Source organism: Pseudomonas sp. FME51, assembly GCF_014897305.1.
This window is the reverse complement of the sequence record NZ_JABUYN010000007.1, coordinates 55965-113635: the sequence shown is the minus strand read 5'-3', so window position 1 is coordinate 113635 and position 57671 is coordinate 55965. Positions and strand designations below refer to the sequence as shown.

General features: G+C 58.2%; 53 protein-coding genes and 1 pseudogene (1 of these 54 only partly in view). 28 read left to right on the top strand and 26 right to left on the bottom strand.

The genetic code is table 11. From position 1 onward, the window contains the following. From INT39_RS13675 to INT39_RS13665, 3 genes are all read right to left on the bottom strand, one after another. Positions 1–847, bottom strand: partial view of a sigma-54-dependent transcriptional regulator gene (locus INT39_RS13675; RefSeq protein WP_193074542.1) — the 5' portion only. It extends 542 nt beyond the left edge of the window; 847 of the gene's 1389 nt are visible here — the first part of the coding sequence; it begins with the start codon at positions 845–847; its stop codon lies beyond the left edge, outside the window. A gap of 2 nt (positions 848–849) precedes the next feature. Next, a complete protein-coding gene (locus tag INT39_RS13670) occupies positions 850–2679 on the bottom strand; it encodes a sensor histidine kinase (protein WP_193074667.1) in 1830 nt (609 codons plus the stop codon). 111 nt (positions 2680–2790) lie between these two features. Then, positions 2791–2991, bottom strand: coding sequence for a PA3496 family putative envelope integrity protein (locus INT39_RS13665; RefSeq protein ID WP_193074541.1), 201 nt, complete (start codon positions 2989–2991; stop codon positions 2791–2793). A 240-nt stretch (positions 2992–3231) separates the two neighbouring features. On the opposite strand from INT39_RS13665, the gene INT39_RS13660 reads away from it, so the two are divergent. Beyond that, positions 3232–3615, top strand: a complete 384-nt coding sequence (locus INT39_RS13660) for a DUF6746 family protein (protein WP_193074540.1) — start codon at positions 3232–3234, stop codon at positions 3613–3615. Positions 3616–3704: 89 nt separating this feature from the next. Here INT39_RS13660 and INT39_RS13655 read toward each other — a convergent pair whose 3' ends face one another. Beyond that, complete coding sequence (locus INT39_RS13655) at positions 3705–5294, bottom strand: ABC-F family ATPase (RefSeq protein ID WP_193074539.1); 1590 nt, start codon at positions 5292–5294, stop codon at positions 3705–3707. A 232-nt stretch (positions 5295–5526) separates the two neighbouring features. Between INT39_RS13655 and mqo the strand changes: the two genes are divergently transcribed. Next, entirely contained in the window at positions 5527–7128 is a 1602-nt protein-coding gene (mqo, locus tag INT39_RS13650) for a malate dehydrogenase (quinone) (protein WP_193074538.1), read from the top strand. A 242-nt stretch (positions 7129–7370) separates the two neighbouring features. Here the strand turns inward: mqo and INT39_RS13645 are convergent, their stop codons facing one another. Next, a complete protein-coding gene (locus INT39_RS13645; protein ID WP_193074537.1) occupies positions 7371–8270 on the bottom strand; it encodes a LysR family transcriptional regulator in 900 nt (299 codons plus the stop codon). 116 nt (positions 8271–8386) lie between these two features. Here INT39_RS13645 and INT39_RS13640 point away from each other — a divergent pair, with 116 nt between their 5' ends. From INT39_RS13640 to INT39_RS13625, 5 genes and pseudogenes are all read left to right on the top strand, one after another. Further along, the gene (locus tag INT39_RS13640; RefSeq protein ID WP_193074536.1) at positions 8387–9202 is read left to right on the top strand and encodes a DODA-type extradiol aromatic ring-opening family dioxygenase; all 816 of its coding nucleotides are present in this window, start codon (positions 8387–8389) and stop codon (positions 9200–9202) included. A 27-nt stretch (positions 9203–9229) separates the two neighbouring features. Next, complete coding sequence (locus tag INT39_RS13635; RefSeq protein WP_193074535.1) at positions 9230–10024, top strand: SDR family NAD(P)-dependent oxidoreductase; 795 nt, start codon at positions 9230–9232, stop codon at positions 10022–10024. Positions 10025–10029: 5 nt separating this feature from the next. Then, positions 10030–10170 (top strand): annotated as a pseudogene (locus INT39_RS22840) (DUF2218 domain-containing protein); the annotation flags it as partial. Positions 10171–10216: 46 nt separating this feature from the next. Beyond that, positions 10217–10312 carry a DUF2218 domain-containing protein gene (locus tag INT39_RS22565; protein ID WP_226944807.1) on the top strand — a complete coding sequence of 32 codons (96 nt, stop codon included), beginning with the start codon at positions 10217–10219 and terminating at the stop codon, positions 10310–10312. A 40-nt stretch (positions 10313–10352) separates the two neighbouring features. Continuing rightward, positions 10353–10874 carry a cytochrome b gene (locus INT39_RS13625; protein ID WP_193074533.1) on the top strand — a complete coding sequence of 174 codons (522 nt, stop codon included), beginning with the start codon at positions 10353–10355 and terminating at the stop codon, positions 10872–10874. Between the two features lie 66 nt (positions 10875–10940). Here the strand turns inward: INT39_RS13625 and INT39_RS13620 are convergent, their stop codons facing one another. After that, a complete protein-coding gene (locus tag INT39_RS13620; RefSeq protein ID WP_193074531.1) occupies positions 10941–12266 on the bottom strand; it encodes a hemolysin family protein in 1326 nt (441 codons plus the stop codon). A gap of 164 nt (positions 12267–12430) precedes the next feature. Between INT39_RS13620 and INT39_RS13615 the strand changes: the two genes are divergently transcribed. The 3 genes from INT39_RS13615 to INT39_RS13605 all read left to right on the top strand — a co-directional run bounded on the left by INT39_RS13615 (position 12431) and on the right by INT39_RS13605 (position 14487). Then, the gene (locus INT39_RS13615; RefSeq protein ID WP_193074529.1) at positions 12431–13357 is read left to right on the top strand and encodes a DUF808 domain-containing protein; all 927 of its coding nucleotides are present in this window, start codon (positions 12431–12433) and stop codon (positions 13355–13357) included. A 91-nt stretch (positions 13358–13448) separates the two neighbouring features. Then, positions 13449–13970, top strand: coding sequence for a superoxide dismutase family protein (gene sodC / locus INT39_RS13610; RefSeq protein WP_193074526.1), 522 nt, complete (start codon positions 13449–13451; stop codon positions 13968–13970). Positions 13971–13998: 28 nt separating this feature from the next. Next, complete coding sequence (locus tag INT39_RS13605) at positions 13999–14487, top strand: GFA family protein (RefSeq protein WP_193074524.1); 489 nt, start codon at positions 13999–14001, stop codon at positions 14485–14487. 49 nt (positions 14488–14536) lie between these two features. On the opposite strand, the gene INT39_RS13600 is transcribed toward INT39_RS13605, so the two are convergent. The 7 genes from INT39_RS13600 to hexR form a co-directional block, all read right to left on the bottom strand. After that, complete coding sequence (locus tag INT39_RS13600; protein ID WP_193074522.1) at positions 14537–16576, bottom strand: nitric oxide reductase activation protein NorD; 2040 nt, start codon at positions 16574–16576, stop codon at positions 14537–14539. Positions 16577–16593: 17 nt separating this feature from the next. After that, positions 16594–17442: a CbbQ/NirQ/NorQ/GpvN family protein gene (locus INT39_RS13595; RefSeq protein WP_193074521.1), complete on the bottom strand. Its 849-nt coding sequence runs from the start codon at positions 17440–17442 to the stop codon at positions 16594–16596. Beyond that, a complete protein-coding gene (locus INT39_RS13590) occupies positions 17414–18784 on the bottom strand; it encodes a cbb3-type cytochrome c oxidase subunit I (RefSeq protein WP_193074520.1) in 1371 nt (456 codons plus the stop codon). Before INT39_RS13590 ends, INT39_RS13595 begins: the two co-directional genes overlap by 29 nt. A gap of 58 nt (positions 18785–18842) precedes the next feature. Beyond that, complete coding sequence (locus INT39_RS13585; protein ID WP_193074519.1) at positions 18843–19703, bottom strand: c-type cytochrome; 861 nt, start codon at positions 19701–19703, stop codon at positions 18843–18845. 12 nt (positions 19704–19715) lie between these two features. Next, a complete protein-coding gene (locus INT39_RS22685) occupies positions 19716–19841 on the bottom strand; it encodes a hypothetical protein (protein WP_264299106.1) in 126 nt (41 codons plus the stop codon). Positions 19842–19953: 112 nt separating this feature from the next. Beyond that, a complete protein-coding gene (locus INT39_RS13580; RefSeq protein WP_193074518.1) occupies positions 19954–20232 on the bottom strand; it encodes a peptidylprolyl isomerase in 279 nt (92 codons plus the stop codon). A gap of 96 nt (positions 20233–20328) precedes the next feature. Beyond that, a complete protein-coding gene (gene hexR, locus INT39_RS13575; protein ID WP_193074517.1) occupies positions 20329–21204 on the bottom strand; it encodes a transcriptional regulator HexR in 876 nt (291 codons plus the stop codon). A gap of 93 nt (positions 21205–21297) precedes the next feature. Here hexR and zwf point away from each other — a divergent pair, with 93 nt between their 5' ends. Together zwf and uvrD are read left to right on the top strand one after the other, a co-directional pair. After that, complete coding sequence (zwf, locus tag INT39_RS13570) at positions 21298–22764, top strand: glucose-6-phosphate dehydrogenase (RefSeq protein WP_319021363.1); 1467 nt, start codon at positions 21298–21300, stop codon at positions 22762–22764. 118 nt (positions 22765–22882) lie between these two features. Beyond that, entirely contained in the window at positions 22883–25063 is a 2181-nt protein-coding gene (gene uvrD, locus INT39_RS13565; protein WP_193074516.1) for a DNA helicase II, read from the top strand. Here the strand turns inward: uvrD and INT39_RS13560 are convergent, their stop codons facing one another. Then, a complete protein-coding gene (locus tag INT39_RS13560) occupies positions 25064–25858 on the bottom strand; it encodes an AraC family transcriptional regulator (protein ID WP_193074514.1) in 795 nt (264 codons plus the stop codon). It lies immediately after the preceding gene. Positions 25859–25951: 93 nt separating this feature from the next. Here INT39_RS13560 and INT39_RS13555 point away from each other — a divergent pair, with 93 nt between their 5' ends. Both INT39_RS13555 and tenA read left to right on the top strand, forming a co-directional pair. After that, positions 25952–26944: a bile acid:sodium symporter family protein gene (locus INT39_RS13555; RefSeq protein WP_193074665.1), complete on the top strand. Its 993-nt coding sequence runs from the start codon at positions 25952–25954 to the stop codon at positions 26942–26944. Positions 26945–27057: 113 nt separating this feature from the next. Then, positions 27058–27726, top strand: a complete 669-nt coding sequence (gene tenA / locus INT39_RS13550) for a thiaminase II (RefSeq protein WP_193074512.1) — start codon at positions 27058–27060, stop codon at positions 27724–27726. A 103-nt stretch (positions 27727–27829) separates the two neighbouring features. Here tenA and nadE read toward each other — a convergent pair whose 3' ends face one another. After that, positions 27830–28657, bottom strand: a complete 828-nt coding sequence (gene nadE / locus INT39_RS13545; protein ID WP_193074511.1) for an ammonia-dependent NAD(+) synthetase — start codon at positions 28655–28657, stop codon at positions 27830–27832. Positions 28658–28769: 112 nt separating this feature from the next. Then, positions 28770–29828 carry a hypothetical protein gene (locus tag INT39_RS13540; RefSeq protein ID WP_193074510.1) on the bottom strand — a complete coding sequence of 353 codons (1059 nt, stop codon included), beginning with the start codon at positions 29826–29828 and terminating at the stop codon, positions 28770–28772. Between the two features lie 106 nt (positions 29829–29934). On the opposite strand from INT39_RS13540, the gene INT39_RS13535 reads away from it, so the two are divergent. The 5 genes from INT39_RS13535 to INT39_RS13515 all read left to right on the top strand — a co-directional run bounded on the left by INT39_RS13535 (position 29935) and on the right by INT39_RS13515 (position 36691). Continuing rightward, positions 29935–30690, top strand: coding sequence for an HNH endonuclease (locus tag INT39_RS13535; RefSeq protein WP_319021366.1), 756 nt, complete (start codon positions 29935–29937; stop codon positions 30688–30690). Positions 30691–31025: 335 nt separating this feature from the next. After that, positions 31026–32297, top strand: a complete 1272-nt coding sequence (locus tag INT39_RS13530) for an AAA family ATPase (protein ID WP_193074508.1) — start codon at positions 31026–31028, stop codon at positions 32295–32297. Continuing rightward, a complete protein-coding gene (locus tag INT39_RS13525; protein WP_193074507.1) occupies positions 32297–32968 on the top strand; it encodes an RloB family protein in 672 nt (223 codons plus the stop codon). Before INT39_RS13530 ends, INT39_RS13525 begins: the two co-directional genes overlap by 1 nt. A gap of 601 nt (positions 32969–33569) precedes the next feature. Next, the gene (locus INT39_RS13520) at positions 33570–34163 is read left to right on the top strand and encodes a hypothetical protein (RefSeq protein WP_193074505.1); all 594 of its coding nucleotides are present in this window, start codon (positions 33570–33572) and stop codon (positions 34161–34163) included. A 347-nt stretch (positions 34164–34510) separates the two neighbouring features. Beyond that, on the top strand, positions 34511–36691 hold the full coding sequence (locus tag INT39_RS13515; RefSeq protein ID WP_193074503.1) for a hypothetical protein: 2181 nt from the start codon (positions 34511–34513) through the stop codon (positions 36689–36691). A 231-nt stretch (positions 36692–36922) separates the two neighbouring features. Here INT39_RS13515 and INT39_RS13510 read toward each other — a convergent pair whose 3' ends face one another. From INT39_RS13510 to INT39_RS13485, 6 genes are all read right to left on the bottom strand, one after another. Next, positions 36923–37240, bottom strand: coding sequence for a DUF3325 family protein (locus tag INT39_RS13510; protein ID WP_226944783.1), 318 nt, complete (start codon positions 37238–37240; stop codon positions 36923–36925). Next, positions 37233–38915 (bottom strand): PepSY-associated TM helix domain-containing protein, encoded by a 1683-nt coding sequence (locus INT39_RS13505; protein WP_193074501.1) that lies wholly within the window; start codon positions 38913–38915, stop codon positions 37233–37235. Before INT39_RS13505 ends, INT39_RS13510 begins: the two co-directional genes overlap by 8 nt. A 10-nt stretch (positions 38916–38925) precedes the next feature. Then, complete coding sequence (locus INT39_RS13500; protein WP_226944782.1) at positions 38926–39225, bottom strand: DUF3649 domain-containing protein; 300 nt, start codon at positions 39223–39225, stop codon at positions 38926–38928. Then, positions 39222–41366, bottom strand: a complete 2145-nt coding sequence (locus INT39_RS13495) for a TonB-dependent siderophore receptor (protein ID WP_193074499.1) — start codon at positions 41364–41366, stop codon at positions 39222–39224. The genes INT39_RS13500 and INT39_RS13495 overlap by 4 nt, the downstream gene beginning before the upstream one ends. Positions 41367–41601: 235 nt before the next feature. After that, positions 41602–43068 (bottom strand): spinster family MFS transporter, encoded by a 1467-nt coding sequence (locus tag INT39_RS13490; RefSeq protein ID WP_193074497.1) that lies wholly within the window; start codon positions 43066–43068, stop codon positions 41602–41604. Between the two features lie 471 nt (positions 43069–43539). Beyond that, positions 43540–44709: a mandelate racemase/muconate lactonizing enzyme family protein gene (locus tag INT39_RS13485; RefSeq protein WP_193074495.1), complete on the bottom strand. Its 1170-nt coding sequence runs from the start codon at positions 44707–44709 to the stop codon at positions 43540–43542. 99 nt (positions 44710–44808) lie between these two features. On the opposite strand from INT39_RS13485, the gene INT39_RS13480 reads away from it, so the two are divergent. Next, positions 44809–45696, top strand: coding sequence for a LysR family transcriptional regulator (locus INT39_RS13480; RefSeq protein ID WP_193074492.1), 888 nt, complete (start codon positions 44809–44811; stop codon positions 45694–45696). A 23-nt stretch (positions 45697–45719) separates the two neighbouring features. On the opposite strand, the gene INT39_RS13475 is transcribed toward INT39_RS13480, so the two are convergent. After that, positions 45720–46979 (bottom strand): MFS transporter, encoded by a 1260-nt coding sequence (locus INT39_RS13475; protein WP_193074490.1) that lies wholly within the window; start codon positions 46977–46979, stop codon positions 45720–45722. A gap of 202 nt (positions 46980–47181) precedes the next feature. Here INT39_RS13475 and INT39_RS13470 point away from each other — a divergent pair, with 202 nt between their 5' ends. The 3 genes from INT39_RS13470 (at position 47182) to INT39_RS13460 (ending at position 49388) form a co-directional block, all read left to right on the top strand. After that, positions 47182–47316, top strand: a complete 135-nt coding sequence (locus tag INT39_RS13470; RefSeq protein ID WP_051611213.1) for an entericidin A/B family lipoprotein — start codon at positions 47182–47184, stop codon at positions 47314–47316. 171 nt (positions 47317–47487) lie between these two features. Then, complete coding sequence (locus INT39_RS13465; RefSeq protein WP_193074488.1) at positions 47488–48465, top strand: NAD(P)H-dependent flavin oxidoreductase; 978 nt, start codon at positions 47488–47490, stop codon at positions 48463–48465. Positions 48466–48476: 11 nt separating this feature from the next. Beyond that, positions 48477–49388, top strand: a complete 912-nt coding sequence (locus INT39_RS13460; RefSeq protein ID WP_193074486.1) for a hypothetical protein — start codon at positions 48477–48479, stop codon at positions 49386–49388. Positions 49389–49437: 49 nt separating this feature from the next. On the opposite strand, the gene INT39_RS13455 is transcribed toward INT39_RS13460, so the two are convergent. Continuing rightward, positions 49438–49830 carry an acyl-CoA thioesterase gene (locus INT39_RS13455; RefSeq protein ID WP_193074484.1) on the bottom strand — a complete coding sequence of 131 codons (393 nt, stop codon included), beginning with the start codon at positions 49828–49830 and terminating at the stop codon, positions 49438–49440. 329 nt (positions 49831–50159) lie between these two features. Between INT39_RS13455 and INT39_RS13450 the strand changes: the two genes are divergently transcribed. From INT39_RS13450 to phoU, 5 genes are all read left to right on the top strand, one after another. Then, positions 50160–51131 carry a PstS family phosphate ABC transporter substrate-binding protein gene (locus tag INT39_RS13450; protein ID WP_193074482.1) on the top strand — a complete coding sequence of 324 codons (972 nt, stop codon included), beginning with the start codon at positions 50160–50162 and terminating at the stop codon, positions 51129–51131. Positions 51132–51227: 96 nt separating this feature from the next. Next, entirely contained in the window at positions 51228–53528 is a 2301-nt protein-coding gene (locus INT39_RS13445; protein WP_413468928.1) for an ABC transporter permease subunit, read from the top strand. 79 nt (positions 53529–53607) lie between these two features. Further along, the gene (gene pstA / locus INT39_RS13440) at positions 53608–55224 is read left to right on the top strand and encodes a phosphate ABC transporter permease PstA (protein WP_226944794.1); all 1617 of its coding nucleotides are present in this window, start codon (positions 53608–53610) and stop codon (positions 55222–55224) included. 32 nt (positions 55225–55256) lie between these two features. After that, positions 55257–56090, top strand: coding sequence for a phosphate ABC transporter ATP-binding protein PstB (pstB, locus tag INT39_RS13435; RefSeq protein WP_193074479.1), 834 nt, complete (start codon positions 55257–55259; stop codon positions 56088–56090). Positions 56091–56110: 20 nt separating this feature from the next. Further along, positions 56111–56860, top strand: coding sequence for a phosphate signaling complex protein PhoU (gene phoU / locus INT39_RS13430; RefSeq protein WP_193074478.1), 750 nt, complete (start codon positions 56111–56113; stop codon positions 56858–56860). A gap of 19 nt (positions 56861–56879) precedes the next feature. Here the strand turns inward: phoU and INT39_RS13425 are convergent, their stop codons facing one another. Further along, positions 56880–57161, bottom strand: coding sequence for a DUF2845 domain-containing protein (locus INT39_RS13425; protein ID WP_319021362.1), 282 nt, complete (start codon positions 57159–57161; stop codon positions 56880–56882). A gap of 41 nt (positions 57162–57202) precedes the next feature. After that, positions 57203–57511 carry a c-type cytochrome gene (locus INT39_RS13420; RefSeq protein WP_193074477.1) on the bottom strand — a complete coding sequence of 103 codons (309 nt, stop codon included), beginning with the start codon at positions 57509–57511 and terminating at the stop codon, positions 57203–57205. Between the last annotated feature and the right edge of the window lie 160 nt (positions 57512–57671).

Sequence of the window (57671 nt, the reverse complement as noted above, 5' to 3'; positions counted from 1 at the left end):
CCAGCGCGATCGACTGGTTGCCGCCAAGGCGTTCGACGACTCGCTCCTGCAACAGGCGCAGCAGCTTGACCTGCACCTCCAGGCTCATGCTTTCGATTTCGTCGAGGAACAGGGTGCCGCCATTGGCGAACTCGAACTTGCCGATGCGGCGCTTCTGGGCTCCGGTGAAAGCACCGGATTCATGGCCGAACAGCTCGCTTTCCACCACCGACTCCGCCAGGGCACCGGCATTGATGGCAACGAAGGGGCCGTTGCGGCGGCTCGACAGGTCGTGCAGGGCGCGGGCTACCACTTCCTTGCCAGTGCCGGTTTCGCCGAGGATCAGCACATCGCTGTTGATGTTGGCCAGAGCGCCGATCTGCTCATGGAGCCGGCGCATGGCCGGTGACTGGCCGATCAGCCGGTCGGTGAGCTCCTGGCGGTCGGCCAGGGCCAGGCGCAGGCTGCGATTGTCCAGCACCAGCTGGCGCAGGGCCAGGGCACGGCGCACGCTATCGAGCAGAGCGTCGTTGGCGAAGGGTTTTTCCAGAAAATCGTAGGCGCCGGCGCGCATCGCCTGGACCGCTAGTGGTACGTCGCCGTGGCCGGTGATCAGCAATACCGGCAGCTGGGCGTCCTGCACGTGCAATTGTTGCAGTAACTGCAGGCCATCGAGGCCGGGCATGCGGATGTCGCTGACCAGTACGCCGGGCCAGTCATGCGGAATACGCTCGGCCAGACCTTTGGCATCCCCGAGGCTGAGTACGTTGAGCCCAGCCAGATCGAGCGTCTGGCTGAGCGCCTGGCGGAGATGGGCGTCATCATCGATCAGCACCACCTGAATATGACTATCGATGTTGCTGACCATGGTTAGAAGTCCTCAGTGGGCTGGAGATGGGCGCCCGGGCTGGCCAACCGCAGGCGTAGAGTCAAGAGCGCGCCGCCGTCCGGATGATTGGCGAGCGACAGGTCGCCGCCCAGTGTGCGCATGAGAGTGTCGCAGATGGATAAACCGAGGCCCAGGCCCTGAGCGCTGGTCTTGGTGGTGAAAAAGGGTTCGCGGGCGCGCAGCAGGGCCTCGGCAGAAAAGCCGGGGCCGTTGTCACGCAGCAGCAGATGAATATGTTCGCCATGCTGCTCGGTGCTGATCCAGATACGCCGGGGGGGAGCCCTCTCTCGCAGCGCGTCGAGAGCATTACCGAGGAGGTTGCCGAGTACCTGGCGCAGGCGCGTTTCGCCGGCCTGCACCCAAAGGGTCGCTTCTGGCAGATCGCGACTCAGCTCCACATCGAGCTCGCGACGTCGCTTGGCCATTAGCGCCAGAGTGTCGTCCAGAGCGGGTTGCAGGGCGACCCGTTCAGGGGCGTGGTGATCACGGCGAGCGAAGGCGCGCAGGTGGGCGATGATCGACGCCATGCGTCCGGTCAATTCGCTGATCATTCCGAGATTGGCGCGGGCATCGTCAGTGCGTTGGTGATCGAGCAGGGTGGTGGCGTTTTCCGCGTAACTGCGGATCGCCGCCAGCGGCTGGTTGAGTTCGTGACTGATGCTGGCACTCATGGTGCCCAGGGCCGACAACTTGCCGGCTTGTACCAGTTCGTCCTGGGCGCGCACCAGCTCCTGCTGGGCCTGTTCGCGTTCCAGCACTTCCTGTTTGAGACGGTCGTTGAGCTGCTCCAGGTCGAGGGTGCGTTCTTGGACGCGCTGCTCCAGTTCGGCGCGCGCGCGCGCGTCCAGAGCAATACGTTCGAGGTAATGGTGTCGTCGCAATATCAGCAGGCTGAGTAATAACAACAATACCAACAGCGCGGCGCCACCCACCGCCAGGGCGCTGCGTACCGGGCGGTCCAGCAACAGCCGGGGCGCCATGATGCTGACCGTCCAGCCGGTCTCCGGCAGATGACTGCGCTGCACCAGCCAGGTGCTCGGATCGAGCGGCAGAGGTGGCGGCGACAGAGTGGGATAGGGCTGGTTGGCGGCGATGTTGGCCTGTTCCTTGGTGCTCAGCGGGCGGCTGGCATGGAAGCGCCAATCGGGTCGCGAAGTGAGGATGACCACGCCATTGTCATCGGTGACCATCAGCTGCTCGGGGGTGTTGCCCCACAGGGTTTCGGTATGGTCGAGATCGATCTTGACTGCCAGCACACCAATCTTGCGGTCCTCTTCGTGCACCGCGTAGGCGAAGTAGTAGCCGCGCTTGCCGGAGGTGGTGCCGAGGCCGAAGAACTGCCCCAGTTGACCAGACAGGGCCTCGCGAAAATAGGGACGGAAATCAAAGTTGCCGCCGATGAAGGTGTCGGGCTGATCCCAGTTGGAAGCGGCCAGGGTCAGGCCTTCGGGATTCAGCAGATAGATCACATCGGCTCCGGTCTGCTCGCGGATCTGCGCCAGCAACCGGTTGGCCTGTTGCTGTACCGGGATGTCGTCAGGAGCGTGCAGGGCGGCGCGCAGATCCGGCAGGTCGCCGAGAATCTGCGGTAGCACCTCAAAGCGCCGCAGCGTGCCGAGCAGGTTGGCGATATACAGGTCGAGGGTCTGGCGATTCTGTTCGATCAATACGCCATGGTAATAGCGCTCGGCCAGATGCTGCACCGGCCACAGCAAGGGAGCCAGCAGCAGTGCCAATAGCGCCAGACCGCGCCACCGCAGGCGCTGCGGGGGTTTGTTGGGCGGGGCGAAAGGAGAAAGAGTCTGGTCCATCGCTGCATTATGCACGTTTGCGATGCCAGTACAGAGCCCTTCCCGTATCGCCCGGCTATGGCGTCCGACGGCAAGCGCCGGAGAAGGTGACCTGAGGTGTGCCGGACTGACTCAAAGAGACGGGCGGGCCAGAGGACCTTGACCTGCCGCCAGCAACTCCGGAAAGTCGCCCAGTCGCGCGTGCAGCGCCTGGGCTTCGCGGTAGTCCTCGATCGCCCGGCGATAGGCCATGCGTTTCTTGTCTTCCTGCCGACGGCGTTCGTTACGTACGCTCTTGGCGGAGTCACCTGCAAAGTCTGGAATAAAAGCCATGCTGCCTCCCGAAACATTGATGGACTGGGACGGGTCCATCTTGCAATGTCCGGGATGACCGATTGATGACGGTTTAGCTGCAGTTTCGGGTAAGCCGTCGGACGGTATGAGTCCGACGGCAGTAGTCTTCTACTGCGGGCTCTGCCACAGGGATGGAATGTATTATCAATTGCGACTGATTATCATCAGGAGTATTGTCTTGCTGAACCGCCCATGTCGGGCTTTCCAGGAGGACCTATCATGCAGACTTCATTTCGCCTGTTCGCTGGTATCATCGCCCTCAGTCTCAGCGCCACCAGCTGGGCGGGCAACGAGCCCGAACGCCCTGCCCACTTCAAGGGCGAGCCCGCTGACACCCTGCAGCAAGCGGTAACCAACCTCAGCGAGTACAACACCAAGTTGGATGAGCTGCTGGCCAAGGATGAGCTGACGCCCATGGACATGCATGAGGTGCATCAGCTGACCTATACCCTGGAAAATGCATTGCAGAAGATACAAGCCGATCTGGCCGATACCGCCGAGGTACTCGAAGAGGTGCATATCGCGTCGGAAACGGGCAAGCCTGGGGTAGTGACGGAAAAGGGTCAGGCTTATCTGCAGACCACCCGTATTCTGGTTAAATAGCTGGGATTCACGCTGCTCCCGGTCCAAAGCGATACATCGCTGTGCACCAGCTGGTCTGGGCAGACAAGCTGGTATTCGATCGAATCAGCTCAGACCAGCACACCCTGGCTGCGCAGATAATCGTCATAGGTGCCGGAAAAGTCCTTGATGCCGGACTCGGACAACTCGATGATCCGCGTGGCCAGGGAGCTGACGAACTCGCGGTCATGGCTGACGAAGATCAGCGTGCCGGGGTAGTTGTCCAGCGCCAGGTTCAGGGCTTCGATGGACTCCATATCCAGGTGGTTGGTCGGCTCATCCATGATCATCACGTTGGCTTTTTGCAGGATCAGCTTGCCGAACAGCATACGGCCCTGCTCACCACCGGAAATCACCTTCACCGACTTGAGAATATCGTCATTGGAAAACAGCATGCGGCCGAGAGTGCCACGTACCAGCTGTTCACCACCCTGGGTCCACTGGGACATCCATTCGAACAGGGTGTAGTCGAACTCGAAATCGTCGGCATGATCCTGGGCGAAGTAACCGACATCGGCGCTTTCGGCCCACCGTACAGCGCCGCCCAATGGCTGCATATCACCGACCATGGTCCGCAACAGGGTGGTCTTGCCGATGCCGTTGGGACCGATGATGGCCACGCGCTCACCGGCTTCGATCTGCAGACTGAGGTTCTTGAACAGCACTTCACCGTCGTACCCCTGACTGAGGTTTTCCAGCGTCAACGCCTGGCGATGCAGTTTCTTGTGCTGATCGAAGCGAATGAACGGGCTGATCCGGCTGGACGGCTTGACCTCGTCCAGCTGGATCTTGTCGATCTGTTTGGCCCGGCTGGTAGCCTGTTTGGCTTTGGACGCGTTAGCTGAGAAGCGGCTGACGAAGGTCTGCAATTCGGCTATCTGAGCTTTCTTCTTGGCGTTGTCCGACAACAGGCGTTCACGGCTCTGGGTCGCCTCCGTCATGTATTCGTCGTAGTTGCCCGGGAACAGGCGCAGCTCGCAGTAATCCAGATCCGCCATATGCGTGCACACGCTGTTGAGGAAGTGTCGGTCGTGGGAAATGATGATCATGGTGCTGTTGCGGACCTTGAGAATATCTTCCAGCCAGCGGATGGTGTTGATATCCAGGTGGTTGGTAGGTTCGTCGAGCAGCAACACATCCGGATCGGAAAACAGGGCCTGGGCCAGCAACACGCGCAGCTTCCAGCCGGGAGCGACTTCGCTCATCGGGCCGAAATGCTGGTCCAGGGAAATACCCAGACCCAACAGCAGTTCGCCGGCACGGGATTCGGCGGTGTAACCGTCCATCTCGGCAAACTCGGTTTCCAGCTCGGCCACCGCCATGCCGTCTTCTTCGCTCATTTCCGCCAGCGAGTAGATACGGTCGCGCTCGGCCTTGACCTTCCACAACTCCTCATGGCCCATGATCACCGTATCGATCACGCTGAACTCTTCATAGGCAAACTGATCCTGACGCAGCTTACCCAAGCGCACATTCTGCTCCAGCATCACCTGGCCGCCGGAGGGCTCCAGCTCACCGCCGAGGATCTTCATGAAAGTCGACTTGCCACTGCCATTGGCGCCGATCAGGCCGTAGCGGTTGCCGTTGTTGAATTTGACAGACACATTTTCAAAAAGCGGCTTGGCGCCGAACTGCATGGTGATGTTAGCGGTGGAGATCAAGGAAGTATCCTGGGGGAAGAAAAAGTGTGGAGTTCCGCACCTGAAGAGCGGCGGCGCATTGTACTGGCTATGGTGAGTGAGTAACAGCGGTGGGCGAGGGGCGCGGATGGATGGTGCGATGCCAGTCTGAACCAGACTCCAGAAGAAAGTGACCGACCATCCTGTGCAAGCCTATAATGAACGGGAATATCTTCCCATAAATGACCAGGTCGACAGAGAGCGCCCGGAGAACATGAAAAAACTTATCAAAACCTTGCTTGCTATCAGTGTGTCACTGGCCGTGGTACTTGCCCTCTTTCTCTATTGGCCGTTGTACCAGCGCGCTGCACCACCGGCGGAGAACGAAGAGCCGGTGGACGTGGTGCTGATCGGTGGTGGCATCATGAGTGTGACCCTGGCGACCTATCTGCAGGAACTTGTGCCGGAATGGAATGTGCACCTGTTCGAGCGCATGGACGACGTGGCGCTGGAAAGCTCCAACGGCTGGAACAATGCCGGCACCGGCCACGCCGGTTTTGCCGAACTGAACTACACCCCCGAGCTGGAAGACGGCAGCATTGAAACCCGCCGGGCGGTTAACACAGCCGAGCAGTTCGAAATATCACGCCAGTTCTGGGCCCACCAGGTCGAGCAGGGACGCCTGTCCACGCCTTCCGACTTCATCAACTCGACCCCGCACATGAGTTTCGTCTGGGGTGAAGACAACATCGAATTTCTGCGTAAGCGCCATGCGGCGATGATCAAGAATCCGTTGTTCTACGGTATGGAATATTCCGAAGACCCCGAGCAGATCAGCCAATGGGCGCCGCTGCTGATGGAAGGTCGCGACCCTGCCCAGAAAGTAGCTGCGACCTACATGCCGCTGGGTACCGACGTCAATTTCGGGGTGATCACCAGCCAGCTGACCGAGTCGCTGCAGCGTAACCCCAATTTCCAGCTGGAATTGAATCATGAAGTGCGCGGTCTGGATCAGAATGATGACAAGACCTGGAACGTCACCGTGCATGACCTCAAGACAGACACGGAGCGCACCATCAAGTCGCGCTTCGTGTTTATCGGTGCCGGTGGAGCGGCATTGGAACTGCTGCAATTGTCCGGTATTCCCGAGTCGCGCAACTATGGAGGTTTTCCGGTGGGTGGCCAGTTCCTGGCCTTTGAGTCACCCGAAATCAGCGCCCGTCATGACGTGAAAGCCTACGGCAAGGCTGAAGCCGGTTCGCCGCCGATGTCGGTACCGCACCTGGACGCGCGCAAGCTGGATGGCAAGCCGGTGGTGCTGTTCGGGCCATTTGCGCTGCAGAGCACCAAATTTCTCAAGGACGGCTCCTGGTTCGACTTGTTTTCCTCGGTCAACCACAACAACTTCGCTGGCATGCTGAGTGTCGGCAGTCAGAATCTTGATCTGGTCAAATACCTGGCGCAGCAGGCCAGTCTGAGTGATGAAGATCGTCATGCCGAACTGCTCAAGTACTTCCCCGAGGCCAACCCCGAGGACTGGAAGCTGGTTACCGCCGGGCAGCGTGTGCAGATAATCAAGCTTGACCCGCAGAAAGGTGCGACCTTGCAGTTCGGCACCGAGGTGGTCAGTGACGTCGATGGCACCATCGCAGCCCTGCTGGGCGCCTCGCCAGGCGCATCCACCTCGCCGCCCATCATGCTGAACGTGCTGGCCAAGGTCTTCCCGGAGCAGATGGCCGCGGGCTGGAAAGACCGCCTGGACGACATCATTCCCTCCTACGGGCGCACCCTCAACGACAGCCCCGCGCTGACCAATGAGATCCGCCGTCACACCAGCCAGGCTCTGCAACTGCCTCACGTGGATGTGCCGGAGTAATCTGGGAGCGCCCCTGTGTCGGTGAAGACCACTGCGGCGGAAGAGGGCGACAATAGGGAATTTCAGGCGCTGTAGCATCAGCAGATTGCCTGTCTCCGGAATCAGGTTAGACCAATCGGTGTAACCTGATTTCGGAGGGCCTGACACTCCGAAGAACTGCTTGGAATCTTCTGCTCTTGTACCGGGACAGGTCATCAGGCGTGTCTCCGCTGGAACACTCCCCAGCAGTTATCTGATACCGATCAAGGCGGCGTATGGGAAAACGCCTCCGCCAGGTAGTCGATCATCACCCGCACCTTGGCCGGCGGTCGGCGATCCGGTGGGTAGAGAACGTGAATCCCACCGAGTTCGATCACCGGCTTGTCTAGTTCGAGCGCCACCAGCTCCCCTCGGGCCAGCGCTTCGCCAACAATGAAATGCGGCTGATAGATGATCCCCTGGCCGGCCACGGCGGCGGCCAATAGTGCATCACCATTATTGGCCAGCAAGTCTCCATTGATCGGCACGCGGAACTCGCCCTGATTGCCGAACGCCCAGTGCTGGCTGTCCTGCATGGCTGACAATGTATAACTCAGGCAGTTGTGCTGAGCCAGATCGCCAATCTGACGTGGCACGCCGCGTTGATCCAGATAATCCGGGGAGGCGCACACCAGCATGCAACTGTCACCCAGCCGCCGCGTTTGCAGCGGGCTGTCCGCCAGACGTCCGATGCGGATGGCCAGATCCCAGCTGCCGGCAATCAGGTCGAGCTGGGCATCGCTCAACCCCAACTCGATCTTCACTTCCGGATGCCGTTGACTGAACGCCGAAATAAGCGGTGCGATAAATCGAGTCCCGAAAGACAGCGGCACATTCATCCGCAACAGGCCGGTCGCCTTGACACGCTGTGAAGTGGCCGCGGCTTCGGCTTCATCAATCTCCGGCAGAATGCGCTGACAGGCCTCCATATAGTTGCTGCCCGCCTCGGTCAGGCTCAGGCGCCTTGTCGTGCGGTGAAACAGCTTCACGCCCAACCGGGCCTCCAGCGCATTCACATGCTTGGTCGCCATCGCCGGTGACATGCCCAGGTGACGGGCCGCGGCGGACAGGCTGCCGGCGCTGGCCGCGCGAACAAACACCCGCATACTGGTTACCCGATCCATTCCTAATTCAGCCTCTATTTCATACTGATGGTATTAAGTCTTGGTGCATATCAGTTGGTTCTCATCCTAACAGGGGGGATCCATACTGTAACCCATGCAATAAGCGAGGTATTTCCATGCACAACGACAAAGCTGAACGCCAACCGGTGTTATTCATCCCTCACGGTGGTGGACCCTGTTTCTTCATGGACTGGAATCCGGCCGATACCTGGCTGGGCATGGGCCATTTTCTCAAAGGTCTGGCGGCCACTCTGCCCCAGCAACCCAGAGCCATCGTACTGGTCTCGGCTCACTGGCTGCAGCCGCAGTTCAGCACCACCGGGCATGTACGGCCGGAGCTGATCTACGATTATTACGGCTTCCCGCCGCACACCTATGAGTTGACCTACCCGGCCCCCGGCCAGCCGCCACTGGCGCAGCAGCTGGTCGAACTGTTGAACACCGATGGATTGCCTGCGCAGGTGGACGCCAGCCGTGGCTTCGACCATGGCATGTTCATCCCGTTGAAAATGATGTTTCCGGGGGCGGATATCCCGGTGATCCAATTGTCATTGCGCGAGGATCTGGATCCACAGGCACATATCGAGGCAGGCCGAGCGCTGGCGGAATTGCGCGACGACAACGTGCTGATCGTCGGCAGTGGCATGAGTTTTCACAACATGCGCGCCTATGGCGATGCCCGCTTCTCGGCAGTATCCGATGAGTTCGATGAATGGCTCACCGCTGCGGTGGAAAGCCCCACGGAGCAGCGCGAGCAACTGCTGAGTAACTGGCAGAGAGCGCCGCAAGCCCGTCAATGCCATCCGCCGCGGGGTGAAGAGCATCTGATCCCACTGATGGTCGCCGCCGGCGCCGGGCATGCATCGCCCGGACAGAAAATCTATTCGGAACGGGTCATGCAGACCACCATCTCAGCATTTCGCTTCGGCTGATAGCCGGAGTCACAGGAGACACAACGTATGATTATTGATCTTTCAGGCAAGACCGCCATCGTCACCGGCTCCACTGGGGGGATCGGGCTGGCCATTGCCAGCGGACTGGCCAATGCCGGTGCTGAAGTCATCATTACCGGACGTGATCAGGCCAGAGTGGACGCAGCACTGGCACAGATACGTGAAACCGTAATCCAGGGCGAAGTGCGCGGCGTGGTCTGTGATGCCGGTACCGCAGAAGGTTGTGCCGCCTTGATTGCCGCGCAACCCCAGGCAGATATTCTGATCAACAACCTCGGCATCTACGGTGCTCGGGAATTCTTCGACATAGAAGATGCTCTGTGGGAAGAGTTCTTCCAGGTCAACATCATGAGCGGCGTGCGACTGGCCCGGCATTATGCCAAGGGTATGCGCGAGCGCGGCTGGGGCCGGATCCAGTTCATCTCCAGTGAGTCGGCGCTGAATATCCCTGCTGAGATGGTGCACTACGGTGTCAGCAAGACCGCATTGCAGGGTTTGTCCCGCGGTCTGGCCAAGGTGCTGGCGGGCACGGGGGTTACCGTGAATACCATTCTTCCCGGACCGACTCGTACCGAAGGGGCCATTGGCATGATGGCCGACCTGGCTGCTGAGCGTGGTGTGTCGGTTTCGGAAATGGAAGCGCTGTTCCTCAAGGAGAACCGCCCCTCGACGCTGCTGCAGCGTTTTGCCAGCCCTGAAGAAGTCGCCAACCTCTGTGTTTACGCTGCATCGCCGCAAGCCAGCGCCACCACAGGTGCAGCATTGCGCGTGGAAGGCGGCATTGTCGAGAGCATAGCCTGATAAACATGCAAAATCCGCAGGCGTCGAGCGCTGCTATCCAGACTCAACAACCCGAACGCCTCATGATGCGTTTATGCGAACACTGGGGGCACAAGTTTCCGGTGCAGCAGGAGGAACAGCAGGCCAGTATCGAGCTGCCCGTGGGTATATGCCGCATGCTTTGTACGGATATACTGCAGGTGGAATTGCACAGTGATGAAGAACAGATGCCGAGGCTACCAGCAGGTAGTAGCGGATCACCTGCAGCGCATGGCCAGCTCGGAAGAGTTGGTCATTGATTGGCAATAAACGTGAACGAAACTGACGGATGGGGAGAAAGGAGCAAGACATGAATGATTCCAAAGAACGCTATGGCGGTATTACCCGGTTTCTTCATTGGGGCATGGGGCTGCTGATTGTCTGGCAGTTTATGAAGTTCTTTGACCGCATCAACGATGGTGAACACTGGGTAGGCGAGAACCTCGCATCCTGGCATATCTCCATCGGCTCGGTGATCCTGGTGTTGATTGTGCTGCGCATCATCTGGGCAGCCAAGCAGAAGAACAATCGTCCGGAGCAGGAGCCGGCTACCGCATTTCTGGTCAAGGCCGGTCACGGTCTGCTCTACCTCGGCATGGTGCTACTGCCGATCACCGGTCTGATGATCATGATCGGGAAGGGCTATGGCTGGGATCCGTTTGGTGTCGAACTGGTTGCCGGCGGCGGCCCCGAGATCGGCTGGATGGCCACTCTGGGTAGCGTGCATTCGCTGATTGCCTGGTCGCTGCTGGTTCTGGTGGTAGGCCATGCGGGGATTGCCCTGCTGCACCATTTCGTGAAAAAGGACGGTGTGCTGCGGCGTATGCTGTAACACTCGACCCGCATCTCGACACTGCGCCCCTTGATGGGGCGCAGTGCATTCAGCAATACCTATATTTCATTGCTGTGCAGCAGGTATGTTGGGCTCGGCGGTGTTGTTCGGACTGCGGGTGGCCAGCACCTGATCGATACGGTAGCTGTCGACGTCCACTACTTCGAAGGTATATTCGCCCCAGACCACCCGGTCGGTGCGTCGCGGCACCCGGCGCAGCATGGCCATCATGAAGCCGGCCAGGGTTTCGTAGCCATCTTCCTGGGGAATATCCTCGATCTCCAGCGCGCGGCGCACATCCTGAATGGGTGTGATGCCATCGATCAGCCAGGAGTTATCATCCCGGCGCACGATCTGCTCCTCGTACCACGGCGGCACCAGGTCGCCCATCACGATGCTCATCACATCGTTCACCGTGATAAGTCCCACCACCAGACTGTATTCGTTGACGATCAGCGCGAAATCTTCGCCGACCTGACGAAATTGCTTGAGCAGTTCCGCCAGGGTCAGCCGGTCCGGCACCACCAACGGCTTGTGCAGCAATGTCGGGTCGCTGAGGGAAATGGGCTCGTTATGCAGTACGCGCTTGAACAGGTCTTTCATCGATACGTAGCCGATGATGTGATCTATATCGCCCTCACATACCGGATAGGCCGAGTGAGGTGTGTCGTTAATTCGCGAACGGATCAGGGCATCTGAGTCATCCACGAGAAAAAATACAATCTCGTCGCGGGTACTCATGGCGCTGGGCAGCGTGCGGGTATCCAGCTCGAAGATGTTCTCGATTGCCTGCTGCTCGCCAGGCGCCAGCAATCCAGAGCGTGCACCGGCCTCGGTCATTGCCAGGATGTCTTCGGGAGTGATGTTGTCGTCACGCCGGGCCGGTAGGTGCAACAGATCGATCAGATAGCTGACCAATCGCGAGTAGAACCACACCAGCGGTCGCAACAGGATATTCAGTACGCGCATGGGGCCGATGGAGAATATTGCCAGCGGCTCCGGCATCGCCATGGCCACCTGCTTGGGAATCAGGTCGGTGACAACGATGAACAGCGACGTCAGCACTAGAAACGACAGGGTAAAGCCCAGCGTCGTGGCCAACGGCGGTTCCACAACCAGCACCAACAGCTGAGTGAAAAGTGCGGTCAGAAACTCTTCGCCGACGATGCCGCCGAGAATGGCCAGGGCATTGATGGATATCTGTACCACCGTCAGGTAGTTGCCCGGGTTCTGTTGCACGGCGATTACACGCAAGGCACGTGTATTGCCGTTATCGGCCAGCTTGCGCAATTTGAGAGGGCGTGAGGCGGCCAGTGAGATTTCGGCAATGGCCAGGAAAGCACCGCCGAGAATGATGGCTGCGAGTAGCAGCAGGCTTTGACTGAAGCTCATAAAATGGTCTTGGGATAAGGATAACGCTGGCAGATTATCATGTTGCGGCGTCGGACAGCGGGTTGATGCTTCAAGCGGTACCTGCAATAGGTAACTGGCTCAATGGAACGGGAGGGTCAATACTCTGTCGGACTTCCTGTTCATCACCGCATGAGGTGTCACCTTTGGCTTCCAGTCTGCTCTTACTGCTTGATGATATTGCCACGCTGCTCGATGATGTTTCTCTCATGAGCAAGGTCGCAGCCAAGAAGACTGCGGGTGTGCTCGGGGATGATCTGGCGCTTAACGCGCAACAGGTCAGCGGCGTCAAGGCAGACCGGGAGCTGCCGGTGGTCTGGGCAGTGGCCAAGGGCTCATTTCGCAACAAGTTCATTCTGGTGCCGGGGGCATTGCTGATCAGCGCCTTCATTCCCTGGTTGATCACTCCGCTGCTGATGCTGGGCGGTGCCTTTCTCTGTTATGAAGGGTTCGAGAAGCTGGCCCACAAATTCTTCCATGACGACAGCGAGAAGCAGGCCCAGATGCGCGAAGCGCTGAGCGACCCATCCCGGGATATGGTCGCCTTTGAAAAGGACAAGATCAGCGGCGCGGTGCGCACTGACTTCATTCTCTCCGCCGAGATCATCGCTATTACCCTGGGCACCGTCGCTGCGGCGACCTTTATGACGCAGGTTCTGGTTTTGGCGACCATCGCGCTGGCAGTAACCGTGGGTGTCTATGGCCTGGTCGCTGGGATCGTCAAGCTCGACGATCTGGGTCTGGCGCTGACGGAGCGAAACAGCCCGCTGGCGCAAAAGATCGGGCATGGCATCCTGTGGCTGGCGCCCTGGTTGATGAAAACCCTGTCGGTTGTCGGCACAGCTGCCATGTTCATGGTAGGTGGCGGCATCCTCACCCATGGTTTCCAGGCCATCGGCCACTGGATCGAGAACACCGCAGAGCATACGGTGGATTTGCCGTGGATTGGTTCGGTGCTGGGTGGGCTTCTGCCAACTCTGATGTCAGCGGGAGTGGGGCTTCTGGCAGGAGGGGTCATTTTCGCGGTCATCACCCTTGGCGGGAAAATATTCAAGCGGGGAGCCGCGCACTGAGCGGCTTATGCTCAGGTTGGTTGACGAAATCCTGAACGACCTTGCCGCTGCTGTGTCCCATGCACAGGACCGTACACCCCAGGAGACAAGTATGAAATCGCAGAAATGGTTGATAGTCGCCGCCGCGCTGATGGCTGGCACCGTTCATGCTGCTTCGCAGGAAGTGACCATCAACAAGGTGGACACTGACGGCAAGCAGGAATCCATCGGCACCATCGAGATCAGTGAAACCGAGCACGGCCTGTTGTTCACTCCGAAATTGAAGTCGCTGGAGGCTGGCATACATGGCTTCCACGTCCATGAAAACGGTAGTTGCGAGGCGGCGGAGAAGGACGGCAAGCCGACTGCGGCTCAGGCGGCTGGTGGTCACTTCGACCCGAAAGGCACGGGTGAGCATCAGGGACCCTACGCCGAGGGTCATCTTGGTGATCTGCCAGCGCTCTACGTGAACAGCGATGGCAGCGCGGACTACCCAGTGCTGGCGCCGCGGATCAAGAAACTGGATGAGATCGAAGGCCGCGCTCTGATGATTCATGCGGGTGGCGATAACCATGCCGACTCGCCTGAGCCCTTGGGTGGTGGTGGAGCGCGGATGGCCTGCGGTGTGATCTGATCGTCGCCTGACGACGGGAGGAAGAACCATGCACCTGGAAGGTTCCTGTCATTGCGGCGCTGTCCGCTTCAGTCTGGATAGCGCCCAGCCCTTTCCGTATCAGCGTTGCTACTGTTCGATCTGTCGCAAGACCCAGGGGGGTGGAGGCTATGCCATCAACCTGGGCGGCGACGCCCGCAGTCTGCAGGTCAGCGGGGGTGAATCGATTTCGATCTACCATGCGCGGATCGAACAACCCGACGGCAGCGTCCAGACCAGCAGCGGCGAACGGCACTTCTGTCGAGAGTGCGGCAGCGGGTTATGGCTATTCAGCCCGGAATGGCCGGAGCTGATCCATCCTTTTGCCTCGGCTATTGATACCGAGTTGCCGGGACCGCCGGAGCACACCCACATGATGTTGGGGTCGAAGGCCGGCTGGGTGGAGGTGGCTGCGGCACCGGCGGATCAGCAGTTTGATGGTTATCCACAGGAGTCGCTGGCGGAGTGGCATGAGCGGCTGGGTCTGTCTGGGGCCTGAGGGCTTGCCAGCTTCTGAAGGCCTGGCGTGTCGTTTCTCAGATCCCCGCTCAGTGCACTACCAAGCGTTTCATCCAATCCAGCAGCACGGTTGGTAGCAGTTCCGGGCGCGGCAGCAGGGCGTAGTGTTGGGCGCCGAAGATACGCGGCAGGTAGGTTGGGGCCTGGCGGTCGATGGTCAGGCAGAAGGTGGAAATGCCTTGCAGAGTGGCTTCGGTAACAGCCTGGCGCATGTCTTCGACGCCGTATTGCCCTTCATAGATATCCTTGTCGTTGGGCTTGCCGTCGGACAGCACCAGCAGCAGCCGGTGGCTGGCGGGTTGTTGCAGCAAGTCGCGGCTGGCGTGGCGGATGGCAGTGCCGGCGCGGGTGTAGTGTTCCGGCTCCAGCGAACTGATGCGCAGGGCTACGTCATTGCTGAAGTTTTCCTCGAATGATTTTATCTGGCGGACGATGACCGCATCCGGCCCCTCCCCGGAAAACGCCTGGATCGACCAGGGCTCGCCCATCCCGTCCAGCGCAATACTCACCAGCAGCAAGGCTTCGCGCTCCACATCAATGATCCGCCTGTTGGTCGATACCCAGCTGTCGGTGGAGCCGCTGATATCGATCAGCAGAGTGATGGCCAAATTACGCTCGGCAGTGCGACGGGTCTGGTACAGCGCGTCGGACAGGCTGCCACCGGCGCGAAAGTCGGCATAGCTGTCGATATAGGCTGCGAGGTCGATGTCATCCCCATCCAGCTGCTTGCGTCGGGTTACCCGCTGCGCACTGAGCATCTCGAAGCGCCGGCGGATCTGGTTCCGCAAGCTGCGGTGCTGGTCCAGCGTTTCGTCCACCCATTGCTGTGAGCCGGCCAGATTGGGCAGCACATGCAGGGTGGTACCGGGCTGGCGGTAGGCCTGGATTCGGTAGTCCCATTCCGGATAACGCAGGCCGTTCTGTTCACGAATAGCTGTTTTCAGCTGCATGGCGGTATTGGTGTCCGGTGGGTCATCGGAGATCAATACTTCCCTGGAGTGCCCCGGCGTCGATACCAGCCGGGCTTCGGACAGCTCGGACAGCATGTCGCCGTATTCATCGGCGCTGATATCTTCATCCCGGTCTACGGGGCGGTTGAGGCCGAAGGGGTCTTCGGCCTGTTGATGGGGTTCATCGGCCTGAACCATGAGGATACCGTCACCGGCGTCATCGTCTTCATCTTCCTTGGCCTCGCGCACCTCGGGCCGGCGCAGCAGATGAGAACTGCGTGCCGGTTCGGCGGCGGGTTGCGGTTCGCTCGAGGTGCCGCTGGCGGACAGCTCGCCGCTGTTGTTGGTCGAGGGTGGGCGCAGGTCGCCGGTCCACCAGTCCTTGAGCAGTGGCGCGGTGCTGTTGGCCTTGTCGTGAATATCGAGTCCAAGGCGGACGATCAGTTGGAGGGCCAGCTGCACCGATTGCTGTGGCGATGGGCTGAACGGCATACCCTCTGCAGCCAGGCCGACGGGCGTTTGCAATAATTGCTGCAGCAGTGCCTCGAGCGGTTGGCGGGCATGGGAAAAAGCTGTCACTGGCGGGCGCTTCCGCAGCGCATGCTGGCGCAGACGGGTGATATCGACGGCCATGCCGGGCAGCCGTTTCAGCAGCTCGGCGTCTGCGGCCCAGGCCTCCAGCAACAGATAGGCATCGGCCTGCAGCGGCGTCCAGGCGGGGTCGAGCAGCTCGGCACTGCCGCGTTGAGCGCGCGTTGCCTGCTGTAGCGCCATCACCCGGTACAGCGCGTTGCCCTGCTCCATATCCTCGATACCGGAGTCGGTCGGCAGCCATAACCGCTGGCCGTTGGTGGCCGGCACCGGCTGGGTCAACCAGGGAAACTGGACGCGGCGGAACAGGCGTGACAGCAGGGTCGGATGCGATGGTAATTGGGCGATGCGGATCGGATGACTGTTACCGGTCAGCGCGGTGATCAGCAGGTCGAGACGTGGGGCGATATCGACCAGCATGGCGGTTGGCGGCGCTTCCGGTGGTGGGCGATAACGCCGCCACATCTTCTGTGCAAAGATGGTGGCGTGGCGCGCGGCGTCGCTGATCAGGTCTTCCGGTTCAGCCATGACTGCTCACCGACCGATCAGACAAAGGTGGCGTCGACCAGATCGCGCAGTGCGCCGACCATCGAGGACTCGTCGGACAGAGGGGAGACGATAGCCGCATAGCAGGCATCGCGCACGGGAATACCGGAGACGATCAGCCCCGCAGCGGCAATCAGCAGGCGGGTGCTGGGTACTTCGGCCAGCCCTCGGTCGCGCAATTGCCGGATACGCCCGGCCAGGGCCACCAAGCCGTTCGCCGTGCCTGCATCGATACCGGCTTCATGCTGCACGATACGTGCTTCCAGCTCCGCAGATGGAAAGTCCAGATCCATGGCGACGAAGCGTTGCCGGGTGCTGGGCTTGAGATCCTTGAGCATGCGCTGGTAGCCGGGGTTGTAGGACACCACCAACTGGAATCCCGGTGCGGCCTGCAGGGTTTCGCCGGTCTTGTCGATCGGCAGAATGCGTCGGTGGTCGGTCAGCGCGTGCAATACCACCACGGTGTCCTGACGGGCTTCCACCACTTCGTCCAGATAGCAGATGGCACCCTCGCGTACGGCCCGGGTCAAGGGACCATCCTGCCAGACGGTGCCGTTGTGCTGGATAAGGAAACGGCCGATCAGATCACTGGCCGCCAGATCGTCATGACAGGGAATGGTGATCAGTGGCCGGCCCAGTTTCCAGGCCATGTGCTCAATGAAACGTGTCTTGCCGCAGCCAGTCGGTCCTTTGATCATCACCGCCAGATTGCGAGCATGGCACTGTTCGAACAGTGCCACCTCGTTGCCGGTGGGGTGATACCAGGGAGCTTCTCCGGCTTCAGGGGTCAGGTTTGACACCGGTTCTTGTGCCCCCACGTCAGACCACACGCCCGACGGCGATGTCATTATCGGCTACCCCCGGCTCACTGACCTCGAAGCGAGGCCGGTAACGGAAGAAGTCATAGATGAACAGGCCGACACCGAGGGCGAAGATGCTGCCGCAGATGATCAGCATGACGAAGTGGATCTGGATCTTCAGCTGCGCATCCAGGTAGCCCATGCCCATGATCCGCTCCAGATAGACCTGGCCGATACCGGCGGTGGCGAAGGACAGCGTCATGCCGAACATGCCGCCCAACTGCAGCCAGAACGCCCAGTAACCGATACTGCTGCCCTTTTCCGGACGACCGTGGGTCAGCGAAGGCAGTGCATAGCTGATCATGGCCAGGGTAATCATCGCATAGGCGCCGTAGAACGCGGCGTGGCCGTGCATCGCAGTGATCAGGGTGCCGTGGGTCCATTTGTTGACGCTTGGCCAGGTATGCGCCAGCCCCAGCAGACCGGCACCAAACAGGGTGAAAATGGTGCTGCCCAGGGTCCAGTGCAGCGCCAGGACGTTGGGGTGCGACATGCCCGAGCGGCGCATCGCTCCATAGGCATACATCGCCATGCCGACAATCGCCAGCGGCTCCAGCGCACTGAAGAAACCGCCGATCGGCAACCAGTAATAAGGCACGCCGACCCAATAGTAATGGTGTGCGGTGCCGATGATGCCGGCCAGAAACACCAGCCCGACTATCACGTACAACCATTTCTCCATGACTTCGCGGTCGGCCCCGGACAGGCGGATCAGCAGATAGGCAAGGAAGGCGCCCATGATCATCATCCATACGCCCTCCACCCACAGATGAATGGTCCACCAGCGGTAGAAGATCGATACGGTATAGTTCTCGTAATACAGCAAGGCAGGGACAAACAACACTGCCGAGCTGACCACGCCCAGCATCAACACCCCTTCAGTGGTGGTGAAACGTCCGGACTTCTTGATCGTCATGCCAATGTTGTAAATGAAGATCGCAAAACACAGGACCATGACGAGCTTGTGTGGCAGCGGCTGTTCCAGCAGCTTGTTGCCGGTGCCATAGCGGAACAGATAACCGATGATCGCCGCGACACCCATCCCGGTCCAGAGAATCAGCTGGATATAGGCCAGCTTGGTGCTGTGCAGCTCGGTACGCGATTCATCGGGGACGAGCCAGTAGGTCGCTCCCATGAAACCGGTCAACACCCAGACGATCAGCAGGTTGGTATGGATCACCTTGGTGACGTCGAAGGGCAGGATGTACAGCAGTGGGTCGGGACCCAGATACTTGGTGGCCGACAGTAGACCGAACACCAGTTGCAGACCGAACAGCACCATGGCCACGGCAAAGTACCAGTAGGCGACTGATTGTGACTTGTAGCGCATTGTTATTCTCCGTCAAATCCATATTGCCGCGCCCGGTTCGGCGCGGCAGTCGCAGGTATCACTTGAGCGTGGCCAGGAAGGCAACCAGTTGCTCGATTTCTTCCTCGGACAGACTCTCACTATAGGTAGTTGGCATGAAGGACATGCCATTGGCCGAGTACATGCCGCCGGTATTCAAGTGGGCACTGGGATTAAGGATGGACTCCCGCAGATAACCTTCGATATCAGTAGCCTGGCCACTGTAATCAGATTCGCCTACGAGCAGCTCTGCGCGGCTAGCCACGCCGGCGAGACTCGGGCCGGCACCGTCAGCACCGGGGGCCAGCGAGTGGCAGGCCACACAGGCGGGGATGGCAGTACGGAACACATTTTCACCCAAGGCGCGGATATCGTTGTCAGGGCTTACCGGGCGCACACCCACCGAGGTCGATCCACTCTGTACTGTCGCAGCGTCCCCCGCACCTCCGGAGCCTGCCACGGCAGTGAAGCCGCCGGTGACCAGAATCGGCCGTGGCGGCCAGTCCTGGTTGTCGACGTTGGCGACCCACTCGAGGAACCGGATCAGACTGGTGATTTCTTCTTCACTCAGATTCTGCTGCGGCATCAGACGGCGATGTCGCTGTTCATCGTAAAACGCGGCAGGATCGCGCATGTAGGCCTGCAGGTAAGCCTCACCGCGGTGTTGGGTGATCTTGGTCAGATCTGGTGCGTAATAAGCCCCTTCACCGAACAGGGTATGGCAGTTGATGCAGTTGTATTTGTGCCATACATCCTTGCCGTGGGTGACCTGGGGCGTGATGTTTTCGGCGTTGGTCAGCTTGGGAAACTGGCGATGAGTGTCCAGGGTCATCCCGAGAAACAACACGGCGGCAACAATGGTCGAGCCCCATGCAAAGATTCTGGCTTGCCTGTTAGTCATGGTCACGCCTCATCAGACATTGATACCGGTCCAGTGCAGGACGGTCATGGTGAATGCGTACAGGGAGGCAACCACCATCAGCGCGAGTACTACAAAACTCACGATCCGTACCGGTTTGTATAGATTCTTGAGTTGCATACAGCGTCCCCCTGAATGCGTGCCATGCTGGGTTTTTATTGGAAGTCCCCACAGGGTAGCCGGTTATTCGCACTTTAGTAAGCGGGGGAGAGCAAGATGGCAGGCGAAGCGCTCAATCGCGATAGAAAACCTGCACCAGGTGCCAGCCGAACTGGGTTTTCACTGGCCCATGCACGACCTTCAACGGCTTCTTGAAGATGATCTGGTCAACTGCCCGGACCATCTGACCGGGGCGTACTTCGCCGAGGTCGCCGCCGCGTTTCTTCGATGGGCAGGTGGAGTGTTTTTTTGCCAGCATATCGAAGGCTTCGCCTGCGGCAATGCGCTGCTTCAGTTGAGCAGCTTCGGCTTCGGTCTTGACCAGAATGTGGCGGGCCATGGCAAGGGGCATGTGGAGTTCCTGATAGGAAAGACAAGGCAGGCCATTATGCCTCACTCGGGCCCGAGGCGGGTCGGCGTCACAGACAGGGTGCAGCCGGTGATCGGCTCAATCCTGCGTATCTGTATTCCGTTGATTGCTCTTGTTGGACAGCCGCAATCCGCGCAGGCTCCGCTTCACGCTCTTCAGGTGATTGACCAGCTCTGGACCGCGGCGCATGGCCATGCCCATGGCCAGGACATCAATCACCACCAGATGGGCGATGCGCGACGACAGAGGCGTGTAGATGTCGGTGTCTTCAGTGACATCAATGGGAATGTGGATCTGACCCAGTTCGGCCAGTGGCGTGTTGCTCGGGCACAGACAGATCAGCGTGGCGCCGGTTTCCACTACCAGTGCGGCGGAGTGCAGCAGATCCTTGGTACGCCCGGTCTGGGAAATGGCCACGGCCACATCGTACGGGCCGAGGGTCACCGCAGACATGGCCTGCATGTGCGGATCGGAATAGGCCGCAGTGGACACCTGCAGGCGGAAGAACTTGTGCTGCGCATCACTGGCCACTGCGCCGGAAGCACCGAAGCCATAGAACTCGACCCGACGGGCTTCGGCCATAGCCAGAATGGCCTGCTCCATGGCATCGGCATCCAGGCGCTCGCGTACATCCATCAGGGTGGCCAGGGTGGTATCGAAGATCTTGTGCGACAGTTCGTCGACGCTGTCATTTTCACTGATCGAGAACTGTCCGAAGCTGGCACCCGCCGCTAGGCTCTGTGCCAGCTTGAGTTTCAGATCCTGGAATCCACCGCAGCCGATGGCCCGGCAGAAGCGCACGATGGTGGGCTCGCTGACGCCGACCTCACGAGCCAGATCGGCCATGGAAGAGTGCATCACCTGAGCGGCGTTGGTGAGAACATGGTCGGCAACCTTCAGCTCCGACTTGCGGAGAATCTGGCGGTTGGCGGCAATATGCTGGAGCAAGTTCACGTGGGCTTCATGCTAATCTGCGGTATCGGGGAGATGAATTCGTGTAGTTATACTACAAAAACCTCCCGGCCGCTTTTCCGAGGAGAATAATGAGTGTCAGCACGATACGGTAAAGCCTGCGATATCGTGGTATTCGGCGGTACTGGGGATCTGGCCATGCGCAAGCTGCTCCCGGCCCTGTTTTACCTGCACCGTGATCGCCATCTGCACCCCGACACCCGGATTCTGTCGCTCGCCCGGGCCCGACATGATGGCGACAGTTATCGCAAACTGGTGCATCGACATGTCAGTCAGCATGTGGCCAAGGCCGACTTTGACGAGCAGACCTGGTCCGGTTTTGCCGACCGTCTCGACTACATGACGTTGAATGTCAGCCAGCGTGTGGAATTTGCCCGCCTGGCCCGGCATCTGGGTGATCGGCCCGGCCGGGTGCGGGTATTCTACCTGGCTACGTTGCCCGACCTGTTTGCCCCCACGGCGCTGCATCTGGAGTCGGCCGGACTGGTGAATGACGAAGCCCGTATCGTGCTGGAAAAGCCCCTGGGCGACAGCCTGAAAACCGCCAACGACATCAATGACCGGATCGGCCGGGTATTCGACGAGTCCCGGGTATTCCGCATCGATCATTTTCTCGGCAAGGAGGCGGTGCAGAACCTGTTGGCGTTGCGTTTCGGCAATGCACTGTTCGAGCCGCTGTGGCGCAACGGGCATATTGACCACGTGCAGATCAGCGTGCTGGAAACGGTCGGGGTGGAGAACCGAGGCGCCTATTATGATCACGCCGGCGCCATGCGCGACATGCTGCAGAATCATCTTCTGCAGCTGCTGTGCCTGGTGGCGATGGAGGCGCCGGTGCACTTCGAGCCGGAAGCCGTGCGTAACGAAAAACTCAAGATTCTCGAAGCGCTACGGCCGATCACTGGCATGGACGTGCAGGACCAAACCGTGCGCGGGCAATATTCCAAGGGCAAGCGAGCCGGGGAGGCGCTGCCGGCCTATTACTTCGAGAAGAGTGTCGACCACGACAGCAATACCGAAACCTTTGTCGCACTCAAGGCTGAAATCGACAACTGGCGCTGGGCCGGGGTGCCTTTCTATCTGCGTACCGGCAAATCCCTGGCCCAGCGCAAGTCGGAAATCATCGTCCAGTTCAAATCCGTCCCGCATCGTCTGTTCCCGGGTAATGACACGCCAGTTGGCAACCGCCTGGTGATTCGTCTGCAACCCGATGAAAGCATCAGCTTGTCATTGATGGCCAAATCGCCGGGGCGGGGTATGGCGCTGCAGGAGGTGGACCTGGATCTGCATTTTGACGAAGCCTTCAAGCGTCGCCGCTGGGACGCTTATGAGCGGTTACTGCTGGATGTGATTCAGGGCGACGCCACACTGTTCATGCGCCGCGATGAAATCGAAGCCGCATGGCGCTGGGTCGACCCGATCATCGGCGGTTGGCGCGAGGTCTACCGCTCCCCGAAACGCTACGCTGCTGGCGGTTGGGGGCCGGAAGCTGCAGACAGTCTGCTGGAGCGGAACGGGCATGTCTGGTTCGACGAACGCTAGAAGACTTCCGGGGCATTGCTGTACAGGCGGGACTGTCCCAGCTGATACAAATGGGACGATTGACTTATCGAGGTCACTCTTCCTTCCGGCCCGGGCGTGTGCACGGTAGAATGCCGCGATGGATATCTCTCATTTGCTCAACTCTCTCAACGACGCCCAGCGCCAGGCTGTCACTGCATCCACCGGTCAACAGCTGGTTCTGGCTGGTGCCGGCTCCGGCAAGACCCGGGTTCTGGTGCATCGCATTGCCTGGCTGGTGGAAGTGGAAAAAGCTTCTCCCTGGAGCATCCTGTCGGTCACCTTTACCAACAAAGCCGCCGCCGAAATGCGCCAGCGCATCGAGCAGTTGCTGGGTATTTCGCCGCAGGGCATGTGGGTCGGCACCTTCCACGGGCTGGCACACCGGTTGCTGCGTGCCCATTGGCGCGAGGCGGGACTGGCTGAGCAGTTCCAGATTCTCGACAGTGACGACCAGCTGCGGCTGGTCAAACGGGTGGTCCGCGAGCTGGGGCTGGACGAAAACCAGTGGGCGCCGCGTCAGGCGCAGTGGTGGATCAACGGTCAGAAGGACGAAGGGCTACGACCGCAGCACATCCAGGCTGCCGGTGATCTGTTTCTGACCACCATGGTGCGCATCTATACTGCCTACGAGCAGGCTTGCGCGCGTGCCGGCGTTGTCGACTTTGCCGAGTTGCTGTTGCGTTCGCTGGAGCTGTGGCGCGATAACCAGCCGCTGCGTGAGCAGTATCAGGCACGCTTCCGGCACATGCTGGTCGACGAGTTCCAGGATACCAACGCCGTACAATATGCCTGGCTGCGGCTGATTGCCGGTAACAGCCCAAGCCTGATGGTGGTGGGGGATGACGACCAGTCGATCTACGGCTGGCGCGGTGCGCGCATCGAGAATATCCAGCAATTCCAGACGGATTACCCGACCGCCGAGCTGATCCGCCTGGAGCAGAACTACCGTTCCACCGCGACCATCCTCAAGGCCGCCAACGCGTTGATCACCAATAACGCGGGGCGCATGGGCAAGGAACTGTGGACCGACGGTAACGATGGTGAGCCGATTTCGCTGTACGCAGGCTTCAATGAACAGGACGAGGCGCGGTTCATTGTCGATCGCATCAGCGAGGCGTTCAGCGGAGGCATGGCGCGCAGCGAGATCGCCATTCTGTACCGTTCCAACGCCCAGTCGCGGGTGCTGGAAGAGGCATTGTTGCGTGCAGCAATCCCCTACCGCATCTATGGCGGTCAGCGCTTCTTCGAGCGCGCCGAGATCAAGAACGCCATGGCTTACATGCGGTTGATTGCCAACCGCGGCGATGATGGCGCGCTGGAGCGCATCATCAACATCCCCACCCGGGGCATCGGCGACAAGACTCTGGAAGCTCTGCGCCAGCACGCCCGGCAGCAGGATGTATCGCTGTGGCAGGCCGGCTGCGACCTGCTCGACAACAAGGGCTTGCCGGGGCGCGCCGCCAACGCGGTGCAGACCTTCATGCAGCTGATCGAACAGCTGACCGAGCGCGTGGAAGGGGTGCCGCTGTACAGCATGGCGCAGCAGACCATCGAACATAGCGGCTTGTTGGCCTTTCACGAAAAGGAAAAGGGTGAGAAAGCCCAGGCCCGCGTAGAGAACCTGGAAGAACTGGTCTCCGCCGCCCGTGCCTTTGAAAACGACATGGCCGATGACGAAGAAGAGGGCGACACCTTGTTGGCCTTCCTTGCTCATGCCTCGCTGGAAGCTGGCGAAACCCAGGCCGACCGCTTCGAGGACAGCGTCCAGTTGATGACACTGCACAGCGCCAAGGGTCTGGAATTCCCGTTAGTTTTCCTGGCCGGCATGGAAGAAGGCCTGTTCCCGCACAAGATGAGCCTGGAAGAACCCGGTCGCCTTGAAGAAGAGCGCCGTCTGGCCTACGTCGGTATCACCCGCGCCATGCAGCAACTGGTTATCACCTGGGCGGAAACCCGTCGCCTGTACGGCAGCGAAACCTTCAACAAGGTCTCGCGCTTCGTCCGCGAAGTCCCTGCTGAATTCATCCGTGAAGTACGTCTGGGCAATCAGGTCAGCCGTCCCTTCGGCCCCGCCAAGGGGAAAGGCAGCATGTTTGCCCAGGAAGCCACGGACAGCACCGGTTTTGCGCTGGGCCAGCGGGTCATGCACTCATTGTTCGGTGAAGGCGTGGTGCTGAATTACGAAGGCCACGGCGCTCAGGCGCGGATTCAGGTGAACTTCGATGATGAAGGCAGCAAATGGCTGATGGTCGCCTATGCGAAGTTGGAGGCGATCTGATCATACCCGGGCCGCTAGCGCGCCGGGCGTCATACCCAGTTGCTGGCGGAATGCGGCGATGAAGGCTGAAGTGGAGTCGTAGCCGCAGGCCAGCGCCACATCGGTGACGCTGTGGCCTTGGTCCAGCAACGGCAGGGCATGCAGCAGGCGCAGGCGCTGGTACCAGGCACGAAAACCGATACCGGTCTCGCGCAGGAAGATCCGCGACAGGGTTTTTTCTGATATGCCCAGCTCTCGACTCCAATGCTGCAGACTGACGCTGCGTTCCGGGCTCTGATACAGCTGCTCGCAGGCGGTCTGCAATCGCGGGTCGCTTGGCCAGGGCAGGAACAGGCCGGTGCGCGGCGCTACCCGCAGCTGATCAAGCAGCACATCAACCAGCCGTGCGTCGGCCCCATCGAGCGCATATTCAGCCGGCACCTGGCCGAAGGCGCTGATCAGTTCGCGCAGCAGTGGGGTAATTTCCAGCACCATGCAGTGTTCTTCGACCCACTCCACCACGTGCGGCTCCATGTACAGGCTGCGCATTTCGGTGCGGGGTGAACTGAGAACGGCGTGGGGCAGGTCCGGCGGCACCAATATCGCCCGCTGTGGCGGCGCGAGAAAGCGCCCGGTCCGGGTATGCACCGAGAGCACCCCCTGGGTGGCATAGGACAGCTGGGCCCAGGGGTGGCTGTGCCAGTCCGTGGCTGCCGGCCGAGCCAACGACTCGACCCGCGCATACAGCGGGCGGGGCAGATTCGATAACTGTGGTATCGGACGATGTACGGGGCTGCTGTGTCCGTTTCTCGACATTGTGGGCCTTGATCGCGTTAGCCAGAAAGTCTGCCCGACAGTAGACTCATGCGTTCATCAACGCAAGCCGCCCATCGTCCGGAGATCGACACCATGGCCCGTCCCCGTTTCATGCCCGACAACTTCACCCTGTGTCTGGTCGCCGTGATGGTGGCGGCAAGTCTGTTGCCGGTACGCGATCAGGTGGCGGTGGTATTCGGCTGGGTCACCAACCTGGCGATCGCCCTGCTGTTCTTCATGCATGGTGCCAAACTATCCCGCGAGGCGATCTGGGCCGGGGCCACGCACTGGCGTCTGCATCTGGTGGTGTTTGGCTGTACCTTCTTGCTCTTTCCCTTGCTCGGGCTGGCTCTCAAGCCGGTACTGGCGCCGCTGATGGGCCATGAGCTCTATCTGGGCATGCTGTTTCTCTGCGCCTTGCCGGCCACGGTGCAGTCGGCTATCGCTTTCACCTCGCTGGCCCGCGGCAACGTTGCGGCGGCCGTCTGCAGCGCCGCGACCTCCAGCCTGTTGGGTATTTTTCTCACGCCGTTGCTGGTGATGCTGCTGATGGGGGCTGAGGCTGGCAGCGGGGATACGCTGGGCGCGATCGGGCAGATTACCCTGCAGTTGCTACTGCCCTTTGTCGCCGGGCAGTTTGCCCGCCGCTGGATCGGTCACTGGGTCGAGCAGAACAAGTTCTGGCTGAAGAACGTCGATCAGGGCTCGATCCTGCTGGTGGTCTACGGCGCCTTCAGTGCCGCGGTGGTGGAAGGGCTATGGCAGAATATTCCACTACTGCAGTTGGGCGGACTGGTGTTGGCCTGTTGCATCTTGCTGGCGCTGGTACTGGTCTTGGTCGAGCAACTGGCGCGGCGGACGGGCTTCAATACTGAAGACCGGATCACTATTCTGTTTGCCGGCTCGAAGAAAAGTCTGGCCACTGGCGTGCCCATGGCGCAGGTGCTGTTTGCCGGCGGCAGTATGGGGGCGATGATTCTGCCGCTGATGATCTTTCACCAGATTCAGCTGATGGTCTGCGCGGTGCTGGCCGAGCGGTATGCGCGCCGGCCGGAAGTAGCTGATCCTGCCGCGGAGAGTGCCTGATTACCGCGTCTCGCTACCGCTAACCGGGCGAAGCATTCATGCGTTTTGTTTTCGCACGTTGTCAGGCTATGGTATCTGCCAGTAAAAACTCCCAATAAATCAGAGAGATAAAAATGGCTTTTACTTTCGAGCAGCTTCAGCAGCGGTGTCAGGTCGAGTGGGACGCCTATATTCAGCACGCCTTCGTCGAGCAGTTGGGCAATGGCACTCTGGATGAAGACGCCTTTCGCCACTACCTGAAACAGGACTATCTGTTTCTCATCCAGTTTGGCCGGGCCTTCGCGCTGGCGGCTTACAAGAGCCCGACGCTGGAAGACCTGCGCCACGCCAAGGCCGGACTGGAAGCGATCATCGGCCTGGAACTGGGACTGCATATCGAATATTGCCGCCAGTGGGGCATCTCCGAGCAGGAGCTGCAGGCGCTGCCCGAAGCCCGTGCGACCCTGGCCTACACCCGTTACGTGCTGGATACCGGCAACCGCGGCGACCTGTTGGATCTGCACGTAGCGCTGGCACCTTGCCTGGTCGGTTACGCCCAGGTTGCCAAATGGCTGATCAACCGTAGCGAAACCCTACGCGGCGAGACCAACCCCTACGAGCCCTGGATTGCCATGTACGAGAGCGAGGCATTCCAACAGGCCAGCGCCGCGGAAGTCGACTGGTTGAACCGGGAACTGGCCGACGTCTCGCCGCGCCGTTTCGAGCAACTGGTGCGCATCTTCAGCGACGCCACCCGCCTGGAAATCGACTTCTGGGACATGGGCTTGAATCAGCGTATGTAAATCAGCATCGCACGCGGGCGGCCAGGAACGGCTGCCGTGCGCGCTTTCCATGCGCATAGATCATGCGCGGGTTATCGCAAACTTGGCGTCTCTGCCTGCCGGATCACGGGGCCAGGGGTAGCTGACGCTTGTGCGCGGTCATGTCGTACCGCTCGATGATCTTCCGTGCGGTCTCGTCATCAATGGCGCCGCCCAACAGGAAGGCATCGATCTGCTCATAACTCAGCCCGTAGGCATCCTCATCCGGCTTGCCGGGTTGCAGCTCTTCAAGATCGGCGGTGGGTATCTTGCCAACCAACCCGGCCGGCGCACCCAACTCCGCAGCGATACGCCGTACCTGGCTCTTGACCAAGCCGGTCAGCGGAGCCAGATCACAGGCACCGTCGCCAAACTTGGTGAAAAAGCCCATCACCGCTTCGGCAGCATGATCGGTACCGACCACCAGCCCGTTAACGAAGTTGGCCAGGGTATATTGCGCGACCATGCGGGTGCGGGCCTTGACGTTGCCCTTGGCGAAATCGCGCTTGGCCGCTTCCGCTGGCTCGTCGGCAAAGTAGGTCATCATCGCATCTACCGAGCCCTTGATATCGACCGTGCGGATCTGGTCCGGCTTGATGAAATCCAGCGCCGCCTGTGCATCATGTTCATCAAACTGCACACCATAGGGCAGGCGCATGGCATAGAAGGTCGCTTCATAGCCTTCCTGCCGCAGAGACTCGACCGCCAGCTGGCACAACCTGCCCGCCGTCGTCGAATCCACCCCGCCGCTGATCCCCAACACCAGCGCCCGCATACCGGAGCGGCGCAGCGTGTCCTTGATGAAATCGACACGCCGCTCGATCTCCAGCTTGAGTTCGGTGACTCCCTTGAGATTGGGATTGACCTGCAGCGCGCTGCGAATGGCGGCGGCCCGGGTTGATGCGGTGGTCATGCTTGTCTCCTTGGACGGTATACGGGAATGCTCAATAAGCCTGATATGAAACACCATAAACCATAGCTGGTCTCCCTACATCATTGCAGCCAGGTCATTTGCGCCGGGTTCGCTAAGGATCTACACCGGCTTTTTGAACCAACGACCGAACGAATACGGCAGGAATCTGGATCTGCCGTGGCTGCTCGAGGGCAGGGCGCAGCACGATCGACTCGCCGAACGACCACACCACATGAACATTGCGTAACGTACAGTCCTCGGCGATGCCCAGTTCGCTGAGGTCGGCATTGCAAAACGCCGGATCGAGCATGACCATTTCCGCCTCGTAGGCACCGAGCCCGAGAGCCTTCACCACCTTTTCCGGGACCGTAGTGAGCAGGCCGCTATAGCCAGCCACAACCAAACCAAAGAACAGACCAAAGAGCACCGCGGCATTCCAACCCGCGAAGTGTCCCATCGAACAGATTGATACCATGATGGCAATGCCTATGGGGATCGCCCAGAGAATCGGGTAATGCAGTGCGGCGCTCCAGTTCTCGATGATTGGCAGGCTGCTTTGCAGGACGGTTGAAAACAGGACAACGAAGATCAACAGCGCGATATAACCCGACCAACAGTAAGTGAAGAAACTCCAGCGAGGTAGATCAAACCGTATTTGGAGCGCAATGCCGAAGCCCAGTGCTATACAGGCTGGCCATAGGAGCGTGGCGAGAGCGAACAGGTCCGGCTCAAGCAATACCACAGTCACCAGACCAAAGCCGACCGTACAAAGAGGACCAAAATATGCCAGACCTATCAGTTGCCAAACGGTTCGAACGCGCGCATCTTCCGAATAGGGTATTGCATACCTCAGCTCTTCCTTGACCTTTCTCTCGTTCAGAAACAAGTGAAAGATCATGGCGCCTGGCATAACCATCATAAAAATCACCGCACCAACAATGGCGAAGCCAATACACGCCGCCGCCAGCAATAACGACGAAAACTGGAACAGATCAAAGCTGGGATAGAAGTGGTTGCGGTAGAAGTACAGCAAAAAGATACCGAGCCCGGAAACTGGAGGGAGCGCTTTCGCCAGGAGGGACCCATGTGCTCGGAGAAACGCCGGAAAGGTATTCAGCAGGACATCTATTGGGTCCTCGCTTGGCGGGCGATCGGTCCATTTCTGCTGCATGCGGCTTCCTTGCTAATGTGCGTAACGGGATCATATCCGCAACGGTGTTGTTGAGCTATCCTGGTGCCACCACAGCGAGACGAGAAAGGAGTCCGTTTTGTCCAATGTGCGCTGGACTGCCGATGAGCTCAAATTGGCTTTCTATTTGTATTGCCAGCTTCCCTTCGGCCGGCTTCACAAAGGCAGCCCAGACATCATCGACCTGGCAACCCGGCTTGGTCGGACACCATCTTCAGTAGCGATGAAACTCGTCAACTTGGCCAGCCTGGATCCAGCCATCACCAGAACCGGCCGCAAAGGCCTCTCCGGCGCATCAAAGCTGGATCGAGTTATCTGGGACCAGTTCCAGAACGATTGGCAAAGCTTGGTTGATGAATGCAGCGCGCTGCTCACCACATCGGAACACGCAGTTCCAACAGCACACTTCAATATTGCCGAAGATCCCGCTGACTATGCCGGCGAAACGCGAGAAGCCCAGGTTCGCATACGGATTCGGCAGAGCTTCTTTCGCAAGGCCGTCCTCGCAAGCTACAAAGCGAAGTGCTGCATGTCTGGCTTGAGCGAACCCCGCCTGCTCCTCGCAAGCCATATCGTGCCTTGGAGTGTCGACAAAGTGAACAGGCTGAACCCGGCTAACGGCCTATGCCTGTCAGCCCTGCATGATCGGGCATTCGATCAGGGGCTTATTGCATTGTCTGATGACTTTACGGTGATGGTGAGCGATCAATTGAAGAGCCGCGCAGATTCGTTTGCTCGGTCGGCGCTGGTGGGGATTGAGGGAAGTGAGATTGTGTTACCTGAGCGGTTTGTGCCGGATGGTGGGTTGGTTAGGTGGCATCGGGAAAATGTGTTTCTTGGGTGAATGCTGGAGGCTGCTAACGGCCAGAAGCGGTCGCTCCTTACCACCAATCCCACTAAGCTATGGGAAAATAAATCGGTCCTCTTTTTCTGTCTCCCCTTTTGCTATCCCTAACCCGGGGACTGCGAGCTAGCGGCGATCTGAGATAGAGGGGCTGGAATTCCGGCTCGCCAATCCAGATGCTGCTACGCATGCCGAAAGCCTCGCTCCATTACTATTTTATTGCTGTTTTAGCCGAATTTTGTCAAAAATCGCAAATTAAATTGGTTTTGATTCCTGCTGAGTGCTAGATTCTAGGCCTGTCTGACACATTTGAAAGCATGTCCTTGGAGCACCCTATGCTCGTCGAAATGAGTGTGGCCAATTTCCGATCCTTTCGTGAAGTACAAACTTTTACCCTAGCGAAAGGCAAAGGTGATGAAATGCTGGCCACCAACACCTTTGATGCAACCGCAGCGAACGACATCTCGCTGCTGCGATCAGCGGCCATTTACGGCCCCAATGCAAGCGGCAAGTCGAATCTGCTGCTGGCACTGCAAACCATGAAGCAGGTTGTGGTGGATTCGGCCGTTAGCTTGCAGCGCGGCGACAAGCTGCCGATGACCCCGTTTCGCCTGAATTCACAATCGCGGCAGCAGCCCAGCGAGTTTGAAGTCACCTTTTTAGTGGGTGGGGTTCGCTACCAGTATGGCTTTGCCGCTACGGCTGAGCGCATCCATGAGGAGTGGTTGTTGGCTTACCCCAAGGGCCGTGCACAACGTTGGTTTGGTCGCGTCTGGAACCCGGAGGACCAGCGTTATGACTGGGAACTAGGCAATAACCTGGTCGGGGAAAAACAGCTCTGGCAAAAATCTACTCGCGATAATGCGTTGTTTCTATCTACGGCAGTGCAGCTCAACAGCGAGCAGTTGCAACCTGTTTTTGACTGGTTCAAAAATACCCTGCGACTGGCTAATGTGGGGGGCTGGGGACCTACCTTCAGCGCCTCCCTGTGCGAAGGCACCGACAAGGAGCGGATTATGGATTTTCTGCGCGCCGCTGACTTGCATATCGACGATGTCCTTGTCGAAACCCACCCTTTTGATCCTGATGCGTTACCAAGCGATATGCCGGAGCCTATGCGAGACGCTATTGTTGGCGGCATGAAGGATAAAAAAATTCTTGACATTAAAACAATCCGCATGGGTGATGACGGTAAACCCATTGCATTTGATTTTGAGGATGAGTCTGATGGGACGCAAAAACTGTTCTCCTTTGCAGGCCCTTGGATTGATTCGCTGACCAATGGCTTTGTGCTCTTTATCGACGAGTTGCACGATAACCTGCATCCGCGCCTGGTGCAGTTTTTGGTGCAGTTATTCCATAACCCGGAAACGAATCCCAATAATGCTCAGCTGATTTTTACGACCCATGAAACCTCAATCCTCAATCAGGAGGTGTTCCGGCGCGATCAGATCTGGTTCTGCGAAAAGGACAAGTCCCAGGCCACAGCGCTGTATCCGTTAACGGACTTCAGCCCACGCAAAGGCCGTGAGAATCTGGAGGCCGCATACCTTTCGGGACGCTATGGCGCTTTACCTTTTGTTAGGTCACTTAAGCAGGCTGGCTAATGGGCACGGATAATCTATTTCGTAAACGTAAGGCAAAAAGCCCACGGGGCTTACAGCGGCGCGCTGCAAGACGTGAACCCTATGCCAGAGTACTGATTGTTTGTGAGGGCGAAAAAACCGAGCCTCTTTATTTTCAAGGGCTGAGAAACCACTACGGTCTAAATACCGCCAATATCGAAGTCTGTGGTGAATGCGGGTCAGACCCCAATAGCGTACTGCAGTTTGCCAAACAACGCTATCGCGAGGAAAGAGACACAGGGGATGCGTTTGACAAGGTATTCTGTGTGTTCGATAAGGACTCACATGCGCATTATGCTGCTGCTTTGCAGGCGATTGCTAAGTCGCAGCCGCGCGACACCTTTATCGCCATTAACTCGGTACCCTGCTTCGAATACTGGTTGTTATTGCACTACGCTTACAGCACGCGACCCTATGCTGCATTGCCCGGGAACAGCTCGGGCAACCAGGTGCTTTCTGAGCTTAAAATGTATTTGGCTGACTATGAGAAAGGTGCGGGTAATATCTTCGACCTGCTGTTGGATCAGCTGGAGTTTGCCAAACACAATGCCGCGCGCTCACTAGCGGAGGCGCAAGCCAACAATACAGATAACCCGTCTACCCGCGTCCATGAGCTGGTAAGCTTCTTACAGAGCATCAAGGTGCCCGCGTGAACTGCAACAGAATACCTACAATCAGCTAGGCTGCTTTTGTCTGAATACACGGAAGTCGAGCCACCCTTTCTGCAGCAGTTAGCGACGCTGGGCTGAGAAATCATAGACCAAGGGCAGTAAATCCCATCGGATCCGGCGAAAAGCCAGAAGAAAAAATCTGTCCCCTTTTTGCTTCGAAAGTCAGCTTCCGGCCAAAAGCAGTCTTCACCATGGGCAGTTTCCGACCCATAAAGGTCACGGTAGGGGCTGGCGACACCTCATTCACCATAGTCGTCGGCCGGTTGATACAAAATCCAGGCTCCATTTTTTCTAGCATTCCAGATACTACCCAGGAAGGTGTCGTACCCCAACCGGGGCGTATTGCACGCTTCCTTTTTGCTCCACCGCCTAGCAGTGGTAGGCGATAGGCTTGTGTGAACACTCGCTGAGGCAAGGGGGTTGACATCACTAATGTCGATGAACAAGAATTGCTTGGCCTGGGGAGGCACCCTGCTGCGATGGGAAAAAACCCTCAAGTCTCTATCTTGATTTTTCGCCTTGTCCGGCCAAGCAAGCAGCATGCAATTACCGAAATATCGGTATAGGCCAATGGAGAAAAATCATGTCTGCTGAAATCGACTGCTATAACGACCTCAAGTACCTGTCCTATCAATTCAAAGACGATGGCATGACGCATTGCCAACGGCTCGATCACCTTTGCCGCACGCTCGGTTTCAATAACCGCCATCACTTCGAGCAGAAGATCGCCGAACTCCCTGATGCCCAGATCGGCAAGTACTCAACGAAGCTCATGCGACAGGCTTGTGCCAGGGTCTTACCCAAGCCTAACGTGGCCTACTATGAGTTCATCTCCCAGCGCGAACGCCGTATGCGCTTTTACAGCCTCTGGGCAGGTTGGGACAAGTGCGGGCAGGAAATTCGTATTCCGAGGGGGCTGGATGGGGCTTTCGCGGTTCCACGCCTGCGTGAGCGGCTGGATGCGCCTGTGTATGTGATTGAAACTGATCGCCAGTTGGTTGCATGGCGAAGTAAGTGGCACGGCATGGCTTATGTGCCTGCGGCACTTGCTCGGGAACATATGAGGGAAGCTTTTGCGCGTCGTGAGTCGGTGGTTAAAGGGCCCAGGAATGAAGCCTATGAGCTGGAGGAAAATTTCAACGATAACTATGCGACGTGGTATCCGGTTGGCGAGTAATTAGGCTGTTGGGGCTGCGATGCAGCCCCATTTAGAACCGGAGCTTCAACAATAGGATCGAGCTGGCCGGATCGACCCACCAAACAAAAACAAAACGGTCAAGAATTCAGGCCTTGCTGGCCCGTGCCAGCCCAGGTCAAAGATGGCGCCCTGTTCCTAAACCGTTTCCAGAGGATGACCCATGCCTGCACGAATGCTTCACTGGCTAGCTTCCTAGAAGCAGCTCGATGGCCGTATAACCACGCGGTATGAGACTGAACCGGATTCACCACAACGACGCATAGACAGAATGTTGGCAAATCGATAGTGTCGACCTATAGCAGTACCTTAAAACTGGAGAAAAGGATATGGATCTCTTAGATATTAAACTAGAGAATTGCTACGGAATACAAAAGCTCGACGCAACACTCACGTTTAAAGGAAGCGCAAAGGCTCCTGCTGGTTCTGCTTTCTCTGTATATGCGCCAAACGGTTTCATGAAAACTTCGCTAGCGCGAACGTTTCTGGATGTCCAAGAGGGACGGGATAGCCAAGATCTGATATTTCCCGAACGTCCAACCAGCAGATTAATTACTTCTGCCCCAGCTACGCCGATCACCTCTGAGTCCTTATTTGTTATCAAGCCATATGTTGAACGATATGCCGGGGCAGGGATCTCAACGCTTCTAGTTAACCCAATGTTGAGGCATAAATATGAAGAGGCCGTTCGAAATATAGACTCAACTCAAGAAGGTCTCTTGAAGACGCTGAAGGAAATCTCAGGTTGGCCAGGAAAAGCATCGCCAGCTTCTGAAATTAAAGACGTCTTCCAGTTTAAAAATCCTTATGACTTCTTTGCAGATCTAGCTGATAATTTAGATGGTGATACTCGATTTTCAGACCTGATATATGTCGAAATATTCAATGACAAAACAATCACGGCGTTCAAGGCTGGGACTTTACACGAGCAACTAAAAGAATATATATCGAAGTATCAAGAGCTTGTTGAGAACTCTCCATTGCTCAACAAAAAGTTCAATCATACTGGTGCCGCTGACGTCTCCAAAAACCTTCAAAATAACGGATTTTTTGATGCAAACCATACGCTGAATATTTCAAATGGTGGCGAAAAATTAGAGGTCGCCTCAGCGAAAGAATTGGAAGAACTTGTTAGTGCGGAAAAACAGCGCATTCTAGGTGATAAAGAGCTATCCGCTAAATTTGAAGCCGTAGATAAGCAGCTTCAGAAAAACTCGGAGCTCAAGAGGTTTCGAGAGTATCTAACAGGGCATCCGGAAATTTTGGCCGAGCTTGGGGATTTTAACGGGTTCAGGAAGAAGCTGTGGAATTCCTATTTTAATACCGCCAAACCCACTTTGATTTTATTTACTGCGGCCTATGCTTCAGCAAAGGATGTAATCGCAGAGACGGCACATCAAGCAGAGGCAGAAAAGACGAAGTGGGCTGCGGTTGTTACCCAATTCAATGAAAGGTTTTACGTGCCGTTTAAACTGGTCGTTCAGAATCAACAAGATGTTATTCTCAAGGGGGAAACCCCGAAAGTTACTTTTGAGTTTCAGGATGGACAAGGAACGTGTGGAGTAGAAGAGGAGAAGCTGCTTCAGGTTCTGAGTCAAGGAGAAAAGCGTGCTTTATATATACTCAACGTGTTGTTTGAGATTCAAGCGCGGCGTGAGTCAAATCAACAAACGCTGTTAATAATCGACGATATCGCAGATTCATTTGATTATAAAAACAAATACGCAATAATTGAATACTTTAACGAAATTGCAAAAATTCCATTTTTCAGACTGATTTTTTTAACGCATAATTTTGATTTCCATCGAACGATAAGTGGCAGGCTTCAAATTGCTAGGAGTCGGAGATTATTTGCTAAAAAAAACCAGGGAGCTCTGGCTTTTGTAGAAGAAAAATATCAGAAAAATCCTTTCACGACGTGGAAAGGTAGCCTAGCAAAAAACCCTGCCTTTCTTGTAGCAAGTATCCCATTCGTGCGCAATTTAGCTGAATACTGCCATGGTGTTACGAGCCCGCACTATCTCATGCTCACGTCGCTGTTGCACGTCAAGGCAGATAGCGCGACGCTGACCATCGCAGATTTAGAAGCCTCATTCAAAGCTACATTGCTGGATCAGGCCAATCTGTCACTTCCAAATCCGACGACCTCTGCAATGCAGCTTATTTACGATGAGGCAGAAGCTTTGGCTGTTAAGGCGGATGATGATGTTGAGTTGGAGTCCAAGGTGATTTTATCAATCGGGATTCGGCTCAAAGCTGAAGAATTTATGATTGCTAAAATCAATGATTCAAATTTTGTCCATGGCATCAGCAACAACCAGACTTTTGAGTTGTATAGTAAGTTTTCTTTGATGTTTCCTGACGCTAGCGACCAGATAATGGTGCTGTCTCAGGTCAACCTCATGACGCCGGAAAATATCCATCTGAATTCGTTTATGTATGAACCTATTTTGGATATGTCGGCCCTACACCTCTACGATTTGTATGGGAAAATTAAAGCCCTGGTTTGAAGTGGATGTGGAATAGTCACCCAATAGCCTACACAGCTGCCTATCAGATCGGGGATGACCGTCTGCTCTTGGCCGGATGCGGTCCTTGGCTACAGGCAGAAGTCGGCCAAAAGCAGTCCATGGACACATTGTTAGCGGCTTCGTAATCTGCATATAGGCCATTCGCTTCGCGAAGGAAGTCAGGACGTCCTAATCACGTCATGCACTCGCCACACAGTAAGCTGCGCGCTCTTATCGAGCGCGCAGAAATACCGGACAGACCGTGCGCAGCAGCGCCGGTCGGTAGCTCAGCGCCATGGCTGTTGCTACGGCGGCAACCGGCAACAGGGTGAACCAGACCAGGACCGCCATGGACGAATGGTCGGCCTTGAAGCAGCACAGCACCGATACCGACAGCGCCAGCCAGCCCAGGGTGCGCAGGTAGCCCGGGGCGACCTCGTCGGCGCTGAACACTTGGCGCCAGTGCACCGGCAGGGACAGTGCCAACCAGCTGGTCGCCAGGCCCATGCTGATGGCCGCCGCCAGCAACCAAAGACCTGCGTTACTCATAGGCCACCCCATCGATGCGGGTGCTGTCCGTGACCTCAACGGGCCTTGCCAGACGGCGGGCAGTTAGTAGCGCTACCAGCGCACAGGCCAACAGGCTCAGATCGACGCCGGCCACGGCCCAGTAGGGGTCAAGCAACATAGTCTTGAGCAAGTGGTCACCCGTGCTGATCCAGTTGAGCAGCACCGCAGCGCCGCAGAGCAGCGCCACGGCCCAGCATTGCTCGCGCCAGGCCGGGTTGTGCCGCGCCTGGGCCACTGGCGCACTACGCCACAGTGCATGCAGCAGACTCAGCAGCCAGGCACCCCAGAATGCCCACTTTTCCCATTCGCCACGGCTGGGCATGGCCTCAGGCAGCAGCCGGTTGGCCGCCAGCATGGCAACCGCTGCCAGCAGCATGCCGGTAACCGTGGTGACTGCCATGGCGTCAACCAACCGACAGCCCCGCAGCCCGCGTCGGGCGTGTTCCTGCTTGCGCTTCTCGATAAAGAACACAAAGCCGGTGGCGATGCACATACAGCCCAGTAAACCGCCCGCCACGTACAGCCAGCGCAGGGCCCAGTGTTCAAAGTGCTGCAGGTGCAAGCCGGTCAGGAACTGATTGACGGCGCCAATCGGATCACTCGCGGGGTCTTCGCGCAGCAGCTCGCCGGTACTGGCCTTGAAGTGAATGCCTTCCCCGACCAGCGCCACACGATCACTGCCGGCGCGGTAGATGCTGACGTAGCCGTTAGCGTCATTCAGATGCTCGATAGTCAGCAGGCCAACCTCTCCCGGCATGTCGCGCTCAGCCCAGATGCGCTTGGCCTCGGCCACCATGGCATCGACGGAGGCTATCTGCGCCGGCACACCGGCCTCATCATGGGGCAAGCCGGTATGCGCCGCCTCGACCACCTCATGCCGATCATGCAGCGGTTTGAGCAAGGTGCCGGAGACCGGGAAGTAATAAATCGACGCAAAGATCACCAACCCGGTGAAGGCAAAAAAGAAGTGGAACGGCAACGCCACCACGCCGCTCATGTTATGCAGGTCCAGCGCGCTGCGCTGGGTCCGCTTGCGCGGACGGAAGGTGAAAAACTCCTTGAAGATCTTGCGGTGCATGATCACCCCGGTGACCAGTGCGACCAGCATCACCAGCGCGGCCAGCCCCACCACAAAGATGCCCAGATTCTTCCAGTGCAGCTGCAGGCTGTAGTGCATCGGATAGAACCAGTTGCTACCGATCTTCAGCTGGTCATCGGGGAGCATCTCACCGCTGCGGGGGTCGATGGTCGCCCAGCCATGCACGTGCAGATGATCATCCGCTGGGTTTTTCGGCTGGTTGGGGATACCAAATTCGCCACCAATGCTCAGCACCGGGTCACGGTGGGTGGTGTAGGCATAGAGCGAGACCATGGACATGGTCTCCGGTGCCGGCAGGTCGCCGGTTACCCGCCCGGCGGTGGCCGCCATATCCATCGGATGCGGTTTGAGATCGATAAATACCTGTTTCAGCAGGTTGTCGTAGGACGGCATGGGCTGCGGCTCGAAGCGCGTATCGGGAATCGCCCAGCGATCGATCTCGCGATCGAATACCGACAGCGCACCGAAAAAGAAGACGACCATCAGCACGAATCCCAGCACCAGACCGAACCAGGTGTGTACCCAGGCCATGGATTGGCGGAAGTTGTTCAGCATCGTTCTGCTCCTATCCAACGATCATGCGCTGCAGCTGCCAGGCGGCAGCCAGCATCAGGACGCCGCCGGGCGCCAGTACCAGCCAGACCCGCCACAGACTGGCTGCGGCAAAGGTCCAGAGAAACAGCACCATGTACAGGATAAAGGCCAATATCATCATCGCCTGTTCGGCGGCATGGTACTCGACTCCAACCCCATTCAGTGCTGCCACACCCAGTGCAACTACTCCCCAGACGAAGGCGTAGCAGCCAAAGATCGCGGCCAGAATTCGGGACACCACCGCAGCCGGAGACATGGTCGACAGGCTCACCAGCTGTAACTCAGCTTGGCGGTGATTTCTCGGCCTGGATTGTAGTAATCCGCAGTACCGGACCCCACAACATGCTGTTCATCCAACAGATTGCTGACATTGACCGCCAGATCCGTGCCCGGCGCAATCTGGTAATTGAAGGCAGCATCAAACAAGGTCGCCGCTTCGCTCTCGCCGGTATCGTTGAAGTTGCTGAAGTGGTAGCTACCTACATAACGGGCGCCCAGGCCGACACTGACATTCGTGCCCGGCACACTGTAATAACTCCATAGCGAAGCCGAGTGCTTGGGTGCGGAGACGAATTCGTTGCCCTCGATTGATACAACCCCTGCAACCCCTGCGCCCCATACATTCAGTGCCCCGCGGAGCACTTCGGTGTCCATATAGGAGTAGCCGCCGATCAGACTCAGGTTCTCGGTCATCTCGGCCTTGGCCTCAAGATCCAGACCACGTACCCGCTGCTCGCCCACCGTCTGCTGTTCAATGGCACCATTCGGCTGCACGACGGCGATGGCGACGTCATCCTGGGTCAGCTCGTAGACGGCGGCCGAGAACAGCGCATTTATCGCCACCGGGGAATACTTCACACCCAGCTCATACTGACTGCCCCGCTCCGGGGTGACGCCGACCTCAGGTGGAGAAACGGACTCGACCATGCTGACATAGGCAGATACTTCGTCATTGACGATATAGGTCAGCGCGCCGCGGAAAGAGTTTTCCGAGAAGCGGTCCGAAGACCGGATCCCGGAAAGGTGGTCGGTTTCGGAAATGTCCATGGAATCATGGCGCATGCCAAGCGTGAGAATGACACGCTCGTAGAACGACAGGTTCTGCTGCAGGAACAGGGACTTGATGGTGCTGTCCTGGTCCTTGTCCTGGTAGACGATGGCGGGCGAAACGCCTCGGTATACCGGACGGGTAACGTCTATGGGATCGGCAGAGCCATACACCGACACATTTTCGGAAGACGCATCGAGGTATTCCACCCCCACAATGGTGCTGCTATCGATATTCTCCAAGCGCGCATCGTACTGCAGCATCAGGTTGCCATTGAGCTGCTCGGCTTTATCATCAGAACCCAGGTAGCCGCGATCAACCAACGGACCGGTGCGCCCAGCAACGTCATTGATATAGACATAGCCGTACTCATCACTCAGGTCGCTGTGACGCAGGTTGCTGCGCAACGTGAAACCGTTGTCGAAATCATGGCTGAAGCTGCCGCTGATATTGGTGCGCTCGACATCGTGGAAGTTGTAACTCGGTTCACCGAAGAAAGTGTCGCGATCATATTCCCGGTCCTTCGGGTACCCGCCGCTGTTGGGCGTGCTATCCCGGCGCAGATGATCCACTATCAGCGTGGCCGAGGTGAAGGCGGTCGGCTCCCAGGTCAGGCCGCCCATGACGAACCCGTTGTCATCCTGAGAGTGATCGTATTCCCGCTCGCCGTCCTGCATCTTGCCGATGAAACGATAGGCCAGCGTGTCACTGCCGTTCAGCGCATCGCCCACGTCCACGCCCGCTTCTTTATGGTCAAAGGAGCCGTAAGTGACGTATCCCTGACCAATGCGCTCGAAACGCGGCTGCTTGCTGACAAAATTGACCGAGCCGCCTGGGTCTGCCGGACCAAACAGGGTGGAGTTGGCTCCACGCAGCACTTCAATGCGCTCATAGGCAAAGGGCTCCTCGCGTACGCCGCGCATCGAACCCAGGGTCAGGCCGTCCCGGTAGGTGGTGGCCTGGAAACCGCGAATCTGGAAGTAGTCGTTGCGATCGTCAGTACCGTAATAATCGGTGATCACGCCAGGCGTGTACTGCAGCACCTCTTCGGTGGTGCTGGCGCTGCGCTGCTCTATTTCTTTCTGGGTAATGACCGAAACCGAGGCCGGGGTATCGAGGAGACTGGTTGCGATCTTGCCGCCTACCCATAGCTCCTTGGCAACCACCGAATTGGCATCATCATCAGCCGCCACCTTGGCGTTGACGATAATGGGCGCGAGACGAAATGACTCGTCACTCGCGGTGGTCTCCTGTGCGAAGCTGCTCAGGGGCACAGCAGCCAGCGGTGCGCAAAACAGGACCGCACCGGTTGTTCGTTGCCAAGGCGTGCGGGCGGGAATCAGCCGAGTCTTATTGTCAGCCATGCTCAATACCTTTTCCGTTGGATCCAGTAATGCCACGCTCTCTGCGAGCATGCATTGTAAGTAAATGTGTAAGTGATGTTGCGAACGGGAGTATAAAGCAAAAAACGCAGTAACGATAATCGTTCTCATATGAAGCCTGGAAATTTACTCACAGGTTCTGTTCACCAGCGCAGGAGGCCAGTTAATTCTTTAGGCGCAAATGAGAGAGGGCGCAATGCGCCCTCTGGGTAGTCATTTATGGCGTGACCGGTTTTTTCACCTCTCTGTCCACCATATCCTTGCCCAATCGGGTCCAGGTCAACAGAAAGCACAGAGCGCTGACACCGTACAGGCAGGCCATGATGACCATGGAGGTTTGCAGGCTTTGCGCGTAGACCTGTCCGCAGACGTCCTGCAGGTTCTCGGCCAGTTGACCGATGACGGCGGGGTGACACTGATTGCGCGCCAGTTCGCCAGCCGCAACCCCGAGGTCGGCGATGCCGGAATTGAAGAAGATGTCGGAGATTGCGCCAATGAACAGCGGGCCGAAGCCGTAGCCAAACAGGTTGACGAGCAGCAGCATCACTGCCGTGGCCATGGCGCGCACACGCATGCTTACCACGCCCTGGCCGATCGTGTATTGCGCGGCCAGGTAGCCGTACTTCACGAAGCCGCCGATGATCAGGCCGATTGCAGCGTAGAGCAGATTCTCGGTGGTGAAGGCGAAGATATAGAAGGGAATCGACAGTGCCAGGCCTATCGCCGGTACCCAGGCGATGGCGCCGGGGTGCTTCTTGTACATCCTGGTTGCTAGCCAACCGGTGGCGAAGGTGCCAACGGCGGCGGACAGGGCGACCGGCGTGTTGATCCAGATCGCCGCCTGACCGGCGGTAATTTCATAGGTGCGGACCAGAAAGAGCGACTGGAACGAGGAGATACCGTAACCGCAGAACGCGGCAATGGTGGCGCCGGCGGTCATCAGCCAGAAAGCAGGCTTGCCCATCAGCTCGTGGATAGCCTCGCCCAGGCTGGCTCGCTCCCTTTTTGTGGCTTCCGGCGGATCGGTATAGCCTCGCGGCGGCTCTTTGACCGTGAGTTTTAAAACCAGGGCGACCAGCAAGCCCGGCAAACCAACGACAAAGAAGGCGGTGCGCCAATCGAACACGTCGGTAACCCAGCCGCCGACGAGGTTGGCGACCATGGTGCCGAGCGTTACGCCCATGGCGTAGAAGCCCAGGGCCTGGGACCGTTCTCGCGGTATGAAATAGTCCGCGATCAGGGAGTTGGCCGGCGGCGTACAGCCGGCCTCGCCAATACCCACACCGACGCGACACATCAGCAGAATCCAGAACGCGCCTATGGTGACCGAGCCGATGGTGACTTCCGTCGCCAGGCCGCAAAGCGCTGTCATCAGCGACCACAAGGCCACGCAGACGGTCATGATCCACACGCGATTGGCGACATCGGCAAAGCGCGCCAGCGGGATGCCCACGGCTGTGTAGAGCAAGGCGAAACCGAAGCCGGTGAGAAGCCCGAACTGGGTGTCTGTAATCCCGAGGTCCGGTACCAGATCGGGGCCGACGACTGCTAGCAGGGCGCGGTCGACGAAGTTCAAGATGTAAATGAATGTCAGCGCGAAGAGCACATAATTGCGGTACGCCTTGGAGCCGTAGCCGGCCAAGTGGCCTTGGGCTCCCCCCTCTCTGGCAGTGATGGGTCTCATGGACAATAGGCCTTCTAGGTATGTTGTTATAAGTCGATGCGGGCTGTAATCGCACGCTGATATTACCCACTCCTGGCGGTGTCTGCCTGGCCTTAGAACAGTTGAAAGCCCTATCCGACTAGACGAACCTTGCCACTATATCTACATAGTGGGGTTCGGTGGCGCGCAGAATTGTTGAGTTTTGTGAGTCATATTCAGCCGAGAGCGAAGGCCAGGCCTCAGGCTTATGAGAGTCACCGCGACGCGTGATATTACGGCGTAGCAGCGGAACGGCCAGGCATGGTCGAGCCAAACAACCTTTTTGAATACCAGCCCATAAGCCAATGGCATAACTTGAGCAGCACGTAGCTGAAATTCAGCCGAGGACGATACGCTGACGATTCAGACGCCCGCTTTTGACCGGTTTCAGCCGGTCAACAGGTAGCCATGGCCGTTAGCGACGGTCCGTCTTCGGCCACAGCCAGAAGGTGATCAGCCTTCGCCCAATTCACGCATGACTGCGTACAAAGCGGATTTGGCTTCGAAGCCGACGCCGGGGATATCAGGCAAGCCGACATAGCTGTTTTCTACGCGGATGCCGTCAGCGAAGCCACCGAAAGGCTGGAATACGTCCGGGTACGACTCGTTACCCCCCAGGTGTAGACCTGCTGCGATGTTCAGGGACATCTGGTGACCGCCGTGGGGGACTACGCGACGGGACGACCAACCCATTTCTTCCATCACCTTCAAGGTGCGCATGTACTCCACGAGGCCGTAGGACAAGGCGCAGTCGAACTGCAGGTAGTCGCGATCAGGGCGCATGCCACCGTGGCGCAGCAAGTTGCGAGCATCCTGGTGGGAGAACAGGTTCTCGCCGGTAGCCATCGGCAGTTCATAGTGGTTCGCCAGTTCGGCCTGCAGCGCGTAGTCCAGTGGATCGCCAACCTCTTCGTACCAGAACAGGTTGTACTTTTTGATGGCTTCGGCGTAGGCAATGCCTGTCTGCAGGTCGAAGCGGCCATTGGCATCGACGGCGAGGCGACGGCCGTCACCCACCACTTCAAGTACCGCTTCGATGCGACGGATATCTTCATCCAGGGGCACCGCACCAATTTTCATTTTGACGACGTCGTAACCACGATCCAGATAGCTCTGCATTTCCGCCTTGAGTTTGGATTGGTCTTTGCCTGGGTAGTAGTAGCCGCCCGCTGCGTAGACCCAGACCTTGTCATCGGCCACGCCATTACGGTAACGGTCAGCCAACAGGCGATACAGGGGTTTGCCTTCGATCTTGGCCACGGCATCCCAGACCGCCATGTCGATGGTGCCAACGGCGACCGAACGCTCGCCATGCCCACCAGGCTTTTCGTTGGTCATCAGGGTTTTCCAGATAGCGAACGGGTCCAGGTTGTTGTTCTCATGATCGATGAGCGTTTCTGGATCAGCTTCCGCGATACGCGCCAGGAAGCGATCGCGCATGAGTGCGCCTTGACCATAGCGACCATTGGAGTTGAAACCGTAACCAATGACAGGTTTGCCATCGCGGATCACATCGGTGACAACAGCGACAACCGAACAGGTCATCTTGGAGAAGTCGATATAGGCGTTGGCAATGGGCGAGGCGATAGAAACTGTTTTTTCACGGATGTCGACGATGCGCATGATGGGCTCCTCTTGTGGTAGATGGCCCAACATTATTCTTTGCGATGAAGCCCGCCCAATGCTATTAATGCTCCACCCTATGCACAGGAGGCATGGCCTATGGAACTCGTATGGCTAGAAGACTTATCAGCCCTGGCGGAGTACGGCAGTTTTGTTCGTGCAGCTGAAGCACGGCACGTTACTCAGCCCGCATTCAGCCGTAGGGTGCGCTCCCTGGAAAATTGGATGGGGGTACAACTGTTCATCCGGACTCATCAAGGTGCGACGCTGACCGAAGCGGGAAGGCAGATTTTGCCAAGTGCTCAGGAGGCGGCGAGACACTTGTATCGGATGCGCACTGAAGCCCAGGAAGTAGCGGGCATGACTGCCAAAACACTGAACTTTGCAGCGACCCACTCCCTGTCGTTTACATTTTTCCCCAGCTGGCTCAGGAACGCCGAAAACGGGTCGCCAATCGAGGCGGTACAACTTCATTCAGACAGCATGGCTGTGTGTGAGCAGATGCTGATACACGGCCAGATTCAGTTCATGCTCTCCCACCGCCACCCCGATGTTCCGCCATTACTGGCCCCTGATCAGTTCACCAGCAAGAAGGTGGGTGAAGATGTGCTGGTGCCGCTGGCGTGCGCTTCGGCCAACTTCGGCACATCACCAGCGGCCTTGCCTTACCTTGCTTACACCCATGAGTCGGGGCTGGGCCGCATCGTTGCTCACCGGCTCCATGGCAAAGCGGATTACCTTCACCTGAAACCACGGTTCAGTAGCCACCTGGCAGCGGTGCTAATGTCCATGGCTTTGGAGGGCAAGGGGGTTGCGTGGTTACCTGCGAGTCTCACCGAACAGGAAGTGGCAGATGGACGACTGGTCAGAGCGCTCGATGATAGCTGGGATATCCCACTGGAGATTCACCTGACGCGCCCTATGGCCCCACTTAGCCCCTCTGCCGAAGAATTCTGGGCCAGGCTTGGAGGACGGGCGCTCGGGTAGCTGACGCCCAGCGTCCTCTGTGCTCACCTCGCCCCTTCCGACGCTTCCGAAGACTGAGCTGCTGCCTCCATCTTCGGCTCTCCCACCGCCCACTCCTTGGGAAACCGCCGAATCAACAGCGTCAGACCAAACCCCACCGACAACACCACAAAGGTGAAGCTGAAAGCCGCAGGGAACCCCCCGGTGGTTTCGATCAGCCAACCACCGACGGCGGGCCCGAGGAATTGGCCGAATGCAAAGAACAGGGTCGCAAAGCTGAATGCGATGGGGATGTAGCGGGGCGCCACTTGGTCCGTGGCGCTGGTCTGGATCATTGCAAACAAGCCGTTGACCGACGCACCCATCACCATGAAGTGGAAGAAAAAATGGGGCAGAGTCTGCCCGGTGATGGGTAACGCCACGGCTATGAGCACCAGGAACATGCACATGGCCAGTGCGTTGCCCCGGCCCCAGCGGTCAGACAGCCATCCCCAGAGCGGGCCGCCGGCGATGGATAACAGGCCCATCATCGCCATAAACCGTCCTGCAACGGCTTCGTTGTGGCCGCTTTCGACCATGAAGCTGACCATGAACACCGTCTGGACGATATAACCCAGGCCGATGATGCCGTAGGTGGTGGCGACGATCAGTACCCGGGGATGGCGGTAGATCCGCCACTTCACCTCCGACGGCAGCTGGCCGGCAGCGGTGGTTGTGGCCTTGGGTGGATTGCGTACAAAAACACCGATCATGACGGTGACCAACAGGGCGGCGGCGGCAAACATGCCCCAACTGACCCGCCAGCCCTGATCGCCAAACACGTCGAACAGAAGGGGCACGAGAATACCGGTCACCAGGACACTGATACCGACACCGCTGGACATGTAGCCGATGACCAGCCCTCGCTGCTCGGGAAACCAGGTCGCCAGCAGCGCCACCATGGGCGCGAACGCAAAGGCGGTACCAAACCCCAGCAGCCCCATCAGGAACATCACCAACCAGAAGTGGGTGGCAATAGCCAGACCGAGAAACCCTGCCGACACCGTGAGCATGCCGAACATGACGGAGGCCTTCGCGCCCCAGCGGGCGGCAGCCAGGCCGCCGGCCAGAACAAAGCAGACGTAGCACAGGGCGGTAACCGTGCTGAGAATTCCGGCCTGTTGGTAGGATAAGCCAAGGTCTGCGCGCATCGTTGGCAGGATGATGCCGTAGGCCAGGCGGGCGAACCCGATTACAACCAGGGACGTGAGGGTGCCACACAGCACGGTCAGGACCATGTTAGGGCGATCGGCATTCTGGGACATCGGGGCTCTCTTTAATCTGACGCGCAGCGGCTTAGGTTAGCAGCTTTCCGCTATGGTGGCCGATTGAGACAAGCTCCAGCAAACCCTATATGAACCAGCTCCGCCCCTTCGCTGTCCATAATTGTGGCTGCGCTCCATTCAGCCTGACCCACGCTGCCCCCGGCGCGTGACTGGTGCTCAATAATAATGCTGGAGTCAAATTATGAGTCTGACACTGAAATCAGTATTGCTCGGAATGATGGTTCTGTTCATGGCCGGCTGTAACACCATGGAAGGCGCAGGCAGGGATATCCAGAGAGGCGGCGAGGCGTTGGAAGATTCAGCCTCGGACAGGTAACACCAAAACACCAGGCCACTCGTTCGGGTGGCCGGTACTGAGCCATCCATAAACCTCCTGAATACCCCTTCAATCTCATGTTTGCCCGAGCTACGTCAGCCCGCCTACACTCAGTCGTCATTGTCACAGGCACGCCCGCTGCGTGCTGCCAACCCGACTCGCAGGTACGCCATGAAAACCAGAATCACAGAACTCTTCGGTATCGAGCATCCCATCATTCAGGGTGGCATGCATCACGTCGGCTATGCCGAGCTGGCCGCTGCCGTGGCCAATGCCGGCGGACTGGGCATGATTACTGCGCTGACCCAGCCAAACCCCGAAGCCTTGGCCGCAGAGATTCGCCGCTGCCGTGAGATGACCGACAAGGCGTTCGGTGTGAACCTGACCTTTCTGCCCTCGGTCAATCAGCCGGATTATCCCGGCTACATCAAGGCCATCATCGAAGGTGGCGTGAAGGTAGTGGAAACGGCCGGCAACAATCCACAGAAGTGGCTGCCGATCCTCAAGGAAAACGGCATCAAGGTTATCCACAAGTGCACCGCGGTGCGCCATGCGCTCAAGGCCGAGGCCATTGGCTGCGATGCGGTTAGCGTGGACGGCTTCGAATGTGGCGGGCATCCCGGTGAGGATGACATTCCCAACTTCATCTTGTTGCCGCGTGCTGCCGAAGAGCTGACCATTCCCTTTGTCGCTTCCGGCGGTATGGCCGATGGGCGTTCGCTGGCCGCTGCGCTGGCGCTGGGTGCCGACGGCATGAATATGGGGACGCGCTTTATCGCGACTCAAGAGGCGCCGGTGCATGAGAACGTCAAGCAGGCCATCGTTGCGGCCAGCGAGCTGGACACTCGGCTGGTCATGCGCCCGCTGCGTAATACCGAGCGGGTGATGAACAACGCTGCCGTCGAGCGCCTGTTGGAGAAGGAAAAACGCCTGGGGGCGGCTATTAAGTTCGAGGATATCGTCGAGGAAGTGGCCGGCGTCTATCCGCGTATCATGAAAACCGGTGAGATGGATGCGGGGGCCTGGTCCTGCGGCATGGTGGCTGGTCTGATCCATGACGTGCCGACGGTGCAGCAATTGATCGACCGGATCATGGGTGAAGCCGAAGGCATCATTCGCGAGCGCCTCAGCGCCATGCTTAACGGTTGAGGGGACAGCATATGAGCTTCGATACACCTCTTTCTCTGTGCGGCCCGCTGCGTGAACCGAAACAGATGCTGGCTGACCAGCAATACAGTGGTCACACATCCATACATGATGACGACATGGCGGAAAAGCTGGGCTTCCGCGCGGGTCCCATTGAAGGTCCAACCCATTTCAGTCAGTTCGTCCCACTGCTGGCAGAGATCTGGGGTAAGGACTGGTTCGAGCGCGGTTGTTTCTCAGCGCATTTTCAGAACATGGTAGTGGAGGGCGAGCAGGTGCGCGCCTTTGTCGAGCGTCCCACGCCCGGCGCCACCCGGCTGCGCTGCTGGGCAGAGAAAGCCGATGGCACGCCTGTGCTGGAAGCCAGTGCGAGCCTGGGTGATGGACCCAGCCTGCTGGATGAACGTATGGCTAAATTGAGGCCAGCAGACAAACTGGTGATTCTCGCCGACCTGCATGTCGGCATGACCGGTGCGGTGGAAGAGATGGCGCGCATGAATGCTGATCAGCATATGGGCGAGCTGTATCCTTTCTCGCTGCGCCAGAAGCTGGAGCGCATTACCGAGAATTCGCCCTGGTACTCTTCCGCGGAGGATTCACCTTGGGGCCGGCCTGTCATTCCCCTGGAGATGATCAGTGTGCTCGCGCAATACACTGGCAAACAGGCTGATTTTCCGGTCAAACAGCCGGTAGTAGGGCTGTTCGCTGACCTGGAAATCCGCATGATTGACGGGCCATTGCTGGTGGGTGAAGAGTATCTGCTGCGTCGGGAAGTGGTGGCGTTGGCGGAGAGTCGTCGTACCGAATCCTACTGGGTACGCACCAGCATCTACTCAGCCGATGGCCAGCAGTTGAAGGCGCAGATGTTGCTGAACCATGCGGTACTCAAGCATTCCTACCCTGATTATCCGACGGCAGCAGACTGAGGCAAGCGGCAGATAAACGGAACGGCGGGCGCAATGCTCGCCGGCTTCTTCAGCTGGGAATGACCCGTGTGCGGCCGCGGTCATCAATCGCCACGAAAACGAAGGTCGCTTCGGTCACCTTGCGGCTTTCGTCATGGGTATAGTCGTCGCTCCACACTTCCACCAGCACGGTAATCGAACTGCGGCCGATGTCCTTGACCTGGCAGTGAAACGCCAGTTGTGCCCCGACGGGTACCGGCACCATGAAGCCCATACGGTCAATGGCCACAGTGGCGACCCGGCCACGGGCGATACGTGAGGCGCTGCTGGTTCCGGCAATATCCATCTGGCCCACGAGCCATCCACCATAGATGTCGCCGAAGCTGTTGCAGTCGCGGGGCAGGGTGGTGATTTTAAGTGCCAGTTCACCCCTGGGCACCGGATCTTGATCTAGGTCTTGCATGGATTACTCGATGTTGTAGTTGTTGTGTCAGCTGAGGGAAATCGAAAACAGCGACGTGCGCAACGCCTTCCCCTGAATAAATGACAATGATGATTGTTGACAAGCTCAACGCACGTATCTTAAGGGATTGCGAGGGGGGGCTCAATGGCGGAGGTGGCAATAATCGGCGCTGGAACAAGGGAACAGAACAAGGGGAAGTTGGGTAAAAACATTGCCGGCACTTTGATAGCCCTTTTTAATCCAATTGTCACAATCCCTGAATAGAGTTGTCACATCGGCTCCCGATACTGAGTCGCGTGTTGCAAACACTACCTCACTAGGAGAAAGACATGAATATGAAGCGACTGTGCGCCGCTGTTACTGTTGCTGTTGCCGGGATGGCTGCAGGCAACAGCTTTGCTGATGTTGATGCAGGTCTGACAGCCTACGAGAAAGTCGGTGGAGTTTCCGGCAACCTGTCCAGCGTTGGCTCCGACTCCCTGGCCAACATGATGACTCTGTGGGCTGAAGAGTTTAAGCGCCACTACCCTAACGTCAACGTGCAGATCCAGGCCGCTGGTTCTTCCACTGCGCCGCCAGCTCTGACTGAAGGTACTTCGAGCATGGCGCCGATGAGCCGTCAGATGAAGGACAGCGAGCTGCAAGCCTTCGAAGAGAAGTACGGTTACAAGCCGGTCGAGATTCCAGTCGCGATCGACGCCCTGGCGGTGTTTGCGCACAAGGATAACCCGATCAAGGGTCTGACCATGGCTCAGCTGGACGCCGTGTTCTCCTCTACTCGCCTGTGTGGCCATGATCAGGACATCAATACCTGGGGCAAGGCTGGTCTGGATGGTCAGTGGGCCAACCGCGACATCCAGCTGTATGGCCGTAACTCGGTTTCCGGCACCTATGGTTACTTCAAGGAAGTCGCGCTGTGTAAGGGTGACTTCCGCAATGGCGTAAACGAACAGCCTGGTTCGGCTTCGGTGGTTCAGTCCATCAGCCAGTCGCTGAACGCCATCGGTTACTCCGGTATTGGCTACCGCACTTCCAGCGTTCGCACCGTGCCCCTGGCCGCTGCTGAAGGCGAAGAGTTCATCGATGCCACTCCGGAAAACGCCCTCTCCGGTGAGTACCCGCTGGCCCGCTATCTGTACGTGTACGTGAACAAGGCACCAAACAAGGAGCTGGCTCCGCTTGAGCGTGAATTCGTCAAGCTGATGTTGTCCAAGGAAGGTCAGGAAGTCGTATTCAAGGACGGCTACGTGCCGATGCCCAAGCGTGTCGTGGACAAGGTCTACGAAGAGCTGGGTATGTAATAAGGAAGACGCCGGGCAAGGATGCTCAGCTTAAAGGGGTGTGCCGCACGGCACACCCCTTTTCCTGCTTGAATACTGCTGTAATTAATCTGTCATATAGAGCCTGTAGGGTGTGCGCCCATGACTATCCAATCATCACCCAAAGAGACCCGCGTCGACTTTGATACCAAAGCGATGCAACGCCACCGCAAGATGCGTCACTTCAAGGATCACTTTACCCGCTGGTACGTAGCGGTCGGTGGACTGGGTGTGATTGTCGCCATCCTGCTTATATTCCTTTACCTCCTGTCGGAGGTGCTGCCGTTGTTCGGTGGTGCCGAGATGGAAGAGCGCAGCCGTTATCAGCCCGAGTGGCTGGTTGAAAGCGCGCCACCCCTGATGCTGGCCATGGAAGAGCAGGCCGAAGTGGCCGTGCGCCTGTCCGAGGTCGGCCAGCTGGTGTTCTTCAGTACCGCTGATGGAAAATTGATCAGCGAGCAGCAACTGTCGATCCCAGCCGGCGTCGACATCACCAGTTTCAATGTGGAAAGTCCCACTTCCCGACAGTTCGTGGTGGGCCTGAGCAATGGCCAGGTAATCATTGGCCGGCACGATTACCGGGTCAGTTACCCGGATGATAAACGCGTGATCACCCCGAGTTTGGAGTTTCCCTACGGCGAAGAGCCGATCACCCTGGATGAGAAGGGTCGGGCGCTAGGTCAGGTAACCATGCGGGTCAGCGGCAAGGATCTGGCGCTGGTTGCCAGTGTCGATCGAGAGCTGATTTACCAGCGCATCTCCACCCGTGAGAACTTGATGACCGGTGAGGTCAGCATCAGCCAGCAGCAGATCCCGCTGACGCCGGTGAGTGGCGACATCCAGAAGATTCTGGTCGATCCCCTGCTGCAATGGATGTACGTTTTCAATGGCGGGCAGTACGTCAACGTCTACTCTCTGCGCCAGGACGGCAACCTACTTGCCCGTTACCCGGTAGTCGAGGGCGCGGGCAAGCAGGTGACCTCGGCCAATCTGATGCTCGGCGGCATTTCGCTGATCATCGGTGACAGCGAAGGCGGCCTTGCCCAGTGGTTCATGGTGCGCGGTGAAGGCACCGCCAAGCTGACTCACATTCGCAGCTTCGATGCGCAGCGTGGCCAGGCGATTGACAATATTCAGGGCGAGGAACGCCGCAAGGTGTTCATGGCGACCGATGAGCAGGGCCGTATCGGCTTCTATAACACCACTGGGCATCAGAACCTGATGGTGCAAAAGCTCGATGACGAGCCGGTACGTACCTTCTCTATCGGGCCGCGTGCTGCAGATCTGCTGGCCGAACATGCCAACGGCGAGATCAGTTTCTGGAAAGTGGAGAACAACCACCCGGAAATCTCCTGGTCGGCGCTGTGGGGCAAGGTCTGGTATGAGAGCTATCCCGAGCCGGATTATGTCTGGCAGTCGACTTCCGGCACCACCGAGTTCGAGCCCAAGCTGAGCCTGTCGCCGCTGACCTTCGGTACCCTCAAGGCGGCCTTCTACGCGATGATCCTGGCGACACCGATCGCCATCGCGGCGGCGGTCTATACCGCTTATTTCATGGCCCCAGCGGCGCGCCGCAAGGTCAAGCCGGTTATCGAACTGATGGAAGCCTTGCCGACGGTGATCCTCGGCTTCCTGGCCGGCTTGTGGCTGGCGCCGCTGCTGGAGACCAACCTCCCGGGGATTGTTAGCCTGGTGGTGTTGACGCCGATTGCCTTTATTGCCTTTGCCTTTGGCTGGAGCAAGATGCCGGAGAAGGTGCGCTTCATGGTGCCAGACGGCTGGGAGGCCATGCTGCTGATCCCGGTGTTGCTGGTCATCGGCTGGTTCAGTTTCGCGATGAGCATCCATATTGAAGCCATGTTCTTTGGTGGCGATATGCGGGTGTTCCTGACCAATGATCTGGGTATCGACTTTGATCAGCGCAACGCCTTGGTCGTGGGCATCGCCATGGGCTTTGCGGTTATCCCGACGATCTACTCGATCGCCGAGGACGCCGTCTTCAGCGTGCCGAATCACCTGACGCAAGGTTCCCTGGCGCTCGGTGCCACGCCCTGGCAGACCATGAGTCGGGTGGTGATCCTGACCGCCAGCCCGGGGATTTTTTCCGCGGTGATGATAGGCATGGGCCGTGCGGTCGGTGAAACCATGATTGTGCTGATGGCCACCGGCAACACGCCGATCATGGATATGAACATCTTCGAGGGCATGCGTACCCTGTCCGCGAATATTGCCGTGGAAATGCCCGAATCCGAGGTGGGCAGTACCCACTACCGTGTGCTGTTCCTCGCTGCGTTGGTGCTGCTGAGCTTCACCTTCGTGATGAACACCTTGGCTGAATTGATCCGTCAGCGCCTGCGTAAGAAATATGCGTCGCTCTGAGTCCCGGATAACAGGAAACGAAACAGTGAAACAGAATACTTTCAAAGCCTGGTTCAAAAGTGGCAACCCCTGGATCTGGATGAATGCCGGTGCGGTATCCATTGCCGTGGTCATGACCGTCGGCCTGCTGGCGCTGATTGCGGTTCGCGGGCTCAGCCACTTCTGGCCGTCGGATGTGATCGAGGTGGATTACCGCATTCCCGGACAGGAAGCGCTGGTTACCTTGGGTGAAGTAAACAGCCAGGAAGAAGTGTCCCTGGCACGCCTGGCTGGATCGGGCTTGCCGGTGGATGGCGATGCCGATGGCGTAATGAGCCGCATGTTGCTCAAGGTGGGTAACCGCGATATGTACGGCGCGGACTTCCGCTGGGTCATCGGTGAGTGGATGGAAAACCCGCGCACGCCCGAAGACGTGATCGTCGTCGAGCGCCGCGAGTGGGGTAACTTCTACGGCTATCTGGTGGATGTAAGGCAGAACGGTGAAGTGGTCGCCGAGGGTGCCGCCGCCTGGCCGGTACTGCAGCAGGCCATCGACCGGGCGCTGACCATCCATGACGATATCCAGCACCTGGAAAAGGGCGAAATCGGGCGCATCAACGCCGGTCTGGAGCGGCTCCGTCTGGAGGGGCGTGGCTACGAGCTGCGCAATGAGCTGACCCCCGAGCGACAGGCCGAACTGGACGCTGCGCGGGCGGCACTGGATGCGGAGTACGCCCAGCTGGAACAGCAGCTGCAGGGCCTCTATGCCCAGTTCAATCGCGACAGTTTCATGGCCCGGGTGCCCGATGGCCGCGAGAAGGAAATCAGCCTCGGTAAGGTGGTGCGGGTATTCCAACCCAACAGCATGGGGGTGATGGACAAGACGGGGCATTACTTCGCCAAGCTGTGGGAATTCGTCAGCGAAGATCCGCGCGAAGCCAATACCGAGGGCGGGGTCTTCCCGGCCATCTTCGGCACCGTGCTGATGGTGCTGATCATGTCGGTGGTGGTCACGCCCTTCGGTGTGCTGGCAGCGGTGTACCTGCGTGAATATGCCAAACAAGGCTTGGTGACACGGATCATCCGCATCGCCGTGAATAACCTGGCTGGCGTGCCGGCCATCGTGTACGGCGTGTTTGGCCTGGGTTTCTTCATCTACTTTCTCGGCGGCAATATCGACACGCTGTTCTTCCCCGAGGCGCTGCCCACACCGACCTTTGGTACCGGTGGTATGCTCTGGGCATCATTAACCCTGGCCCTGCTGACCGTGCCGGTGGTGATCGTGTCGACCGAAGAAGGTCTGACGCGGATTCCCCGGTCACTGCGTGAAGGCTCATTGGCGCTGGGTGCGACCAAGTCGGAAACGCTATGGAAGATCATCCTGCCGATGTCCAGCCCGGCGATGATGACCGGTCTGATTCTGGCCGTGGCGCGTGCCGCCGGCGAAGTGGCACCATTGATGTTGGTTGGGGTGGTCAAGCTGGCACCGTCATTGGCGGTGAATGGCAACTATCCCTACCTGCACCTGGATCAGAAATTCATGCACCTCGGTTTTCACATTTTCGATGTCGGCTTCCAGAGCCCCAACGTCGAAGCGGCTCGTCCGCTGGTATATGCCACGGCATTGCTGCTGGTCGGCGTGATCGCCACACTGAACTTCTCGGCGGTAGCGATACGTAACCACCTGCGCGAAAAATACAAAGCGCTGGAAAACTGATCGTCTCAACTATTACGACGCGGATACAGATTATGGCCAACAGCAACAAAACCCATGCAATGGATATGAGCGCCCTGGGTCGCTCGGATCAAGAGCTGAGCATGGATCAGGAAACCATCGCACTCGAGGTGCCCGGTCTGAACCTGTTCTATGGCAAGAAACAAGCCCTGTTTGATGTGAGCATGCAGATCCCGCGCAACCGGGTCACCGCCTTCATCGGCCCATCCGGTTGCGGCAAATCCACCTTGTTGCGCTGTTTCAATCGCATGAACGACCTGGTGGATGGCTGCCGCATTGACGGGCAGATCCTGCTCGACGGCAAGAACATCCTGGACAAGCAGGTGAATGTCTCGAACCTGCGTCGGCGGGTCGGCATGGTGTTCCAGAAGCCCAACCCCTTCCCCAAGTCCATCTATGAGAACGTGGCCTATGGCCTGCGTATTCAGGGCGTGAACAACAAGCGCACGCTGGATGAGATGGTTGAATGGGCGCTCAAGGGCGCGGCGCTGTGGGACGAGGTCAAGGACCGCCTGCAGGAGTCGGCACTGGGCTTGTCCGGTGGTCAGCAGCAGCGTCTGGTGATTGCCCGCACCATCGCCGTGGAGCCGGAAGTATTGCTGCTCGACGAACCGGCCTCGGCATTGGATCCAATCTCCACCTTGAAGATCGAAGAGTTGATCAACGAACTGAAGGAAAAATTCACCATCGTCATCGTGACCCACAACATGCAACAGGCGGCCCGGGTATCTGATTACACTGCCTTTATGTACATGGGCGAGCTGATCGAGTTCGGAGATACCAACCGGCTGTTCACCAACCCGGCGAAGAAACAGACCGAAGACTACATCACCGGCCGCTACGGCTAACCCACAGGGAGCGTCATGCCATGACTAAAGACACAGACAGCTTCAAGCAGCATATTTCCCAGCAGTTCAATGAAGAGCTGGAATCGTTGCGCACCCGCCTGCTGGAAATGGGCGGATTGGTGGAAAAGCAGGTCCACGACGCGATCAATGCGCTGATCGAGGCGGACGGCCAGCTCGCCCAGCAGGTGCGTGACAATGACCGGGTGACCAACGAGATGGAGCGGCTGATCGATGAGGAATGCATGCGCATCCTCGCCCGTCGCCAGCCCGCCGCGAGCGACCTGCGTCTGGTGGTGAATATCAGCAAGATCATCGTCGACCTGGAACGTATCGGTGACGAAGCTTCGAAAATCGCTCGCCGGGCGCTGCAACTGATCGAGGAAGGTCAGGCGCCACGGGGTTACGTGGAGTGCCGGCACATCGGTTATCACGTGCACAAGATGGTGCAGCAGTCGCTGGACTCTTTCGCCCGCTACGACAGCCAGCAGGCGCTGGAAGTGGCACGTGAAGATAAGGTTGTCGATCGGGAATACAAGACCGCCATGCGCGAGATGGTCACCTACATGATGGAAGACCCTCGTTCGATCAGCCGGGTATTGAACATCCTCTGGGTGCTGCGTTCACTGGAGCGCGTTGGTGACCACGCACGCAACGTCGCCGAGCATGTGATCCACATGGTCGAAGGCACCAACGTGCGGCATCTCGGCTTGACGCGCATGGCTGAGGAAGTGCATAAAAACATGCAAGTCGAGAAGAATAACGAAGAGTGATTCCGCGGCGGTCCGGGGTCTACCGCTGACTCCGTATCTGTACCAGCCGCCCGTCTATGAATCGCAACTGGTAAGACATGCCATTGGTTGGGCCATAGATCCAATGCTCAACCGTGGCAGCACCTCGCACGATACGACCAGCCCCATCCACAGCGGGGTTGGTCACTTGCCTCGAAGGCGGTTCCCCGCACTTTTCGCCACCATCGCCCTGACAGCTTATCCACAACCGGGAGCGCTCAGGGCCTCTGTGGCAGAGGCGTAGGGCGGACTGAAACAAAAAAGGCTGAGTCCGGTTCAACACCGGGTTCAGCCTTTCTCGACCTGACTATTTCTGGACTACGCTTATTTCAGCGTGAGAACCCATTCAGCCAGTTTAGTCGCTTCTTCATCTGTTACCTGGTTCGGTGGCATGGGAATGGGTCCCCAGATACCACTGGAGCCATTCTTGATGTGACCGGCCAGCAGTTCGACGGCGCCTTCTTGGTCGGCGTATTTGGCTGCCACTTCTTTCAGGGCAGGACCAACCAGTTTGGCATCAACGCTATGACAGGCAACGCAGGGCTTGCTCTTGAACAGGGCTTCGTCTGCCGAGACCGTGTGAGCTGCGGTCAAAGCGGCTGCGGCAACCAAAGGCAACAGATAGAATTTCATGATGTATCCTCAAGGGCTATAACGAACTGCAGCTCCTGCTTATGCGCAACAGATTTGCGGCAGGTATGTATACAAAATGGCCCAGTGGCGGGGATTTATCAAGTGGCTAAATGCCGCAGGGGCAATTGGGTTGGACGCGGAACGCATGTTTGGGTATGTT

Coding starts and splice junctions, on each gene's coding strand:
- uvrD (WP_193074516.1), top strand. CDS start 22,883: ATGGATATCTCTCATTTGCTCAACTCTCTCAACGACGCCCAGCGCCAG.
- INT39_RS13485 (WP_193074495.1), bottom strand. CDS start 44,709: ATGCGCATCGTCGACATCCGTGAAAAAACAGTTTCTATCGCCTCGCCC.
- INT39_RS13420 (WP_193074477.1), bottom strand. CDS start 57,511: ATGAAATTCTATCTGTTGCCTTTGGTTGCCGCAGCCGCTTTGACCGCA.
- INT39_RS13495 (WP_193074499.1), bottom strand. CDS start 41,366: ATGGCTGACAATAAGACTCGGCTGATTCCCGCCCGCACGCCTTGGCAA.
- INT39_RS13450 (WP_193074482.1), top strand. CDS start 50,160: ATGAATATGAAGCGACTGTGCGCCGCTGTTACTGTTGCTGTTGCCGGG.
- INT39_RS13470 (WP_051611213.1), top strand. CDS start 47,182: ATGAGTCTGACACTGAAATCAGTATTGCTCGGAATGATGGTTCTGTTC.
- INT39_RS13455 (WP_193074484.1), bottom strand. CDS start 49,830: ATGCAAGACCTAGATCAAGATCCGGTGCCCAGGGGTGAACTGGCACTT.
- INT39_RS13530 (WP_193074508.1), top strand. CDS start 31,026: ATGCTCGTCGAAATGAGTGTGGCCAATTTCCGATCCTTTCGTGAAGTA.
- mqo (WP_193074538.1), top strand. CDS start 5,527: ATGAAAAAACTTATCAAAACCTTGCTTGCTATCAGTGTGTCACTGGCC.
- INT39_RS13590 (WP_193074520.1), bottom strand. CDS start 18,784: ATGCGCTACAAGTCACAATCAGTCGCCTACTGGTACTTTGCCGTGGCC.
- INT39_RS13665 (WP_193074541.1), bottom strand. CDS start 2,991: ATGGCTTTTATTCCAGACTTTGCAGGTGACTCCGCCAAGAGCGTACGT.
- INT39_RS13595 (WP_193074521.1), bottom strand. CDS start 17,442: ATGACATCGCCGTCGGGCGTGTGGTCTGACGTGGGGGCACAAGAACCG.
- INT39_RS13480 (WP_193074492.1), top strand. CDS start 44,809: ATGGAACTCGTATGGCTAGAAGACTTATCAGCCCTGGCGGAGTACGGC.
- INT39_RS13555 (WP_193074665.1), top strand. CDS start 25,952: ATGGCCCGTCCCCGTTTCATGCCCGACAACTTCACCCTGTGTCTGGTC.
- INT39_RS13510 (WP_226944783.1), bottom strand. CDS start 37,240: ATGAGTAACGCAGGTCTTTGGTTGCTGGCGGCGGCCATCAGCATGGGC.
- INT39_RS13625 (WP_193074533.1), top strand. CDS start 10,353: ATGAATGATTCCAAAGAACGCTATGGCGGTATTACCCGGTTTCTTCAT.
- INT39_RS13475 (WP_193074490.1), bottom strand. CDS start 46,979: ATGTCCCAGAATGCCGATCGCCCTAACATGGTCCTGACCGTGCTGTGT.
- INT39_RS13505 (WP_193074501.1), bottom strand. CDS start 38,915: ATGCTGAACAACTTCCGCCAATCCATGGCCTGGGTACACACCTGGTTC.
- INT39_RS13645 (WP_193074537.1), bottom strand. CDS start 8,270: ATGGATCGGGTAACCAGTATGCGGGTGTTTGTTCGCGCGGCCAGCGCC.
- INT39_RS13560 (WP_193074514.1), bottom strand. CDS start 25,858: ATGTCGAGAAACGGACACAGCAGCCCCGTACATCGTCCGATACCACAG.
- INT39_RS13540 (WP_193074510.1), bottom strand. CDS start 29,828: ATGCAGCAGAAATGGACCGATCGCCCGCCAAGCGAGGACCCAATAGAT.
- INT39_RS13605 (WP_193074524.1), top strand. CDS start 13,999: ATGCACCTGGAAGGTTCCTGTCATTGCGGCGCTGTCCGCTTCAGTCTG.
- INT39_RS13620 (WP_193074531.1), bottom strand. CDS start 12,266: ATGAGCTTCAGTCAAAGCCTGCTGCTACTCGCAGCCATCATTCTCGGC.
- sodC (WP_193074526.1), top strand. CDS start 13,449: ATGAAATCGCAGAAATGGTTGATAGTCGCCGCCGCGCTGATGGCTGGC.
- INT39_RS22685 (WP_264299106.1), bottom strand. CDS start 19,841: ATGCAACTCAAGAATCTATACAAACCGGTACGGATCGTGAGTTTTGTA.
- INT39_RS13585 (WP_193074519.1), bottom strand. CDS start 19,703: ATGACTAACAGGCAAGCCAGAATCTTTGCATGGGGCTCGACCATTGTT.
- INT39_RS13600 (WP_193074522.1), bottom strand. CDS start 16,576: ATGGCTGAACCGGAAGACCTGATCAGCGACGCCGCGCGCCACGCCACC.
- INT39_RS13465 (WP_193074488.1), top strand. CDS start 47,488: ATGAAAACCAGAATCACAGAACTCTTCGGTATCGAGCATCCCATCATT.
- INT39_RS13635 (WP_193074535.1), top strand. CDS start 9,230: ATGATTATTGATCTTTCAGGCAAGACCGCCATCGTCACCGGCTCCACT.
- pstB (WP_193074479.1), top strand. CDS start 55,257: ATGGCCAACAGCAACAAAACCCATGCAATGGATATGAGCGCCCTGGGT.
- pstA (WP_226944794.1), top strand. CDS start 53,608: ATGAATGCCGGTGCGGTATCCATTGCCGTGGTCATGACCGTCGGCCTG.
- INT39_RS13660 (WP_193074540.1), top strand. CDS start 3,232: ATGCAGACTTCATTTCGCCTGTTCGCTGGTATCATCGCCCTCAGTCTC.
- INT39_RS13670 (WP_193074667.1), bottom strand. CDS start 2,679: ATGGACCAGACTCTTTCTCCTTTCGCCCCGCCCAACAAACCCCCGCAG.
- INT39_RS13460 (WP_193074486.1), top strand. CDS start 48,477: ATGAGCTTCGATACACCTCTTTCTCTGTGCGGCCCGCTGCGTGAACCG.
- INT39_RS13640 (WP_193074536.1), top strand. CDS start 8,387: ATGCACAACGACAAAGCTGAACGCCAACCGGTGTTATTCATCCCTCAC.
- nadE (WP_193074511.1), bottom strand. CDS start 28,657: ATGACCACCGCATCAACCCGGGCCGCCGCCATTCGCAGCGCGCTGCAG.
- phoU (WP_193074478.1), top strand. CDS start 56,111: ATGACTAAAGACACAGACAGCTTCAAGCAGCATATTTCCCAGCAGTTC.
- INT39_RS13520 (WP_193074505.1), top strand. CDS start 33,570: ATGTCTGCTGAAATCGACTGCTATAACGACCTCAAGTACCTGTCCTAT.
- INT39_RS13580 (WP_193074518.1), bottom strand. CDS start 20,232: ATGCCCCTTGCCATGGCCCGCCACATTCTGGTCAAGACCGAAGCCGAA.
- INT39_RS13515 (WP_193074503.1), top strand. CDS start 34,511: ATGGATCTCTTAGATATTAAACTAGAGAATTGCTACGGAATACAAAAG.
- INT39_RS13490 (WP_193074497.1), bottom strand. CDS start 43,068: ATGAGACCCATCACTGCCAGAGAGGGGGGAGCCCAAGGCCACTTGGCC.
- tenA (WP_193074512.1), top strand. CDS start 27,058: ATGGCTTTTACTTTCGAGCAGCTTCAGCAGCGGTGTCAGGTCGAGTGG.
- INT39_RS13525 (WP_193074507.1), top strand. CDS start 32,297: ATGGGCACGGATAATCTATTTCGTAAACGTAAGGCAAAAAGCCCACGG.